Below are 49,052 nucleotides of genomic sequence, written 5' to 3' on the forward strand. Positions count from 1 at the left end.
CTCCACGCCTCTGGAAGAGCGTGCACGCTACATCTACGCGCTGTCCCAGGAACTGGAGTCGACCCTATCGAACATAGACGGTGTGATCGTCGCCCGGGTTCACGTGGTGCTCCCTGAACGAGTCGCGCCAGGCGAGCCGGTACAGCCGGCCTCCGCCTCGGTATTCATCAAGCATGACCCGCGATTGGACCCGGACAAAATAAACCCGCGTGTGCGCAGGATGGTGGCCAGCAGCATCCCCGGGATGGCCTCGGCCCTAGACAACACCGTAAAACTGACCGTGATTTTCGTACCGGCCATCGCCTACAAGGAAGAGCAACAGCTGGTGTATTTCGGCCCGTTCCTGGTGCCGGAGCATGACCTGGGGTTTTGGCGCGCCAGCGTTTTATTACCTCTGGTCGCCCTCATCCTGGCTGGCGTTGGCTGGCGGTTATGGCGCCGCGGCAAACAGCCCAACCCTGTAGAGCCTGCATTGGCACAGGCTCATGAGTGAAGACCTGAGTTGGGCAACATGGTGGGCCTTGCCGTGGAAACATGCCCACATCGATTGGCTCACCCAAACGGGCTTTGTCGACGCCGCAGCGCTTTCACGCAGCCATCACCGCCGTGTGAGCAGCCTGTTCGGCATCGAGCCCGAGCTGCCCCCGGCCGCGTCTTCGGCATTGTTACACCTGGTGCTGAGCAGCGCGCAGCAACGGGACCTCGTGCTCATCCTCGTCAATGAGGTGTACAACGCGCCCCATGACAAGCGCTTGAATCAGGAACAACTGCTTTGGTGCCAGCGCTTGGCCAAGGCACTGCCGCCTGGCCCGGCCTCGTCGAGCATCGATGATCCCTTGCAATATCTGCGCGCGTGGGTCGCCCCTGCTATCTGGCAGCGGCTGCGCTTGTGCTTTGCGCGCCCAAGGGTGCTCGAGCTGGAACGACATCCCAAACCGGCGGACACCCATGGCCGGTTGGATACCCTGTGGCAAGCCACTGTCTGGCGCGCAACCTCTCCCACCGTCGATAACACCCTGCGTGCCTCCCAAGAGAATTCCCAGCATGTTTTGCGCCCACAAGATTGAGCTGAAGACCCAGCCTCACGATCTGCCAACGGCGCTGATCCCCAGGCAAATGCTTGCCGAACACTCCCAGGCGCAGCAATTGCTTGATCACGCCCAAACCCAAGCGCAGGCGCTCATACGCCAAGCCGAGGACCAATGCGAGCAGATGCTCGAACGCGCCAGCGATGAGTTCTGGCAGCGTGCCAATGCCCAACTGCATCGTTGGGAGTCTGAGCGCCAGATGATGGTCGACCATCTGGAACACGCCGCGACCTCGGTCATTAATACCGCCATTCGAAGCCTCCTGGAGGAGGCCGTACCCGCTCAACGCCTCAGCGCATTGCTCAATAAGCTGCTGGCGGCGCAACTGCCTGCGGTCGAGGCAAACCTGATGTGCAACCCACTGGACCGCGAGCACGTCGAGCTATGGCTCAACCTGCACTGCAACGTGCCCTGGACACTTCAAGTGGAAGATGGACTCGCCGCCCAGTCGCTGCTGCTTGAGACACAAGAGGGTGGGTTTCACATCAACTGGGCCCATGCCCTCGATAACCTGGTGGTAATCCCCCCCAAGGCCCAGACCAAGTAACAACTTTTATCGCTGGAGCCTTTCTTCTTTTATGAAGTATGTCGGTCAATGGAACTGGCCATCACTCAGGCACCACACAGGAGCAGACCCCCACCGGAGCTCAAGCGATGAATACCGACTCACGCGTATCCAACAGTCTCTACAGAGAGCAAGTCCGTTCCGAAAAGCGCCTCGACCAGATCGGTAGCGAGGTTATTACCAGCGAAGACACTGAAGAATTCGCACGGCTCTTCGAACAGCTCAATGAGCAAAAGTCCGCCCTTGTGAACAACCTGGCGGTGAACTCGACCTATCTCAGCTACAAGCACGAAACGCTTAAATCCGCCATCAATGTCGTCTAGTGACTGGCAGCCAATCCCGGCTGACGTTGGGAGTGGCCCACGAGTACACACTCCGCCGCGGCCCTGGTCTCACCTCGATCAGCCCAGCCTGACGAGTTCCCCGCCAAAGCACTTTCCAACCACCGTGATACCTGGCGCAGCGTCACTGCGCGCCGGAACAAGGCCGGGCGGGAATCTGCGCCCACCTCATTTCGTAAGCTACGGCACTGAAACAGAGAACCTGTCATGTATAGCAAACTCAACAAGCCCACCGGCCTGCGTTTAAACCCGCGCCCTGCGCCAATAAAAAGCCCTCACTGGCGCTGCCTGCTCGCCCTGCCCTTTTTGCTGGCGCCGCTGCACAGCGCGCTTGCCGCTATTCCCACCGAATGGAAAAACACCGCCTATGCGTATGAAGCCGAGCATAAGCCCCTACAAGAAGTGCTGGAGGACTTCGCTCAGACCTTTGGTATACAGGTGCAAATAGACGGCCTGCTGGAGGGGAGCGTGAATGGCAAGATACGCGCCAATACCCCGCAGTCGATGCTCGACAGGCTGGCGGTAGAGCACCGTTTCCAGTGGTTCCTGTACAACAAAACGCTCTATATCAGCACCCTGGACCTGCAGGAGTCCGCGCGTCTGGAGGTGTCTGCCGAGACCGTTGCCGACCTCAAGAGGGCGCTGACCGACATCGGTCTGCTCGATAGCCGTTTCGGCTGGGGTGAATTGCCGGATGAAGGGGTCGTGCTGGTCTCTGGCCCCAAGCGTTACATCGAGCAGATCAAGCAATTCAGCAGCCAGCGTAAATCTCCCGACGAAAAACAGAGCGTACTCAGCTACCCGCTGAAATTTGCCAACGCGGGAGACCGACAGATAGACTATCGCGGCGAAAAACTAACCCTCCCTGGCGTCGCCAGCATGTTGCGTGGGTTATTGGAGCCTCGGGCAACGTCCTCGCTCTCCAGCCTTAACCCCGGCCCCTTCGCATCACAGCCCTCGCCCATCACGCCGAACTTCCCCCGGCTGAGCAACCCGATGCTGGGGCAAATGCTCGGCCAGACGACGAACGCTGGGGAGTTGGGCACGGGAGCGACGCTCACCCCCAGGGCCCCGGTTCCCACAAGCAAAATCCGCGTCGAGGCCGATATACGCAACAACGCCGTGCTGATCTATGACCTCCCGGAGCGACAGGCGATGTACCGCGAGCTGATTGCCCAGCTCGACGTGGCGCGCAAAATGGTGGAAATCGACGCGATCATCCTCGACATAGAACGCGAACAATTGCGCGAATTCGGGATCAATTGGGGCAACCGTCATTTCAGCAGCGACATGAGGCTGGCACCGGGTAGCTCATCGCAGCTGTCGATCGAAAACCGTGACCGTTTCTTTGCCAAAATACGTGCACTGGAGCAACGCGGACTGGCGACCATGGTCTCCAACCCCTCCGTGCTCACCCTGGAAAACCAGCCGTCGGTGATTGACTTCAACCGCACCCAATACCTCACGGCGGGTACAGAAGTCGCCACCGTGCTGCCGATTACAGTGGGTACCAGCCTGCAAGTCGTGCCCAGGGTGATTACCACACGCGGCACTCATCAGGTTCACCTGCTGGTGGATATCGAAGACGGCAACTTCGACGAATCCAACCCCAACCGCCTGGGCCCCGATGTACGCCGGGGCAATGTCAGCACCCAGGCGGTCATGGCGGAAAAGCGCTCACTGGTAGTGGGTGGGTTTCATGTCACCGAAAGCGTCGACAAGCGCAACAAGGTTCCCCTTCTGGGGGATATACCCTTGCTGGGCAAGGCGTTGTTCTCTTCCAGCGAGCGCCAGAACAATCGTCGCGAACGCCTGTTTATCCTGACTCCACGCGTGGTCGGTGATCAAGCCGACCCTTCACGTTACTTGCCGCAGGACGATCAGGTCGAGCTTCAGGTCGCGCTCAAGCCATTAGCCAGGCGTTATGCCGAACACGAGCCGGTCATCAAACGCAGTGACATCACCAGCACCCTGGCCCATCTGGTTGCGGGGGAAGTGCCCCAGGCATTCAAGGCGGCCCCCATGCCACTGGGGCTGGACACCTTGTGCAGCACTCGCGAGCTGCTGGCCATGAATACCGAACGCAGTCAGTGGTACGCCGGCCCGCAGTTCAACGTAGCCGTGGTCGTGCTGCGCAATCAGTTCAAACGCAATGTGCGCATCGACGAAAAAGAATGCAGCAATTCGCAGACCCTGGCGGTCACCGTATGGCCGCGTGCCTGGCTCAAACCCGGTGAAGAAGCCGAGGTATTCATCGCCATGCGCCCGGTAGTCAAAGATGAGTACCTCAGCGTGCCCCGCCCCTCCTTGATCACTCCCGTTCAGAAGGCCACCCCATGAAACACCGCTCGTTGTGCCTCATCTTGATCAGCACAGTGCTGCTTATCAGCGGCTGCAGCCCCACTTGCAGAGGCGACTCCTGCTCCCGCCCACAAGCGACCAAAGACACCATCGTGATCTGGTGGCCACCGCAGATGCGCAGCGAGCCCGGCCCGTCCGGCGAGCGCGCGGACTACCAGACGATCTCGCTGGAACGATGAGTTTTCAGTCGCGCTGCAACCGTTAACGCCCGAGGTTATCAGGTGAGCGGCGCTGCCGCTCACCTGCCCTCGGCCTGGGGCATCCGGCCTGGCACAACGCGGATGCGGCGCTGATCAGCGCAACTCCAGCTCCGGCAACTCCAGGGTTTCGCGCTTGGCCTCATCATCGAGCTCGCGCAACGTACGATAGATCAACGCTACAGCCTGCAAGGTTTCGCGGGGGATGCTCGCACCCAGCTTGTGCGTGTAGAGGGTGCGGGCCAACCACACACACTGAATCACCGGCACCTCGGCCGCCTTGGCCTGCCGGATCAATTCGCGTGCCTCGTCGTCCGTGCCTTTGTTCACCAGCACGGGCAAAGGCGTGTTGCCGGGCCGGTAGTACAGGGCCACGGCAAAGTGCGTCGGGTTGACGACCAACATGTCGGCCTCCTCCAATTTGGGCAGCTTGACCTTGGGTTCTTCCTGAGCCAATTGATAGGCCAACGAGCGGCGCTGGCCCTTCACATGCGGGTCGCCTTCCATGTCCTTGTACTCTTTGACGACCTCGACCTGGGTCATGCGCATGCTCTTGGCGAAAAAATGTTTTTGCATCGCCAGGTCAATCAGCGCCAGCACCAGCAGCAACCCCAGGCAGACATGCAGCAAATGGCGGAACAGCGTGATCAGCGCCACGATATAAGTGTGCAGGTCACTGTTGGCCAGGTTGATCAGCGTGCCCAATGACGGCCAGATCACCCCATACAACACCACCCCCAGGAGCACTGCCTTGGCAAGGCTCATCAGCAGGTCCATGACCGCTTTGGCCGAGAACATCTGCTTGAGTTGCTTGAGCGGGTTGATCCGGTTGAAATCGAGCTTCAACGTCTCTGGAGCAAACAGAAATCCGAACTGCATCCAGCCGCTGATCAGCTTCATGAGTATCGCCGTGCCGGCCATTAACAGCGCGAACGAGAAAAACACCTTCAGCCCTTCAAACAGCACTTCTTCCAATGCCCGTGCAAAGGGCTGGGCCATGCTCGACATGGGCAGTGCCATCAGTTGCTGAAAGCGTTGCATGCTGGTTTGGGCGGTGAACAACGCAAGCTCGCTGATGGCCGTGAGCACCAGCAACTTGCCGACGTCCTTGCTTTGGGAAACCTGACCTTTCTTGCGTTGATCGCGCAGCTTTTTGGCGGACGCCGGGTGCTTTTTTCCCCCGAATCACTCATGGCGTCGAGGCCTGAAACATCAGCCCGAGTGAGTGCTTGAGGTCGCCTAGCAGGCTCAGGCGCCCGACGATCAAGTCCTGCAGCAACGCAAAGTACAGCAACAGAACGGCGATGCCCGCGAGGCTCTTGACCGGCGGCGCCAGGGTGCTCACCTGCAATTGCTGACTGTAAACCCCCAACAGTGCGATGCCGAACTCCAGGAGCAGCAGCACCGCAACAAAGGGCGCCACGTAGAGCATCATGTGGTTAAAGGTATCGCTGAGCAGGCCCAGGAAAATGCCGAACCCATTGACGGCCGGCAGCGGCACCCAGGCCGTGGTCGGCCACAGTTGGTAACTGTCCCAGATCACTTGTGTGAGGACGCTCAGCCCCAGCACGGCGATCAGCAGGTAAATCACCAACTGCTTGAACAGATGCCCCACGGGCGTCGCGTCCGGCCCCAGTGAAGGGTTGAGTTGGCCACCCGCCAAGGCGCCACGCTGGTTGTCCAACAGTGCGCCGACTGACTCGAACATCCAGAAGGGCATCGCCAACAGCACCCCCAGCAACATACCCAGGGCCGCCTCCTTGAGTATCAGCCCGAGGATCATCAGCGCAGAGTAGTCCTGGCCCGCCAATACCGCGTGAATACCTGGCGCCGGAATGAACGCCAGGACCATCACGATGGCGTGCCGAGACAAACCGCGAACATGCTGGAAACAGAACGCCGGCACCAGAATGGCACACGGATAGATACGCGCCATGGCGATCAGCAGGCTGGGCAAAAGTTCGAGATAAAGCAGCACGGGCATGCCCTCAGTTGAGTGCCGAGCGGGCGATCATGTCGAACATCAGGTTGATCAGTTGAATCAACTCCACGCCGATCCAGCGCCCCGTCAATATCAGTGTGACGCCCACGGCAACCAGCTTGATGCCAAAGGGCAGGGTCTGGTCCTGTATCTGCATCAGGGCTTGGACCAGCGACGTCAGCACACCGACAATCACCGCCACGATCAGTGGCGGTGCCGACAGCACCACCACCAACAGCATGCCTTGCTTGAACAGCACGATCGGTTCCATGGGGCACTCAAAGGTAAGAAAGGAAAAGGCTGTCGAGCAACCGCGACCATCCGGAAACCATGACGAACAACAACAACTTGAGCGGCAGGGAAATGGTCATGGGCGACACCATCTGCATACCCAGCGCCAATAGCAGGTTGGACACAATCAGATCGATGACGATGAACGGAATGTAGATCAGGAAACCGATCTCGAACCCGGCCTGCAGCTGCGACACCACAAAGGCCGGGATCAGCAAAATCAAGTCTTCGCGCTGGGTGCTCTGCGCCATTTCAGGCGGCCACATGCGCACGCTGTTTTCGTGCAGATGGGTCAATACATCCGGATCGGTGTTGCGTTTCATGAACATGCGTAACGGTTGCACGGCCACAAGGCCGGTCTCTTGCATCGTCTGCACGCTACTCATGTCCAGGGGCGTGCTCTGGAGGTTTTCGGCGATCTGATAGCCCACGGGGGCCATGACGAAAAGCGTGGCGGCCAGAGCGATGCCATTGATCGCCATGCTTGGAGGCACCTGCTGAACACCGATGGCGTTACGCGTAATCATCAGCACAATGACAATTTTCAAGAACGCCGTGCACACCACTAACAGCATCGGCAGCAACGACAGCGCACCAAAAAACAACGCCAGGACAACGGGGTCGACGCCCTGGAATATCATCGCGAGAACACCACGCGCGACAACTGCAAACCGAGGCGCCCGTCTACTTCCACCAACTGCCCCTGCCCAATCGGCCGGTCGGCGTAATACAGGCCGGCGGTACCGGGGGCATAGCCGGTGATGCCCAACACAGCACCGGGCGCCAGATTGCGCAGTTCGCCCAGGGTCAGGTTCAAGACGCCACAGCGCACGGTCAGCGCCATACTCAAGTCATCAAAGGGTTCCCGGCCAAAGACATCCTCCATCGGCTGATCCGGCTCCTCTTGCGCATACTCCGGTATTACAAACTCTTCGTTCACACGCGCTTCCTCTATCGCAGTAAGGTTCAGGCACCACCGCCCGGATTCATCATCAATACGCCCGTGCAGCCGATGACGGCCGACATGCAGGTGGCCCTGGCCCTGCACATCGAAAAACGCCTGCTCGAGTATCAACACATCACCCGCGCGCAAGCCGCGCACTTGCGCGACGGGCAGGTTCAAGCGGCCAAGGGACGCCGTTATGACCAACGGAAAAGAGGCAGGCAGCGGATCGCACGTCGGCTCCCACGGGCCCGCCGCATACGCAGCCAGCAAGCTCTGCGGAGCCATCCACAGGTAACCTGCAACCCTGGAAGGCCCCAGCGTCACCGTAAAACGACAACCAAAGTTCAGCTTCCTGGGCGTCGGCAGCAAACGCAGGTAACCAAATAACGCCAACACTTGCGGGCTAAGGTGGTGCTGGAACAGCTCCCAGAACCAGGAGGTCGGGTCGTTGCCGACCTCGGCCAGGGTCACCGGGCATTCACCCATCAGGCTGAACATCGCCTCGGGGTCGGAGAACGCGAGCACACCCAGGGCGCTCTCGAAAAAAAACGGGCTGGCAGCGTCAGGGGCACAGCCTGGCTCGAGCGAAAACGCGCCGTGCTGATCGCCAACCGCAAACGGCATGCGTAAGCCGCGCCCAAGCCGATGCAGCGCCGCCACCCTGGTGGCTTCAACCAATGGCAGTGTTAACGCGGACAGGATCATGCCGAGGTCACGCGCACATCGACAGCCTGCCCCAAGGCTTCGCTCAGCCGGTTTTGAAGGCTGTTGCTCACTGCGCCGAGCCATCGCGTGGCGTGCTGTTCTTCAGCGTGCAGCCCGATGTTCCAGACGCCCGATTGGCGCTGCACACAAGCCTTGATTCGCCCCTGCCCTCGCAGGTAAAGCACCGCCAGCAGCGGCCATTGCATACCTGCCTGTATTCGAGGCGCCAATTGCTCAGCCAGCGCCTCGATCATCAACCTGTTCGCCCACAACTGCGGTGCGCGAGCGCAGGAAACATAACCGCCTACGCCATCGGCATTGACCAGCAGCCGGGCGAACACACGCATGGCGTCCACCGGCACCGCACCGCCAACGGCGGGTTCCTCGTCGGCGCCATATTCGCGCGCACCAGGCCGCTCGGGCTTGCCTTCAGATATCTTGCTCATGTTTCTTCCTGCAGCAGTAACCTTGATAACTCCAAAAGCTTTTCGACTTCGCGCAAGCATTGGGTGGCCTGCTTTTGCGCAGTGTCGACCTGGGCCACCTGCTGCTCTTGCTGCCCGTGCAACCCACGCACCTGCGCTTCTTCGCGCAGCGTGCTGGCGGACAACGAGCGTTCCTGCGTATTCCACGATTTGAGTTCCTGAAACGAGATCACTTGCCCTTGATGCTTGCTCAATAGCTGCGCACCTTGCTGGGCTTCCTGCAGGCGGGTTTGCTCAAGGACGCGCTGCGCCTGCTCGACTTGCAATTGCAGCGCTCGCTGATGCCTTTTAGCCTCGCCCAGGACGCGCTCGGCGCGGTCTGCCCGATGCTTGCGCAGACGCCGCAGGGTTTCCAACTCAGAAAGGGACATAGGCCGTCAGCTCCGTCAGTTGTTGCAGGGTCGTCTCTATCGCTGAAGGCCCGCGCAAGTCCTGACGCAGAAAACCATCCACCGCCGCGCGACTGTCCACTGCCAGGTCGGTCAGCGCGTCACTGCCGGCCTGATACTCACCCAGCTTGAGCATCAACTCGATCTGCTGGTACGCCGATAACAGGCGTCGCAGCGCGGTGCCGGCATTAATATGCTCAGGCGTCGCGACATTGCTCAGAATCCGCGAAAGGCTGGCCAGTACGTCAACCGCTGGGTAGTGACCACGCTCAGCCAGTTTGCGCGACAGCACAATATGACCATCGAGCAGCGAGCGGACCTCATCCGCCACCGGGTCGCTCATGGAGTCCTGCTCGATAAGCACGGTGTAGATCGCGGTGATCACGCCGTCGCGCGTCAACCCGGCGCGCTCCACCAACCGCGGCAGCAAGCTGTATACCGAAGGCGGCAAGCCGCCACGGCCCAAAGGCTCACCGGCCGCCAAGCCGATTTCCCGCTGCGCGCGCGCGAACCGGGTCAAGGAGTCGATCAACAGCAACACCCGCTTACCCTCACGGCGATAACCCTCGGCCAGCGCGGTGGCCGTGAACGCTGCACGGGCTCGTTCCATGCTGGAGCGGTCGGACGTCGCGCACACCAGCACGGCCTTGGCCCGCAATTGCTCATCCAGCTCATGGTCGAGAAATTCACGCAGCTCCCGGCCGCGCTCGCCGATCAAGCCGAACACAATCACGTCGCACTCGACGTTCCGGGCAATTTCGGCCAGCAAGGTGGTCTTGCCACAGCCCGCGCCGGCAAACAGACCCACACGCTGGCCCTCGCCAAGCGTCAACAAACCATCGATCGAGCGCACCCCGGTAGCCAGGGCCCGATGGATCCTCGGCCGGTCGGTCGGCAAAGGGGCCTCACACAACACCATGCTGGCATCGGGGCTCTCGGTCTCGACAAACGCGCTGGGGCCAACACCGGTAATCGGTCGTCCGAAGCCATCCAGCACTTGCCCCAGCAGCTCATCACTGACCCGCACCTGATGCGACACGCCCAGACGCTGCACGCCCGCGCCCACGCGTACCCCTTCAAGATTGCCCAAGGCGCTGAGGACGGCGTCCTGCTGATCGAACCCGATGATCTCGGCCAGCATGTGTTCATCGACAGACTTTTCAACCTGGCACAGGTCACCGATACGCGCGCCGGGCAACCGGCATTGCAGCAACATGCCGTTGACGCGTTGGACCCGACCGCGCATCGTCACCGGCAAAAGGTTGCTCAGTGACTGGGTCTGGCGCCGCTCCCAGGCGTCGAGGCGTGCTCGCAGCTCCTCACTCACCAGTGCACCTCATAACGCTGCGCGCCATCGAAGACCACCTTGGCATTGTCGATCAGCACCAACCGCACATTCTCCACTTCGTCACCCACAAACAGCCGACTGCCATCCTCCAGAACGACATGGCCGTTCGGCCCGCCGACGATCTGCACAATCTTGAACGGCAGCGTCCCATCGCGCGTACGCACGCGGCTGATCACCGGCACGGCGTTGTCGAACAACTCACCAAAGCGGTTGAGCATCCGCGACACCAGCTCCACATCGTCCGGGGAAACCGCGCCGTTGAGCACGATCTGGCCATTGACCACCTCCAGGCTGACCCTTTGGCTCAATTCGCGCTCGGCGAGCATCTTCAACAATTGCTCCCGCACTTCAAACGCAGAGGCCAATAGCGGTTTGGCCGTCGCGGGCGCTATCAAGGAGGCCTGGGCATCACGCTCCCCCGGGGAAACCATGCCCACTACCGCGATGATCACCGCAACCAACAGCACCACACTGATCAGGCGTTTTTGCTGCACATGGGACATGGACGACAACGGCAACGCACGCGGCGCCTCATGGGCCCGTTGCGTCGGGGTGGGTGCGGGCAGCTCAGGCCACGGCTGCTCGGCGAGGGCAACAGACAGACGAATGGCCCCAACTGAAAACGGTACGTTCAGTGTCAGGCTCGTGATCTGCGCCAGCACCTGCCCCTCGGCGTCATGCAGCAGCCCCGCTTCGGCCTGCACGGACCAATTGGCGCCGATCAACCGCAACCGCGCGTGCTGCTCGGCGATGCCTGGATCATTCAGCACCAGGTCCGCGTCAGGGTGAGCGCCAATGCTCCACGTCTCGCCAAAAAGCGGCAACGCGGCCCCCTGACGCAGACCATTGAGCACGCGCAGCTCAACCATCAGCGAGCCCTTCCGCGCGTTGCAACGGGTTGGGCAATCATGCCGCCGCACCGCGCATCAGTTGATCCTGACCAAGGTCAAAACGCCCCAGCACCTTTACCTTGGATGTGCTTCCCAACTCGGCAAAGGACAACACCGGCACATGGTTGAACTCCTCCAGCAACAAGGTGCGCAATGGACTACGCAGGTCCTGCGCAACCAACATCACACTTTTAGTTTTGGCACGTAAGGTAAAAGCTTGGTTGAGAAGGTTGATCAACGCGGCACTGGTTTCGCTATCAAGCGCAAAGAACACCCCGGTCTGGGTCTGGCGCAAGGCATCGCGCAAGATGTTTTCGCTATGGGGGGACAGCAACCAGGCATGCAGACCATCCTCTTCGCTGTACTGGTGGAAGATCTGCGCCTTGAGGGCAATGCGCGCATAGTCGGCAAGCGCGTCCGGTTCGCGCTCATGCTGGCCGTACTCGATCAGCGCTTCGACAATCAGCCGCACCGCTCGCAGTGGTACGCCCTCACTGGCCAAACGTTGCAACACCGCTGAAAACCGCGACAACGGCATGATGCGCTGCAGCTCCTGCACCAGTTCCGACTGGTTGTGCTCAAGCCAACTGAGTATCGCCTTGCTCTCCTGGATCCCCAGGAACTGCGGCCCGCTGAGCATCATGGCCTGCCTCATGCGTTCGATGATCAGGCTCGTAGCGCTAAAGCGCTCCAACTGTGGGTCATCAAGCAGCGGATCATCGGCCGGCAACCACAGCCAGCCCTCTTCGTCACGCTCGGCCAGCCCCGGTATTGCGTGCTCGGGCTCTGCCGTGAAGGCCCCGCGATCAACGGCCAAGCGGGTGACGACCGAGGCTTTGATCATCGGTACTTCATGCACGCAAAAGCGCATTTCGTCGTCGGCCAGGGCGTCATCGAGCTCGACCTCGAACGGCGGCAATGTCAGGCCGATATTGGCGACCAGCGAATTTCGGGCCTGGCGGATCCCGTGAATAAGATCCGTCACCTCAGGTGTGCCGCGCAACGCCGGGGGGAACTGCAAAAGATAAGGCCGTGAGGGATCGAACCCGCGCAAATCCTCCTCTCCGTTCTCTTCGGGGCGGACGGCGTCGGCGGCTTCATCCTCGGGCTGGTCCTTGCGTTGACGCTGACGCATCAAGTAATACCCCAAGGCACCGGTTGCCGCGCCGAGCAGGATAAACACCAGGGTGGGCATGCCGGGCACCGCTGCAAACGCGAGCATCCCTATCGACGCAATCATCCAGCTCTTGGGTTCACTGGTCATTTGCCGGGCAATTTCAGCGCCCATGTGAGTGATGCCCTTGCCCCCAGCCGGCGCCACGCGAGTGATGATCATGCCGGCCGTAAGGGAGATCAGCAGCGCCGGAATCTGCGCGATCAGGCCGTCGCCGATGGTCAGCACCGAATACAATTGGATCGATTCGGCCGCACTCAGATCGTGTTGGAACATACCCGTGGTAAAACCGCCCAGCAGGTTGACCACCACGATAATCAAACCGGCGATGGCGTCGCCCTTGACGAACTTCATGGCCCCGTCCATCGCGCCGAACAGCTGGCTCTCGCGAGATAACTGCTCGCGTTTTTCCCGCGCTTGCATGCCGTCGATAAGACCGGCGCGCAAGTCACTGTCGATGGACATCTGCTTACCCGGCATCGCATCCAGGCTGAACCTCGCGGCGACCTCGGCGACCCGCTCCGAGCCCTTGGTGATGACCAGGAAATTGACCAGGGTCAGAATCAGGAAGATCACCATCCCCACTGCCAGGTTGCCCCCCACCACGAAATTGCCGAACGCCTCGACAATGTCGCCGGCGTCCTGTTCCAGCAGGATCAGGCGCGTGGTCGCGATCGACAGCGCCAGACGAAACATGGTGGTCAGCAGCAAGATCGACGGAAACGAAGAGAACGCCAGGGGCCCCGGCAAATACAGCGCCAGCACGATCAATAAGCATGAGATGCAGATGTTGACCGCGATAAGAATATCCACCAGCCAGGTGGGCAGCGGCACGATAAAGATAAACACGATGCCCAGGACCACCACGGCGCCCAGCACTTCGGCACGCTGTGCCGCTTTGAGCAACACCTTGTTGACGGTAGACAGCACGGTCACACCGGAGCCCCCAGACCACCGACAAAGCGTGCGGGGCCGCGCTCAACCCGGTCCAGCTCGCCCATTACCGCCAAAAAGCTATCCAGGGCGCTCTGACGCACTCGACTGTCCGGCCACAAGGCCAGGGGCAGTTGCCGAATCAGCGGGAAAAGCGCGTTAAGCAGGACCACTTGCTGGGTATTCGGGGCACTTCCCAGATCATGCCCAAGGCGCAGGACTTCACCCGCATCAATCCCGCTGCCGGCGTACCCCAGCAGGCGCTGCAGCAGGCTCACGGCGTCGCAGTCCAGGGCCAGGCGCTGGTTCAACGCCTGGCAACCGGCCAACACGCTGCTCAACTGAGCGCAACTTTGCAGGGCCAACAACAAGGTGCGCAGCCGAGGGGTGGGCATTGCAGAAACCAGCACTGCGATGTCGTCAGCCAAGGCCTTACGCATGCTGCCGAGCCGGGTGGAAAACGTATCGCCACCGTATACACCCAGCAGGGCCTGCATCATCGTCGCCAGGGATTGGCGCGTGGCCACGCTGGCGTAATAGAGAGCACGCAGCGCCTGGCGTTCCTGAGCATCGCCGCCGGCCTCCAGCAACGCCGTGGCGAATTTGAGGCCTGCCTGGATTTCCCCTTTGTAACCGATGCTCAGCATGGCAATGGCATCCCGCGCCTTGGCCGCTTCAGACGAGCGCACCTCAGCGTCCGCCTGGACTTCCAGGTACCGGAGCACCACGAACGCACGCGCCGGGTCGCCCTCGGCAAGCTCCAGCAACTTGTCGGCACTGGGGTTGTGCTGCAACTGCTGCCTGAACCGCCGAGAAATAGCCGCGAAGGTCTCCTGGGCCGGATGACCAAGCTGATCATAAAGTTGCGCAAGCTGCTCGACAGGCGGAACGCGTATCGACGTCGCGCGCAGCACTCGGTTATTGGCCACTACTTCTTGGTCGAAGAGCTGGGCAAGCTCCTCGAGCTTGACTGGCTCAGGCGTGGAGACGCGTGCAACGACCGATTGATCCAGGCGTTGGGACGATGGCACATCGTTAAGAGCTTCGACTTTCATGAGCATGCCAAGACGGGAAGAGTGTGTCCCTATGTGGCAACGCGCGCCGATACGGTTCCATCAAAGTTTATCCGTCGACTGCCTTGAAAAGACCGACACAAACCATCGAGGCCTTTTGCAAAAAATTGCGCAGCAGCACTCTATTTAAATATATTTATCTATATAAATCAGTAGGTTGAACGTTTCTCTCGGTTGGCACAGCCAGTGCTAAAGGGGTTCTCGTCGAAAACTTTTCGACAGTGTCTACCTTGAGGAAAACACCGTGAATATCCCTATTGATGCTTTAGCGCACCTTGTTGGCGGCTCGCCTCAATTCATGCTCGAACTGACGGACGACCAACAAAAAAAACTCCGCCGTTTTATTCACAAACGCGTGCTCAACCACGAAGATGCGGACGACATCCTGCAACTGACGTACCTGGAAGCATGGCGTAACAGGGAACGTTTCAGTGGCCAGGCGGCCCTCAGCACCTGGATGTGCGGCATCGCGCAGAACCTGATCCGCAACCACTTCAGGCGCCTGTATGCCAAGCCGGTGCATTGCGAATTCGACGAGTCGCTGTGGCATGGCCAGGAAGACAACAAAAACCTGGACTGGGAGTTCGAGATCAACCGGCGCCTGGAAAATACCTTGAGCGCCATTGACCACCTACCTGCGGAAATGCGTAAAACGCTGTACGCCTCACTGGAAACCGACGGCAGCTACCAGGACACTGCCGACGTGTTGGACATCCCCATAGGCACCGTTCGCTCACGCCTGTCACGGGCGCGCGAACACCTCAAGCGTGTCACCCACAGCTCGATTTACCCATAAGCAAAACCAAGTGTTGGGCGGCAGGGATATTGCCCAACTCGATCACAAATTTTTGGGTACGCCGCTGCAAGAGCGCCAGCAACCCGAAGCCCCGCCAGCGATCATCCGCATATCGCCCGGCCCCCCCACTCCCGCGTAGCCCTCGACTGCCTGCACACGTCTCCCATGAGGGCGAGTTCAACCCTCTGTGGCGAGAGCGCTGGTCCGCGTTGGGCTGTAGCCGCCCCAAAACTGGCATTTTTGGTTAAACAGTTGAAAGCGCAGATAAAAATTAAAAATAAACGCTTGACGCATTTCCGTTCTACGCGAATAATGCGCGCCACTTGGCTACGTAGCTCAGTTGGTTAGAGCATAGCATTCATAATGCTGGGGTCCGGGGTTCAAGTCCCTGCGTAGCCACCAAGTACCGATCCATAGATGTCTACAGCAGTCTGTGAATCACCCCAAGAAGCCCGCCTCGTGCGGGCTTTCTTGTTTCTGGCGTTCAGCGCCGTATCCCCCTACTCCTAAAACATGGCCAATGCCTGAAATCTCATGGCACCTTGAAAAAATCGCAACACCCGTGATAATGATAAGAATTATCATTAAGTACACTCCGATTACCCACGTTGCGCTCGCTTCTTCCAGTGTTCGGCAGACGGTTCTGCACAGTCTTTTTGGCGACCACCACGGGTGGCTGCTCAGCCGCCTGCGGGCGCGGCTTGGTTGTACTTATGATGCCGCTGACATGGCTGCCGAAGTGTTTGCGCAGGTTGTCGCCTTATCCGAGCCGCAGGCGATACGCGAACCCAGGGCGCTGCTGACCACCATTGCCAAGCGCTTGATGTATGACACTTGGCGCCGACGCGATCTGGAGCGCGCCTACCTGGAAGTGTTGGCGTTGCAACCCGAAGCCTTCGCCCCCTCCCCTGAAGCCCACGCCCTGGCAATTGAAGCATTGCTTGAAATCGATACCTTGCTGGCAGGCCTTTCGTCGCGGGCCCGTACCGCATTTCTATGCAGCCAGGTAGACGGTATGAAGTATGCCGACATTGCCGAGCTGATCGGCGTCTCGACTATCCGGGTGCGCCAATACGTGGCCAAGGGTTTGAAGCTGTGCTGCCAGCAGCTGAGGCACGAATGAAACGCACGTGCTCAGCGGTCGATGAAGCCATCGAGTGGATGGCCTGCATGCGTTCGGGCGAAGTCCTGGCCGACGAACAAAAGGCCTTCGACGCCTGGTTTGCCAACCCGAGCAACGCCCAGGCCTGGGAGAAAGTGCAGGGGCATTTGGGTGCGACGTTTTCCCCCCTTGTACGCGGCGCGGACTCACAAGTACGCCGAGTGCTGCAAGCCCCCGACCTGCAGCGACGGCGCCTGCTGCGTGGCGCGCTGGTATTCGGCGGCGTGGGCATCGGTGTGGCGCTGGTGGGTCGGCAGAGCACACTGTTGAGCACCGTCGGCGCCGACTTTCGGACCGCCACCGCGCAACGGGCGAACTTCAACCTGGCGGATGGCAGCACGTTGCTGCTGGATGCGCGCAGTGCGGTGGATATCAATTTCACCAAGAGTGAACGCAACCTGATGCTGCATGCCGGCAAGCTGGTGATTGAGGCGAGTGACGACCCTCGACCGTTGGTTGTGCAAACGCCCTACGGATTTGCACGCGGCACCGCCACGCGCTTTATGGTTTCGCTGCAAGACGGCTCCGCGCACGTGTGGGGCATGCGGTCCAACCTCTGCGTTGCTCGCCCCAACGGCTTTTGTTCAGTGCTCCAGAGCGGCGCGGGGGCACGCCTGGACTCCAAAGGCATCACGCCACTGGCGGCGAATCGTAAAGGCGAAAGCAGTTGGGAAAGCGGCAAGCTCAGTGTGGACGACTGGTCGCTGGGCGACGTGATCGAGGCATTGCAGCCTTATCGGCGCGGGGTGTTACGCATCAGCCCGGCGGCGGCCAGGCTACGTGTCTCCGGTCTGTTCCCCCTGGACAGCAGTGACCGCGCACTTGCCGCGCTGGAGCAGATCCTGCCTGTACGCAGGAAGGAGTACCTGGGCTTCTGGACCCAGATCGAACTGCGCGGCTGAGTTTTTTTCATCTGCCCTGTATCGCTTTTTCAATCTCGTTGGACATAGACATAAACCGCTAATAAAAGCGGAGCCGCCAACATGGAGTGACCTATGTCCAATCGTTTTAACAGTGCGTTCAGGCTGACGTCTGTGTGCTTCGCCCTTTTACTGGCCCAGGGATACGCGTCGACCAGCCTTGCCGAATCGGCGTCGACGGGCAGCCAGTCTCTACACCATTTTGACTTGCCGGCCGACGCCCTGGCGGCGACCCTCGACCGCATCGCTCGCCAGAGCGACAGCGAAATTGTGTATGTGCCGAATCTCGCCGCCGGGCTGCGCGCGCCAGCCATCAAGGGCACCATGAACGCCGAGCAGGCTGCACAAATGGCCATTGAAGGCAGCGGCCTGTCAGTACGTACCACCTCTGGGGGCACCCTGACACTGGATGCCTTCGGCAGCATGACGCTACCGGCGCAAGCGATTGTCGGCATGCAGACCGAAGCCCCGACCGTCTCCGTGGGCACGAAAGTCCCGCTGCGTCTGCGCGAGGTGCCGCAGACGATCAACGTGATTGGCCAGGAGCGCATTCAAAAACAAAACCTGTATACCCTTGAAGATGCGTTGGGCAAGGTCGGCGGCGTAACCGTGCAGCGAATCGATGCCAGCCGCCTGAGTTTTTTCTCGCGGGGTTTCGAAATGACCTCGCTGCAATTGGACGGTACGCCGACCACCATGGACAACCGGGTGTTCCTGTCTCCCGACTTGACCATGTATGACCGCGTTGAGGTACTTAAAGGGCCGTCCGGCAGCTTGACCGGTGCCGGCGGCCCCGGCGGCAGCATCAACCTGGTACGCAAGCGACCGCTGGCCGAGGCGGCAGTCTCGGCGCAAATCAGCGCCGGCTCATGGGATGACTACCGTGGCATGGTGGACGCCACCGGCCCGTTGACCGAGAGCGGTAATGTGCGTGGGCGCCTGGTACTCAGCGAGCACGACAAGGGTTACTACTACGACGGTGGCGGCAAGCGTGAGTCGAATCAGATCTATGGCATTGTCGATATCGACCTGACGCCGGACACCGTCTGGACCATCGGAGCGAGCAATCAGAATACCGACATCCGCAGCGCCCAGCGCTCGCTGCCGGCCTATCGTTACACCAATGCGGCCGGTGAGGCGGCCATGTCGCTGCCGGATGCGTCGCGCAAACATTTTTACGGTGAAGACTGGAACCGTGACTACTTCTGGAGCACCGCCGTATTCACCGAACTCGAGCATCAGTTAGGGGATGGCTGGAAAACCAAGTTGTCCCTGCGACACGCCGACAATAACTACGACTTGACCCAGGCTTACGCGCGCAACGGTGGAGGCATAGACCCGGTGGACAAGCAGGTGTCGATGAACTCGATCATGTTTGATTACCGGGAAAAACAGGACGAGGCCGACGTGTATGTCGACGGTCCATTCAGCTTGCTGGGGCGTGAACACAAAGTGCTGCTGGGCGCCAACTATTCGCGCTCCGAATTCGCCTCCAACGGGGGGTATTTCTCGGATTACCTGGGTGACGTAGATCTCAAGAATCCGCAGCCCGACTTTGCTTACCCGGCCTTCCCGGACTCGGACAAATTGCCCACCAGCGTGGCCAACACCCGCGCCAAAGCGCTCTACAGCAATCTGCGCCTGAGCCTTGCCGACCCGTTGACGCTGGTGCTCGGCGGGCGCTTGACCTGGCTTGAGATGCACCGCAGCCAGCACCAGCCCGAGGCGGGTTCACCGTCGCAAAAGAACGGTGACAGCGTGTCGCAGAAATTCACCCCGTTTTACGGGCTGATCTACGACCTCAACGATACCTACTCCTTGTATGCCAACTATTCCGGAGTGTTCCAACCGCAGGCCGTCAGCAACCTGGACATCAACAACAACATCCTCAAGCCGCTGGAAGGCAAGCAGCACGAAGTGGGAATCAAGGGCGAGTTCCTCGATGGCGCGTTGAACGCCTCGCTGGCCGCGTTCCAGATCGAAGAAGAAAACCGCGCGATTCCAGATATGAACGACCCTGCCTCGCGCGCCGTGGTGGCCGGCGGTAAGGCACGCACGCGCGGCTTCGAGGCGGAACTGAGTGGGCAGATGACGCCCGATTGGTTTCTCAGCGCAAACTTCACCCACACCTACAAACGCTATGACAGCGCCAACGAGCAGTTGCAGACCTACCTGCCGAAAAACATGTTGCGGGTCTGGAGCCTGTACAAACTGCCCGGTGAGCTGGAGAAGTGGAGTCTCCAGGGCGGCGTCAGCGTCGTCAGCGAGACCTACAACAAACTGGATGTCCCCGGCATCGGCATGAACGGCACCAAACTGCGCCAGGGCGGATACGCCTTGTACGATGCGGGCATTGGCTACCAGATCACGCAAAACCTCTCCGCCGACTTACTCGGCACCAACCTGGCCGACAAGAAGTACTTCCAGCGGATTAACACCTTCCAGGACGGGAATATCTTCGGTGATCCCCGTGCCGTGTCCATGACACTGCGCGCCAAGTTCTGACTACGATTGCCCGCCTCTCATTCGGCATACTTCGGTATGCCGTTTTTTTTGGCTATGTGCCAGCCAGGCAATCGCAGTGGCGCAATCACAGATGCACGCAAAAATACTGCCCATCTGTATTTTGACGCTCGCCCGACCCCACTGTTAGTGTCCAGCCTCCCCCCACACACGGAGTACGCCACAGTGATACTGGACATCTATCAAGTCGACGCCTTCACCCATCGGCCCTTTGGCGGTAACCCGGCGGCGGTGTGCCCGCTTGGCGAGTGGCTGGCGGATGAGCAACTGCAAAACATCGCCGCCGAAAACAACCTCTCCGAAACCGCTTACTTCGTGCCCCGTGATGGGTTCTATGAGTTGCGCTGGTTTACCCCGCAAGTCGAAGTGGACCTGTGCGGCCATGCCACGCTGGCAGCCGCGTGGGTGTTGATCAACCAACTGCGCGATGCGCCTGACGTGCTGCGTTTTTCCACCCGCAGCGGTGAGCTTCGGGTCACGCGCCAAGGCGACGAACTGGCGATGGATTTTCCGGCCAGGCAACCTGAGCGCTGTGAGCCGCCAGCCGGCATGCTGAAAGCACTAGGGGTTGAAACCGCCGAGGTATTTGGCACCGATGACTACATCGTACGGGTGGACAACGAAGCCCAGGTCGCGGCGCTTGCACCGGATTTCGCGAGCCTCAAGGGCCTGCCTAAGCGCGGCATCGCGGTGACCGCCAAGGGCACACAGTTTGATTTCATCTCACGTTGGTTCGGGCCGAATGTGGGCGTCAATGAAGACCCGGTTACAGGTTCGGCGCACACCTCGCTGGCGCCGTTCTGGGCCGAGCGCCTGGGTAAGACAACACTGACAGCAGAACAAGGCGGCCAGCGCCGTGGCCAGTTGCGCTGCGAGCTCAAGGGGGACCGCGTGATCATTTCCGGCAAGGCCGTGCTGTATCTGCAAGGCCAGATTCACCTGTAAAAAGCAGCTCCCCAGGACAACAGATCATTCTCAAAATGAACGGAGTTCAGCGCGTGTTTTCGATTTCCCGCCGTCAATTGTCGGTCATCGCCGCAGCCCTGGCCCTCGCGGCCTGCCACACCCCGGTCAACGAACAGCCACCGGCACCGGAGTTGGGGTCAGGCTATCGCACCGATCTGGCCACCCAACATGCCACACGCCATATGGCCGCCGCCGCCAACCCGCTGGCCGCCGAAGCCGGGCGTGAGATGTTGCGCCAAGGCGGTTCGGCGATAGATGCAGCCATTGCCATGCAGGCCGTGCTGACCCTGGTGGAACCGCAATCTTCCGGCATCGGCGGTGGCGCGTTCATCATGCTGTGGGACGGCAACAACGTGCACGCCTATGACGGCCGCGAAACGGCCCCGGCCGGAGCGACTGAGCGGTTGTTCCTGAACGCTGACGGTACGCCGCTGGCCTTCACCGATGCGCAGATCGGCGGGCGCTCGGTGGGTACGCCCGGCGTGTTGCGCGCGTTGCAAATGGCGCACCAGAAAACTGGCCGGCTGCAATGGGCCACGCTGTTCGAGCCGGCGATTCGTTTGTCTGAACAGGGCTTTGCCATTTCCCCACGCTTGCACAGTTTGATCGCCGCAGATCGCTTTATCCCGCAATCGCCAGAGATGGCAGCCTACTTCCTGAATGCCGATGGCACCCCCAAGGCCACCGGCACGCTGTTGAAAAACCCGGCGCTGGCCGCGGTGTTCAGGCGCATCGCCAAGGAAGGGCCGGATGCGCTTTACCACGGCGCGATTGCCGACGAGATTGCGCGCAAAGTGCAGGGCAACCGCAACGCGGGCACCCTGTCCCAGGCGGATCTCAAGGGCTACGCCGCCAAGGAACGCGCGCCACTGTGCACCGATTACAAACGCTGGAAAATCTGCGGCATGCCGCCACCGTCGTCGGGTGGGATCGCCGTCGCCCAGATCCTGGGGACATTACAGGCGTTGGAGGCCCGCGACCCGCGCCTGGCCATCGCGCCGATGACACCGGTGAAAACCGCATCACCTGCCGGGCTGGAGCCAGCACCCGAAGCCGTCCACCTGATTGCCGAAGCCGGCCGCCTGGCCTTCGCCGACCGCGCGCTATATGTGGCCGATGCGGACTTCACGCCCGTGCCGGTCGCGGGCCTTGTGGCCCCGGATTACCTGGCCCGACGCGCCACATTGATCGGTAAGCGCAGCATGGGCATCGCCAAGCCAGGCCAGCCTGCCGGTATTCAAGTAGCGTATGCGCCAGACCGTTCGCCGCTGCGCATCTCCACCTCACAAGTGGTGGCGGTGGATGACCAGGGTGGCGCCGTGTCGATGACCACCACGGTGGAAGCCGCGTTTGGCTCACATGTGATGGTGCAGGGCTTTTTACTGAACAACCAAATGACCGATTTCTCGTTCATCCCTGAAGAAAACGGCCAACCCGTCGCCAACCGTGTACAACCGGGCAAACGCCCGCGCTCGGCCATGGCACCCACCCTGGTGTTCGACCGCCAGAGCGGTGAATTGCTGGCCACGGTCGGCTCGCCCGGCGGTTCGCAGATCATTGAGTACGTGAGCAAATCCCTGGTGGCGATGCTCGACTGGCACCTCGACCCGCAAACCGCCATCAACTTGCCCAACTTCGGTAGCCGCAATGGGCCTACGGAGCTGGAGGCCGGCTTGTTCAGCCCAGGGTTGAAACAGGCGCTCAAGGACAAAGGCCACGCCTTGAGCGACATTGAGATGACCAGCGGTATCCAGGCGATTGTTCGTACGCGGGATGCTCAGGGAAAAGTGTCATTGAGTGGCGGTGCCGACCCACGACGCGAAGGCGAAGCGGTCGGCGACTGAGGTACTGAGCGGAGGCAACCCTTTGCACCAGGCAAAAAATCTCGGCGCCATTGCGGGCGTCGATCATGGTTTCTGTTCGATCAACGATCCGCTGCGTCCGGATAACCTGTTTATCTGCAAGCAGGTGCACAGTGCCGCGGTGATTGAGTGGCAGGCAGGGCTGGTGGCCAATACGGTCGAGGCCGATGGGGTGCTTGCGCACACGCATCAACCTGTCGCAGTGATCACCGCAGATTGCCTGCCCATTCTGCTCGCATCGCAGGACGGTCAGCATGTGGCGGCGATTCATGGTGGCTGGAAGGGACTGCAACGCGGGATCGTGGCGAATACGGTGCGGCGTTTTGCCGATCTGGGGCTTGCGGCCGACCAACTGCACGTTGCAATCGGGCCGTCGATCAAGCCCTGCTGTTATGAAGTGAGCGAAGGGTTTATTACCGAGTTTCAGGCGGATCAAGGGCACACGTGGCGTGACGGCGAAGCACCATGGAGCGTTGCGCAACCCAAGCCGTTGTTGCCACCGCAGATCACCCCACCGCAGGCGCGGCAAGCACAAAGTGCCTGGTTTGACTTGAGCGGATACGGGCTGATGCTGCTGCAAGCGGCCGGGGTTCGGCGAGAACAGATCGAGGTGAGTGAGGTGTGTACGTATTGCACTTCAACGATGTTTGCCAGCTACCGCCGAAGGACGCATCACCCGGAGGAGGCGAAGACGTTGTTGTATTCGTGGATTGGTCGTACTGATCGGTGACATGGCTCCTACACCCTTCGCGGATCGCTGGTAGCACTGCTGATTTATGGCAAAGGCGCCACCGAGAATATTCCAGCGCATGTCCTGTATAAAATCGCGAAGGAAATGAACCATGCCACTCACTGAGAAAGAGCTAAGAGAACGCGACGCCAAGCGCAATATTGGCGAGGAATTGCTCGCCGCCATCGTGGACGTGAAGGCGCGGGCCGTCATGGCGGCGTCCATCACGTAGAAACCACTCAAGCGGCCGAAGCAAGCAGTAAAACAGGCTTGTCACAACCCAAATTCGCCGAGTTGCTGGGGGTTTCTGTAAGAACGCTTCAAGAATGGGAGCAAGGCCGGCGCTCACCCTCCGGCGCAGCACGCTCACTGCTGCACATTGCCACCATCCGACCAGACGTTTTTCGTGAGGTCCTCAGTAACGCCTGATGGCGTTACTGACCTCTTTCTAAGATCAGCGACTGATCTTCAACCCCTTGCGCCCCGCATGCCGCTCCAGCGCCAGCTCGATCAACCGGCTCACCAACTCGCTGTAGCTCATCCCAGCCGCCTGCCATAGCTTGGGGTACATGCTGATACGGGTAAAACCGGGCAGCGAGTTGATTTCATTGATCAATACTTCGCCGTCATCGGTGAGGAACACATCGACCCGCGCCAGGCCTGCACACCCCAGCACCCCGAACGCCTCAAGGGCCAGGCTGCGAATCCGCTCGCTGGCCGCGTGGCTGATAGCCGCCGGCACCACCACTCGCGCCGCCTGATCGTCGATGTATTTGCTGTCGTAGGAGTAAAAGCCATTGCTCACGACGATCTCGCCGCAACCGCTGGCGATGGGGTTGTCGTTACCCAGCACCGCGCATTCGATTTCGCGGCCCCGGACGGCTGATTCCACCAGCACTTTTTCGTCGAAACCCAACGCCAGTTCAACCGCGGCATGGTACTCGGCCTCACTGGCGATTTTGCTCACACCGACCGACGAGCCTTGATTGGCCGGTTTGACGAACATCGGCAGGCCGAGCTTATTCACGGCGGCCTCAAAAGAGGTGCGCGCGGCGTTGCGGCGGGTCAGGGTGATAAACGGGGTCACGGCAATGCCGGCGTCGCGCAGCAGGCGTTTGCTGACGTCCTTGTCCATGCACACGGCCGAGCCGAGTACGTCGGAGCCGACAAAAGGCAAGTCCGCCATGCGCAGCAGGCCTTGCAGGCAGCCGTCTTCGCCGAGGGTGCCGTGGACGATGGGGAAGATCACATCAATGTGTTCCAGCACGCCCTGGCCCGCGGTTTCCACCACTTGCTGGCTGGCCTTGCCGGGCACCACCGCCAGTTCGCGGTTGGATTGGTTGAGGGCAATGAGCGCCGGGTTTTCGCTGTTGAGCAGGAAGTTCGAGGTGTCGTTGAGGTGCCAGTGGCCGGCCTTGTCGATACCGATCAGCACCGGCTCGAAGCGCGAACGGTCCAGCGCATCGACGATATTGCGCGCCGATTGCAACGAGACTTCGTGTTCGGCCGAACGGCCCCCAAAAATAATCCCTACCCGCACCTTGCTCATGACCCAGCCTCACTGTTGAACGTAAGGCTTCTTACCACGGGCCGTCAGCGATTCGCCACCAGATGCGCGCCGAACAGCATGTAACAGCCGCCGGCAAAGCGGTCGAGCCACTTGCGCGAACGGCTGTAAAGGTTCGCCATGCGCTGGCTGGAAAACACCAGGGCCACGCTGGAATACCAACTGAACGACAAGGTGGCCATGGTGATCACCGCCAGCGTGAGCAACATCGGCGAGGGCGACGGCGGCATGGTGGACGCGAAGATAGTAGCGACGAACAGAGCTGCCTTGGGGTTCGACAGGTTGCCCAGCAAACCCAGACGCCAGGCAGAGCACAGCGAACGCTTGGGCTCATCCGGCAACAGGCGCTGGCCCATGGCTGGCGCGGAACGCTTGAACAGCTTCAGCCCCAGGTAGATCAGGTAACAACCGCCTATGACCTTGAACGCCAGGTACAACATGGGCGCCGCGGTAAACAGCGACTTGATCCCCAGCCCACCCGCCAGCCCCCACATGATCGTGCCAGTGGCTACACCCGCCGACGCCACCACGCCATGACGGCGCGAACAGCTCGCGGCCAGTTGCGCGGTATTGAAGAAGTTGGGGCCGGGCGTGACCACCGCCACGGTCCATAGCAGGGCCAGCGAGACCAGCGGGGCCACGTAAGCAGGGTTGAGAAAATCCATGGCGTTCAGCTCCATCAGCGCGATGCACGAGCCAGGATCATAGGCCTCGCCCCACGCCCGCACAATCGTACAAGACCCCGGCAGACAAGGACCCGCAGACTGGGTTAACGTGTTTCCACCTCTTTTTTATGACAAGTCACCATGGGCAACCTGACCCACACTCTCGACTGGCTGCACCGTGCCCCGCACGCCAGCGGCCTGGACCGTATCGAGGCGTACTTTGCCGGCTTCGCCTTCGACCCGCATCGCCACGACACCTACGCCATCGGGCGTACGTTGTTCGGCGTGCAGAGTTTTCACTATCGTGGCGGCATGACCCACAGCCTGCCGGGCACGACCATGGTGATTCATCCCGATGAGATTCACGACGGCCGCGCAGGCAGCGACGAGGGTTTCATGTACCGGATGATTTACGTAGAACCGGCGTTGATCCAGCAGATCCTCGGCGGCAAGCCACTGCCGTTTATCCCTGGCGGCTTGACCACCGACCCGAGGCTGTTCCGTGCCAGCGAAGTGCTGCTGCAAAGCCTGGATTGCCCGATCGACCCGTTGCAGGAACAGGACGCCCTGTTCGACCTGGCCCAGGCCCTCGACAATGCCTCGGGAGCCATTGTCAGCCGCAAAACCTTCGATTACCTGGCAGCTGAACGCGCTCGGGAATTTATCCACAGCGCCCTGGGCCGCAGCATCACCCTGGATGAAATGGCTGGCCACGCCGGCCGTGACCGTTGGGCCTTGTCGCGGGATTTTCGTGTGCTGTTCGGCACCAGCCCCTACCGCTACCTGACCATGCGCCGGCTGGACCTGGTGCGCAGTCTGTTGACCCAGGGTCAGTCATTGGTGGATGCGGCAATGACCGCCGGTTTCACCGACCAGAGCCACATGACCCGGCAATTTCGCAGCACCTACGGCATGCCGCCGTCGCGCTGGGTGAAAATGCTCGGGCGCTGACATCCTGTCGCCGTACTCACCGCCGCACTCCAGCGTACCTTGCCCACATTCGTTCGCCGGTAGGCCCAGGCCTCTGGGGCGCACCGCTGCCCGCACCAAAACGGCACATCCGCACTGCGCACTGGAAGCAGCTGCTATCAGGTATGCTTTTCAGGCATGAAACATAAAGAAACAATTTCCCAAGCCTCGTTCGATAAGGAGTCCCGTCTTGGAGTTATCGACTGCCGCGTGGATGGTTCACGACACCCGCCTGATGCTCTGCGTACTGCTGGCCATCGCCAGCATCATCGTGCTGATCAGCGCGACCAAGCTGCCCCCTTTTCTGTCGATTCTGATCGGCACCTTTGTCGCCGGTGTCGGCGCCGGCCTGCCGCCGGAAGAAGTCGCCAAGGCTTTCAGCAAAGGCGCCGGGGCGATCCTGGGTGAAGCCGGAATCATCATCGCCCTGGGCGCGATGCTCGGCGCGCTGATGGCCGAGTCCGGCGCGGCGGATCGCATCGCCACTACCCTGCTGGGGTTGGGCAAAGGCAAGTCATTGCCGTGGGTGATGGCGTTGGTGGCAATGGTGATCGGCTTGCCGTTGTTCTTCGAAGTGGGCCTGGTGATGATGGTGCCGATCATCTTTGTGATGGCCAAGCGTTCGAACCAGCCGCTGCTGAAAATCGCCATTCCGGCACTGGCGGGTATGACCACGCTGCACGCCTTGATGCCGCCGCACCCTGGGCCGCTGATTGCGGTGGGCGCATTGCACGCAGACCTGGGCCTGACCATGTTGCTGGGCTTTTGCCTGGCGGTGCCGGCGGTGATTCTCGCGGGCCCGATCTACGGCAACTGGTTGTCCAGGCGCCTGCACGTGGATGAGCCGACGGACATCGGCGCGCTGTTCAGTGCCCCGCCTAAAGCTGCGCGCCAACCGAGCTTCGGCGTGTCGTTGCTGATCATTCTGTTGCCGGTGATCTTGATGCTCGGCAGTACCTTGGCCAAAGTCGCGCTGCCGGCGCAAAGCAGCGTCGGCCTGACGTTGAAGTTCCTCGGTGAACCGCTGATCGCCCTCGGCCTGGCGGTGATCGCCGCCGTTGTCTGCCTGGGCTGGGCCGCTGGCATGCCGCGCGCGGACGTCGGCAACACGCTGCGCAAAGCCCTTGCGCCCATCGCCGTGCTGTTGCTGACTATCGGCGCCGGCGGCGGCCTCAAGCAAACCCTGCTTGACGCCGGTGTGAGCCAGACCATCAGCAAGGTCGCCGAAGGTGCGCACATGCCCTATTTGTTACTCGCCTGGTTGATCGCCGTGGCGTTGCGCCAGGCCACCGGTTCGGCCACCGTCGCGACCACCACCACGGCCGGTATCCTCGCGCCGATGATGGCCGGTCTGGCGGCGACGCAAAGCTCACTGGTGGCCCTGGCGATTGGCGCCGGCTCGGTGTTCTTCTGCCACGTCAACGACGCCGGGTTCTGGATGGTGCGTGAATACTTTGGCTTGCAGTTAAAGCAGACGATCTGGGTGTGGTCGGTGTTGCAAACCATCGTGTCGGTGGTCGGGCTGGTGGGGACGTTGGTGCTTTGGCACTTCCTGACCTGAGTACGCTTAGGCCGCCAAGGCGTGGCGCTTGCCAAACAACGCCACACTGCCCACCCCAACCGCGCCCATCACCACGCAGTACCCTACGCAAATCCATGGGCTGGTGGGCATCAGCGCGATCAGCATCAGCGGTGTGGTGCTGGCCCACAGCGCGTAGGCGATGTTGTAGGTGAAGGAAATGCCCGACACCCGCACCTGCGCGGGGAATAAACCGACCATCACCGAGGGCACCGCGCCCACCACGCCGCAACTCAAGCCTGCTACGGCGTACGCCGCGCCCAGCCACACTCCGCCGCTGATCAGGCTGGCATACAGGAGAAAAATCCCCAGCGGCAGCAGCAGGCTGTACACCAACACCGCGCGCCAGGCGCCGATGCGGTCCACCAGCAGGCCGGCGAGCACGCAGCCGATATTCAGGAACACGATGCCCAGGGCGCTCAGGGCGAAGGTGTGGCCAGGGCTCATGCCGAAGGTTTTTTGCATCATGGTCGGGGTGATGACGACGAGGACGACCACTGCGGAGGTAAGCACGCAGGTGAGGATCATCGCCGGTAGCAGCACAGCGCGGTGGTCGCGCAATACGGTGCGCAGCGGGAGTTCAGCCGCCGCCTGGCGGCGCGCCTGCATTTCGAGGAACACCGGGGTTTCGCTGAGCCAGCGGCGCAGCCATACGCCGATCACGCCGAACACACCGCCGAGCAGGAAAGGGAAACGCCAGGCGTAGTCGAGGATTTCGGCAGGGGTGAAGACTTGCGCCAGCAGCGTCGCGGTCAAGGCGCCAAGCAGATAGCCGAAAGTCAGGCCGGCCTGCAGGAAACCCAGGGCATAGCCTCGGTGATGACGCGGGGCGTGCTCGGCCACGAATGTCCAGGCGCTGGGCACTTCGCCGCCCACCGCGGCGCCTTGCAGCACGCGCAGCACCAGCAGGATCAACGGTGCGAAATAACCGATTTGCGCGTAGGTCGGCATGATCCCGATCAGTAGGCACGGCAGCGCCATCATCAGGATGCTCAGGCTGAATACGCGTTTGCGTCCCAGGTGATCGGCAAAGTGCGCCATCAGGATGCCGCCCAGCGGGCGCGCCAGGTAGCCGGTGACGAAAATGCCGAAGCTCTGCAGCAGGCGCAGCCACTCGGGCATTTCTGGCGGGAAGAACAGTTGGCTGAGGGTCAGCGCGAAAAACACAAAAATAATGAAATCGTAGATTTCCAGGGCGCCGCCCAAAGCGGCCAGGCCCAGGGTTTTGTAGTCGGAGCGGGAAAAACGCTGCGCCTGTGGGACAAAGGTGGCAGTCATGTGCAAGCTCGGTAGACAGACAAAATGGCGTGCAGGTTATGAGCTGAGCCGGGGGATGGCAATCGCTGCAGATATATTTGTTTTCCTCATGGATCGATGAAGATAACTGCATTCCAATATCAATGGGCGTGGAGGAACATGCGCGAAAACTGCCGCCCCATAATAAATACAAGAGGTACGACTCGTGGCCGATGCTATCGAAGAAAGCCGCTATGCCCGATTTGCCCTGCGTTGCTCCAACTTCGCCGAACGCTGGTTCCCTGACTCCTGGGTGTTCGCCGCTCTCGCGGTGATCATTGTCGCGGTGGCGACCCTGAGCATGGGCGCCGCGCCCACCGAGGCCGCCAAGGCGTTCGGCGATGGTTTCTGGAGCCTGATCCCGTTCACCATGCAGATGGCCTTTGTGGTGATCGGCGGTTACGTGGTCGCCAGCTCGCCGCCGGCGGTGAAGCTGATTGACCGCCTGGCGCGCATCCCGAAAAACGGCCGCTCCGCCGTGGCGTGGGTGGCGTTGATCTCCATGCTCGCCTCCCTGCTCAACTGGGGCCTGTCTCTGGTGTTCGGTGGCCTGCTGGTGCGGGCGCTGGCCCGTCGCACGGATTTACGCATGGACTACCGCGCGGCCGGTGCCGCAGCTTATCTGGGCCTCGGCGCGGTATGGGCGCTGGGGTTGTCGTCGTCGGCCGCGCAATTGCAGGCCAACCCGGGCAGCTTGCCGCCATCGATTTTGTCGATCACCGGGGTGATCCCGTTTACCGAGACCATTTTTCTGTGGCAATCGGGCGTGCTGTTGCTGGCGTTGATCGTGGTATCGCTGATCATCGCCTACGCCACCGCGCCCGGCCCGAACAGTGCGCGTGACGCCAAGGCCTGCGGTGTCGACCCGGCCTTCAACTTGCCCAAGCCGCAAGCACCGAGCCGCCCCGGCGAATGGTTGGAACACAGCCCGCTGCTGACTATTTTGCTGGCGCTGCTGGCGGCCGGTTGGCTGTTCCATGAGTTCTCGACCAAGCCGGCGATCAGCGCCATTTCGGGGCTCAACACCTATAACTTCCTGTTCATCATGGTCGGCGCGCTGCTGCACTGGCGCCCGCGCAGCTTCCTCGATGCGGTGGCCCGCGCGGTGCCCACCACCACTGGCGTGCTGATCCAGTTCCCGCTGTACGGCTCGATCGCCGCGCTGATGACCGTGGTCAAGGGCGGCGACGGCCAGACCCTGGCGCACCATATCTCGACCTTTTTCACGTCCATCGCGTCCCACGACACTTACGCGCTGCTGATGGGCGTGTACTCGGCGGTGCTGGGGTTCTTTATCCCCTCGGGCGGCGGCAAGTGGATCATCGAAGCGCCTTACGTGATGCAGGTGGCCAACGAACTGCAATACCACCTGGGTTGGGCGGTGCAGATCTACAACGCCGCCGAAGCGCTGCCGAACCTGATCAACCCGTTCTATATGCTGCCGCTGCTGGGCGTGCTGGGGCTGAAAGCGCGGGACTTGATCGGATTTTCGTTTGTGCAGTTGCTGGTGCACACGCCGTTGGTGCTGTTTTTGTTGTGGGCGCTGGGGACGACGTTGAAGTATTTGCCGCCGGTGATGCCTTGATCAAAGGACAACGCACCTGTTGAAGGTTTCACAGTTCACCTCGGTGCTATCCATCATCGAGCCAGTCTAGCAGCGCTGGCTGCCTGTAGACACAGGCAGCCCATCGCATCCTTGCTACCGCCTTGGTATAGGTGAGACTTTGCATTGATCTTCGAAAAATACACCGATGCTTTTATACAATCGACGCCTGCAAAACTACTTTTCGAGTTGAACGCACAGGTTTGTCCCACTCAACACGATGGCAACCCCTGACTTTTTTCCTCAACGCCTGTGATTAACCTGACGCGGATGATTCCTCACACAACACCAAGGAAATCCGATGACCCCGTTATCCAAGACGCTTGAAGAATTGCTCAGCGCTATTTACCAGGACGATAACGTGTCGTTCGTTGAATACAGAACCCTGCGAGACGATGCAGACCGCCGCATGTCTGCCGTTATCAAAGAGTTTGGCCTGCACAACAATGTCACGGCCTTTCAAAAAGCCATCGACGTTGCGATGCAGCTACTACAGACCAGCGTCATCGACGCAAAGAAAAACCAGCTGACCGACACTGGCGAAGCCATCGTCAAGGATGCCCTCACCGCGCAGGTCGAGTACTTGCGGGCCGGCAGCCAACTGGCACTGCGGTTGCTGTAATCGTCTGTCTCCGTTCCGTCACATTGCATTGCTACCGTCCTGCGAAATATCTTGCAACAACTCGCCAAGGACTCTCCGCAATGAGTGATGAGCACGAAGACCGCCCTTCCTCCGATTCCGCCATCCAACCGGCGGTAGACACCAGCCGTCGACGCTTCCTCGGAGGCGCGGCGGTGCTGGGGGTTGGCGCGACCTTGAGTGCCTGCGGCAATACCAGCGAAACACCGGGCAAACCGGTGGCGCGGCCGCTGACCTCACAAGAACTGGATAAAGCCCTGCACGACCAGGTGAAAACCGTGGTGGTGATCTATGCCGAGAACCGCAGTTTCAATAATTTATTTGCTGACTTCCCAGGCGTTGAGAAACCACTGTCGGCCCTTAAGGCCAACGATTACCAGCAACGCGACCGCAATGGCAGCGTCTTGTCCACCCTGCCCCCGTCCTGGGGCGGCGTACTGCAGGTGGGCCCGCAAACGGTGGACGGGGTCACGTACCCCAGCGAAGTACAATTCCAGGACAACCTGCCCAACGCGCCTTACGCCCTCAAAGGTCCGAATGGTGAAGACCTGCCCTTGAGTCTGGTCACCCGCGACCTGTGGCACGTGTTTTACCAGAACCAAATGCAGATCAACGGCGGCAAGAACGACGGCTTTGTCGCCTGGGCCGATTCCGGCGGCCTGGTGATGGGCCATTACGCCCAGAGCCGTTATGCCCTTCGCCTGTGGGACGTGGCCAAGGAGTTTGTGCTCTGCGATAACTTCTTCCAGGGGGCGTTCGGCGGCTCGTTCCTGAACCATCAATACCTGATCAGCGCCACCGCGCCGGTGTACCCGAATGCCGCGCAATCGGTGGCCAAGGCCCAGATCGCTACGCTGCAAAGCGATGACCCGACCGATACGCGGCTCAAGCCCCTGGACAAATCCCCGGCCAGCGCCATGACCGGCCCACCGCAGTTCGGCCCCAGTGCGCTGACCCCGGACGGTTACGCCGTGAACACCCTGGCCCCGCCCTACTGGCCGACCTGGATTCGCGACCCGGACAATCCGGATTTTGCCAAGCCCGACCTGCCCAACGTACTGGTACCGCAAACCCACGAGCACATCGGCGACAAACTGTCGAAAAAGAATGTGGACTGGGCGTGGTACGCCGGCGCCTGGCAGGCGACGCTGGATCAGTTCAAGGACTCGGGCGGCATCCCGAAAATCCCGAATTTCCAGTATCACCACCAGCCGTTCAATTACTTCAAGCAACAGGGCCCGCACAATCGCGCCGAGCGTGACAAGCGCTTGCGCGACGGCGGCCTGGGCGATGAGTCCAGCACCAACAGGTTCTTCGCCGATGCCCAGGCGGGCAAGCTGCCGGCCGTGACCTTCTACAAGCCCCAGGGCAACTTGAACATGCACGCCGGTTACGCCGACATAGCCTCGGGCGACCGCCATATCGCGCGCGCCCTGAAAGTACTGCAGGAAAGCCCGCAGTGGAAAAACATGGTGGTGGTGGTGACGGTCGACGAAAACGGCGGCTGGTGGGACCACGTGGCGCCGCCCAAGGGCGACCGCTGGGGGCCTGGCACACGGGTTCCGGCGCTGGTGGTGTCGCCGTTCGCGCGCAAAGGCCTGGTGGACCATACGGTGTACGACACGGCGTCTATCCTGCGTTTGATCACCCGAGTATTCGGGCTGGAGACCCTGGATGGCCTCAAGCAGCGCGATGACGCCATGGTTGCACGCGGGCAGAACCCCATGGGCGATTTGAGCAACGCTTTGCAGTTCAGCGTGTAGGACGCTTATCCAATAGCGACATGCCCGACGATTTAGCACGCGGTTTTCCTGGTCAACCGCTACTGTGTGGAAGTGGGCTTTCAACCCGCGCAGACGGGCTTTCGCTGACAAGGAATCAACTATGTTCAAACCGACCAGGCTCTGCCTAGCCGTGGCCGCACTGATAGGCAGTGCGGTCGTACAGGCGGACATCGACGTACCACTGGGCAGCACGCAACGCGTCACTCAGTTGTTCGCTTACCCCAATAACTGCAACGTGATCTGCTATCGGCCCTGGACGCTGGAGCAGACCGCCGAGCACTATCTGAACCAGAGTGTGCAGCGCGACGGCTACAGCCGAGCCAAAGTCAGCGTCAAGGTCCATGACGGGCAGGTAAAGGCCACCTTCAGCGGCGTGCCCGACAGTTATGGCCAGCCCCTGACGAAGCTGCTCGATACGGCCGACCTCGCCTACCAGGGCGCCAGCAAGCTCAACAGCGACGGCAAGTGGGCCTATAACTGGTACCTGTTCCTGCCGCTGGGCATGGCCCTGGAAAATCGCAAAAGCATCGAATTGCTGCACTTTCCGCCGGACTACTCGCTGACCCAGGCCCAGGACTACCTGGAGTCCAAAACCACCGACCGCTGGGCTGACTTGCTCACCACCAACGGCGTGCCTGCCACCGAAACCCCGGCCTACCAGACGATCATCGATATCGCCCCTATCGCTGCGCCCTCCAATGCGGGCAAAGACCTGGAGGGCCTCTACAGCTATTTCACCGACTACCAGACGCGCATGGTCAAGGAACTGAGCCTGGGGCCCACCGGCTCGTTGCCGATGGTCGCGTTCGGCGCGCCGGTGCGCAGCTGGGTCAAGCAACAATACGGGCAAACCGTGGGCGTGCTGGGCCTGGCGCAGATCAGCCCCGAGGACGGCAAAAGCGTTTCGGTATTGGGCGCCAACCATCCCAGCTATATCTGGTATGCGGCCGACCCCGCAACCTATGACGGCAACGAGCAAAAGGCCGACGAGGCTGGTTTGAAGGTGATGGGCCAGGATTTAAGCGCGGCTTGCTGGCAGGCAGGAATGGGTCAGAAGCCGGCGAGCGACCCGAATGTACTGCTCAAGGCCTGCATGAACACCTGGCAAGTCACGCGCAAAGAGCAGACCTGCGAGTTGTTCTACACCTCGGTACGCGACCTGAGCCCGGAGCAGGCGAATGCCAAATGCGCTACGCCAACCATCAAAAACCAGTTGAAACAGCTCAAGAACGCCGCTCCAACCCCCGCAATCACAGCGCCAGCGCTCTAAGCTGCCAAAAAAATGATCGGTTTCTACTGTCATATTTGACAGTAGAAATCGAACCCAACTTCAGCCAGCCTTAACACGCGCCTATCCGCTGCAAGACTGGAACTCAGCTATCACCCGCAGGTCGATGCAGCCTCACCAAGGAGAGTTATGAAAACTCAAGCCATGGATAAGGTTAAAACGGCTGTGGGTGACTGTCTTTACCCCTTCAAGACGCTGCTTATTGAACAAGGCTACCCCTCGAGCGCGCAATTCAGTGTCGTGCCAAGCGTCGCTGACCAAGGCGGCGGAGTCCGGGCTCGCCGAGCCCTGGACGGGCGCATACGCATCGCCAACGTCTCCGGCTATGTCGTGGGCGAACGCCGCCTGCACACGTTGCAGCTATCGCCGCGCATCCACTTGTACGATTGTTGGTTCTGCGGCCTGTTACAGCATTCGTGCAACCCGAATGTGTTTTTCGACACCACGTACCTGGAGCTCTGGACCCTGCAGCCTATCGCCGCCCGCGCCCCGCTGACCCTGGACTACGCCAGCACCGAGGACGTGCTGTTCCGGCAGTTCGCTTGCGATTGCGGCGAGCTGAACTGCCGGGGCTGGATCACCGGCAGCCAGGAACCATTGAACGCCGAAGGGCAGGCATTCATGGCCCAGTGGCGGATGCGCAAACGCCCTTAGGCTTCGCCCAAGGGGCGCAGGCGGTATTGTGGCGGCAGCTGCTCGAAGCCACTGATCGTGGTGTTCAAGCTTTTCCAGCGACCGTCCTTGATCCCGTAGATGCATCCATGGATCGACAGGCTCTGCCCACGGTGCCAGGCGTTTTGCACAATGCTGGTATGACCGACGTTGGCCACTTGCTGAATCACGTTCAGCTCGCACATGCGGTCTACGCGCTCTTCTTCGGTTGGCAGTTGGGCCAGCACGTCGCGGTTTTCGTAGTAGAGGTCGCGGATGGTACGCAGCCAGCCGTCGATCAGGCCGAACTGGCGGTCCTGCATCGAGGCACGCACGCCGCCGCAGCCGTAGTGGCCGGTGACGAGGATGTGTTTGACCTTGAGTACATCGACCGCGTACTGGATCACCGACAGGCAGTTGAGGTCGGTATGCAGTACCACGTTGGCCACGTTGCGGTGCACAAACAGATCACCGGGCAGCATGCCGACGATCTCGTTGGCCGGCACACGGGCATCGGAACAACCGATCCACAGGTATTCCGGGGTTTGCTGGCGGGCGAGCTTGGCGAAGAATTCGGGATCTTCCTGTTTGATCGCATCCGCCCAGCGTTCGTTGTTATCAAGCAGGTCTTGTAATTCGTTCATCAGGGAAAGCCTCAGGAATGATGCGCAGGTGTGTGACTGACGAGCCTTCGTCCGGGTCACGCCGAGCGCCAATTAGCTTGAATCTTTGGGTAGCTGTGCCTGTCCACACACTATAAGCACCACAGTATGAGGATTGGCCATGACTGAATCACGACGTCCCTACGGCGCTACGCAACCCGAACCGATTGATGACAACGAAGACCGCATGGGTGAAGTGCGCGAGCTGGATTTTGACGAACAAGACCAGACAGCAGAGATCGGCGACGAACTGCCAGGCCGCGAACGCGACCTGTTAATGCCCGACGAACGGGTGCGCGAAGCCGGGCTGACCGGGGCCTCGGTGGATGATCATGAGTCGACTGATGACGACATGAGCCCGGAAACGCTGATCCAGGAAGACGGTGCGCGGGATGCGCGCGAGGAAGGTGAAGCCGGCGCCGCCGACTACGACTTGAGCGTTGTCGGTGAAGATGACATCGGCGGTGGAAACGGATTGGACGAGGCCGAGCTGGCCGATCTGGACCCGCTCAACGCCAAGCGCTGATTGAAATGTGTGAAAGGGGGCTTGCTCCCGATAGCGGGAGCAAGCCCCCTTTCACAGGGTTCGTGTGCTTAATCGACCAGGGTGCAAGCCATCACGACGGCGTCTTCACGCCCACCCACGGCGGGGTAGTAATCGCGCCGACGGCCGACCTCGTTGAAACCGTAACGCTCGTAGAGGCGAAACGCGCCGGTATTGCTGTCACGCACTTCCAGGAAGCACTCCCGGGCGTTCGCCGCGTAGGCGCGGGACATCAAGTGTTCCAGCAACGCCAGGCCCAGGTCACGGCCCTGGTTTTCCGGCTTGACGGTGATATTCAGCAAATGCGCTTCATCGAGGATGATCTGCACCACGCCATGACCCACCTGCTGCTCACCTTCGAACATCAGCCAGATCTGGTATTTGCCCAAGCCGTCCAGAAAGATGCCGCGTGTCCACGGATGGCTGAACGCGGCGTATTCGATTTTCAGCACGGCGTCGAGGTCGGCCTCGGTCATCGGGCGGAAGGATAAAGCCTCACTCATCGGTTGTTTTCCAGCGCGCCATCAGCCGGCGCATGGCTTGCCAGACATCAGCCTTACGCTGTGGCTCTTCCATTAATAATTCCAGGCCCGGCAGGGCCCACACCGAACCCAGGCCTTCTACCTGCAGTTCGCGGTACCAGGCTTCGGCATTGGCTTCGCCGGCAAAGCGCACGGCGGGCAGGCCGATCAGCCACAGGCACACACAGGGTTCGTCTTCCAGGCGCGCCGAAACAAAGCCTTGTACAAAATCCCGCGCCGCTTCGGGGCCCTGGTCCATGGTGCCGCGCGCCAGCAGCGGCCAGCGCACCGGGTCACCGACGATTTGCGGGCTGTCGGGCAGGCCGGCGGCGCGCAGCATGTCTTTGAGCAGCATGTAGGCGGGGTCGCGGGTCTGGAAGCGCTCGCCGGTGGGCAGCTCCACCAACAGCAGGCAACGCCCGGCCCGCAGCAATTGCAGGGCAAAACGCGGCGGCGGTACCACCGGCGCCTTGGCCACCGGGGCCGCCACTTCGGCGATCGCCGGCTTGGCCATCGGCGCCGGACGCGGCACCTCGACCCTGGCCCGTTCAACCGACGGACGCACCTGCGGCTCCGGCTTGACCAGCGCCACCGGCGCCGCCGCCTCCTCGCCCGAGACCGCGAACGCCTCATAGGGCTCAAGCGCCTGCAACAGCTCGGGCCGCGACGGCGCGGCAAACGGCAGTTCGGTGCGGGGTAGCCAGTTGACCACCTGCATGGCGGTCAAGTAGGCGCGACGTCGGGACTCGATAAGCACAGCTCGGCCACTTGTGGATAAGTAAAGAGCGGGGATTCTACCGCTGTTCGGTAACAATCGCCCACTGCGCACTGACCGGCTGTGGATAAATCCCGCGCCTGATGCAGTACAATCGCGACTTTTAATCGCCAACCAGCCGGCCATTCCCATGATCGAACCCAAGCGCGTCCTGCGCGCCCTCGCCGAACACTGGGCCTTACTTGAGCCACTGTGCGAACACTTCGACCAAGGCACCCTGAGCCTCGGCGAGCTGCGCGCGCAACTGGCCGCCCAACAACTGGACAGCACGCCCCAGGACATCACCAGCCTGCTGGACGTGTGGATCCGCCTGGATATCCTGGTACCCGTCGCCAAAAGCCCGAACCGTTTCGAGCTCAACGCGCAGATCCACGATTTTCTGGCGTACCTGCGCAAGGAGCACCGGCTTGGCCTGTGCCTGGAGATCGAAGCCTACCTGCGCCACCTCGAACGCCTGGCCGGTTATATCCAGGACGCCTTTGATATCCGCGACGGCCACGACCTGGCGCGCCAACTGCGCCTGTTGGATATGCGCGTGCGCGACGTACTGAAAAAACTCGCCAACGACGAGCAGGCTCTCGCCGCCGTGGCCGACCGCGCCAAGACCAGCGACCGCCAGATCCCGTTGCGCCAGCGCTACGCCGAAGTCCTGGCGACCTGGGACGAATACGTCGAACCGATGATTCAACTGGTGAACGCCGACGGCGCCTTCGAGCAAGGCGTGCGCAAGGTGGAAAACGTGCTGCTGCGCCTGCTCACCGAGCAACAGCGCCTCGGCCACCTGGTGGACGACGACATGCTGCTGCGCACCCATGCGCGCATCCTCGAAATGCAGACCAGCGCCCAGTTGACCTTGCGCCATGCGCGCGAGCTGTTGTTGCCGCTGCGTGAAGAAGCGCGCCGGCACAACGCCGTGACCCGGGGCGCGGCGCTGGCCCTGTCGGCCATCCGCCGTAAAGGCCTGGACGCGGTGCCGCAAGCGGCGATGCCGATGTTTACCCGGCCGCAAAGCACCTTCCTCGGCAGCGCCAGCCAGGTCGAAGCCTATGTGTATGCGCTGGCCAATTTCGAGCCGAAGCCGGCGCGCTTTCCCAAGGCGCACAAATCCCACAAGGGCGAAGCCCAGCGCGCGCCGCGTACGGTCAAGGAAATGCTTGAGCGTTGCGAAGACGCGTTGCCGATGCCAGACCTGATGACCTGGCTGCTGGAGCAGGAACCGGACGGCGCCACCGACGAATTGCTGTACTGGTTCTCGCGTCTCTCGCGGGAAAAACGCTTCAAGCGCGAACGCCTGGAACGCCGCGACTACCACACACACGAGCACCAGGTCAGCCTGCGCTCATTCGCCCTGCTCCCGGCCACGCCTGACGCCGCCGAGCACTCTGCGAGTACACCTCATGCATCTTGATTTATCCGAACTGTCCCAGTTGGCGCCGATTTTTCGCGAGCTGTTCAAGGGTTACCACGTCAGCCGCCGCGACCCGGAGCTGTACGCGCAACTGTCGAACTTCCAGGACCAATACCGCACGTTGTTCAAGGCCCTGGGCTTCGAGCTGGTCTGCGATACCCGTGGTTTCTATTACTTCGTGCCGGACACCGCCGTGGCCGCTGCGCAAGTGAACAAGACCGCCCAGCGCCTGGCACTCTTCACCTTCATCATCGTCGAGCACCTGGCCGACCAGGGCCGTGACCCGATCGCCGTGCTCGACGGTGGCAGCCTGGGCCGTGATGAACTGCCGTCCCTGCTGGAAAAGTACCGCGACCTGTTTATCCAGGCCGAAGTGCAGACCCAGGAAGAACTCGAAGAGAAAATCATGCGCCGCATGACCCAACTGGGTTTTGCCAGCGAAGACAACGGCATCTATCGCTTTCTGCCGCCGATGCACCGCTTCCTCGACGTGTGCCTGTCGGTGCAGCAGGACCGCGACCTGGCTGCCAGCGTGCACAGCGTGTTGCCGTTGCCGGCGCCTGTGATCATCGACGAAGACAGCGATGAAAAACTGCTGAAGACCGATGACCCGCTCGACTTGAGCGACTTTGCAGAAGAAAGCGAAGAAGACGCCCTGGCCCGCGCCATTGCCGAAGAACAGGAGACCGATGCATGAGCAAGGAACGCTACGGCATCCGCCGCTTCGCCCTATTGAACACGGCCGGTTACAGCCTGGGCTTGTTCCCGCTGGAAGAACCGTTGTCAGTGTATGGCGCCAACAACCTGGGTAAATCGGCGTCGATCAACGCCTTGCAGTTCCCGATCCTGGCGCGCATGTCGGACATGAGTTTCGGCAAGTACACCCTGGAACAATCACGGCGCTTCTACTTTGCCACCGACACCAGCTACATCCTGGTGGAAGTTTCCCTGCCCCACGGCCCGCATGTGATCGGCGTGGTCGGGCGCGGCCCGGGCGGCGGTTTCGGTCATCAGTTTTTCGCCTACGCGGGCAAGCTCGACCTGGCCCACTACCAGAAGAACGACACTTGCCTGCGTCAGAAAGAGCTGTTCACCAACCTTGAGCGCGAGGGCCTGAAAGCCTACGAACTCAAGCCCGATGAGCTACGCCGCTTGCTGGTGGGCGGCCACACGTCGATCCCGCTGGACCTGACGCTGATCCCGCTGCGCTCCACCAGTGAGCAGAGCCTGAAGACCTTCCGCGCGCTGTTCATCAACTTGCTGCACATGCGCGAAATCACGGCGGCCAAGCTCAAGCAATTGTTCCTGGATGCGTTCGAACACAGCCTGCGCTCCGGCAGCGTGGACTACATCGCCGCGTGTGAAGAAGCCTTCCGCGATGTGCGACGCATGGAACAGGACTACAACTCTCTGGTCGCCGCCGGACCGTTGGTAGAAGCGCTGGCCAATGGCGTGAAGCAGCGCGACATCCTGCGCGGCAAACTGCATCGCCTGTCGCCGCTGCTGGATTCGCTGCTGGGGACCTGGTCGGACTACGCCAGTGCGCGCAAGGAAGAGCTGACCATCCAGGCCGAGCACTACCGTAACGAGCAGGACGCGCTGCAGAACGACCAGCGCGGCGGTACCCAGGAGCTGATGCGCCTGGAGCGCGAGATCAGCGGTATCCAGCGTTGGCTGGGCGAATTGTCGGTGCTCAAACATCGCTTTGCGCTGGTCGATGACGTGAAGGTGCTGGAGCAACAATTGCTGGCGGCCAAGGATGCCCACGATGAGCTGGCGGGCGCTTTGGCGCAGTCGCGGCAGTTCAGCGCCGAGGATCTGGATGAGCGCCTGCGCGATCTGGAAAAACGCTTGAAGTCGGTCAGGCAGCAGCTCGATCACGCGGACAACAACAGCTACGCCAAGCTGCGCGAAGAATTCTCGCAGCAGGATGTCGAGCGCCTGATGCGTCTATTCAACAGCTCGTTGTTCAGCCTGCCGTTGGGCGAGCATGGCATCACGCTGGATGAGGACGGCCAGTGGGTCAAATCCCTGGAGCAGATCCTGGATGGCTTCAAGGGCGAGCGTTTTGAAGTCCCGGGGTTGTCTATCGACATTTCGCACATCGAGCCGCCTGCGTTGCAGGCCCTGGCGGACCGTGCGGCCTTGCGTGATCAGAAAGAGCGCCTGGAAAAAGAACTCAAACAGCTGAAAACCCAGCAAGCGGTCGCCTCTGACCGTGCTGCCAGCAAGACCCAGACTGAAGCGCTGTATCAGCAAGTGCTGGACGCGCAAAAAGCCTTGGAAGATTTCCGCCGCGCGCAAACCTTGAGCGCCGAAGAAGGCGAGAAGCTGGAAAACCTGGCGCAGATGGAAGCGGCCCAGGATGAGTTGAAGCGCTCCAGCGATGCCTTTACCGAACGCGTCCAGCAATTGTCGGCCAAGCTGCAACTGGTCGGCCGCCAGATCGGTGATATGGAAGCCAAGCAACGGACGCTGGATGACGCCTTGCGCCGTCGCCAGCTACTGCCGGCGGACCTGCCGTTCGGCACGCCATTCATGGACCCGGTCGACGATTCCATGGACAACCTGCTGCCGCTGCTCAACGACTACCAGGACAGCTGGCAAGGCTTGCTGCGCGCCGATGGCCAGATCGAGGCGCTGTACGCTCAGGTACGCCTCAAGGGCGTGGCCAAGTTCGACAGCGAGGATGACGTTGAGCGTCGCCTGCAACTGCTGATCAACGCCTATGCGCATCGTACCGACGAGGCGCTGACGCTGGGCAAGGCTCGCCGTGCGGCGGTCACCGATATCGCGCGTACCTTGCGCAATATCCGTAGTGACTACGACAGCCTGGAACACCAGTTGGCGTTGTTCAACCGCGAGATCAACAAACGCCAGGTGTCCAACCTGCAGAGCTTTCGCATCGTACTGGCGCCAAACAAGGAAGCCCTCAAGCATATCGACCAGATCATCCACAGTGCCGGTCAGTATGAAGAAGGCGAAACTTTGTCGGTATTCGACCTCAGCCAGAGCGCAGAACAGGACAACAAGAACGAAGAGGCCAAGGAGTACCTGGCTCGTCTGGTAGCGGCCAACCATAACCAGTTGGGCCTCAAGGACCTGTTCGAGTTGGCATTCGAGATCACCAAGGTGCATGGCCAGCCGGTGATTCACACCGACATCGATGGCGCGGCGTCCAACGGTACGACCATGACCATCAAGGCGCTGACCAACATGTACTTGTTGCTGCACTTGATGGACCGCGACCAAGCCGGTCGCGTGCGTTTGCCGTACTACCTCGACGAAGCGGCAGACATCGACGAGAAGAACCAGGCGGCACTGCTGGAAACCAGCCTGCAACTGGGCTTCGTGCCGATTCTGGCGAGTGTGAAGCCGCAGGTATCGGCGCAGGTGGCGATCGACCTGGAAGGCGGCAGCGGACCGAACGGGATCTACATCGATGAGGCGGACTGGAAGTACATCCGTCGTCACGATGTGGTGAAGGCAACGATGAATGTGCAGGCGGATGAGCCGGAGCTGGATGAGGTCTGACGTGTTGCGCTGAAATGCAAAAAGGCCGCGATCTTATGGATCGCGGCCTTTTTTTGGGCTGGGGTTTTGCGGTGTCTTTGAAGGCCCTATCGGGAGCAAGCGCCCTCCCACATTTTGCATGCACTCATACATCGAATGTGGGAGGGGGCCCGATAGCCGCGCCTCGGTCTATTTGCCTAGTGGAATCTTGGGCGCCCAGGTCAGCCATTCATCCTCAAACTTGTCGAACAGCGGGAACGTTTGCTGCGGCCGTGCAGCATTGCCCATGCGCTCACCGTCTGGGGTGGCGAACGCGATGCCGCCGGCAACCAGGGTTTCCAGGGACTCCGTGCGTACAGTCGCGCCCTTGAACAGACCAAAGTCGAGGCCAAAACCACTCGTGTTCCAGAAGCGACTGCCGCTGCGCACCAAGGGTGCGTACTTGGGCTCGATCAGGATGTGGACCAGGACGCGATCGGCGGTCTGGCCCAACTCGTACCCGGTGACCTTGCCGACGGTAACTTCGCGGTAGGTGACCGGTACGCCTTCCTTCAACGAGCCGCGGCGCGCGGCGCTGAGGGTGAGGCTCAGGCCCGCCTCCTGGTGAACGGCTTCAGGCGGCTGGTCCAACGCGACGAAACTCTTTTGCGGGCCGGCGTTTTTCGCGGCTGGCTGTACTTCGATGTACTGGCCGGTGACCAGGGTTTCCAGGTTGGAGGTTTTCATCAGGCCCAGTTCAGGCTTGACCACCCAGAACTGAGTACCGACGCGCGCAATCCGGTCAGCCACTTGGGTGATACGGGCGCTGAGCAATACCGACTGCATGTCGGCACTGAGGTCGACGCTTTCGATCTTACCCACATCCAGGCCTTTGAAGCGTACGGGCGTGCCGGGACGCATGCCGTCGGCGCGGTCGACCTTGATGGTTACGAGGGTGCCGTGTTGATTGGCGGCCTCGCGATCAGCGAACAGGCGGAAGCGTGGGATGCGTTTTTTCAGGGGTACGTTCGGTTCCGGAGTTTCGAAGGCAATACCGCCAGCCATCAAGCTGGCCAGGGATTCACTCTTGACCTGGATGCCGCCGGTAAGTCCACCGGTCAGGGTGACGCCGCTGGCATTCCAGAAACGCGTCGAACCGTTGACCAGGTTTTCGTACTCCTTTTCGATGTGAACACCGATCACCAGTTGCTTGTTCTTGCGCGAGAACTGGTAGCTCTGCACCGAACCGACTTTGACTTGCTTGTAGAGAATCGGGCTGCCGACATCCAGGGAGCCCAGGTTGTCGGTGAACAGCACCAGATGCAGGCCGGGGGAACGCAGGTCCAATGGTGGCGCTTTGGCGCGGGCAACGTATTCACGCTGCGGGGCACTGCCCTTGTCGCCAGGACGGACGGCGATGTAGTTACCTTTCACCAAAGCTTCCAGCCCGGTGATGCCGGCCAGGGAGATGGACGGCTTGACCACCCAGAATTGGGTGTCCTGCACCAGGTAATCTTCGGCCAGCGGGTCGAGGGTCAGCTCGGCGTTGGCGCTGGACAGGTCGGGGTCGATCTTCAAGGTTTTCAGGCTACCGACCTGAATGCCTTTGTACATCACCGGCGTGCGCCCGGCTTGCAGACCTTCGAAGTCGGTGAGCTTGACCTTGACCCTGATACCAGCGGCTGCGGCGTCGAAGTCTTCGTATAGGCGGAAGGGCAGGCTTGGGTCGGTCGGCGGGCTGTCCTTGCGGTTTTCCGGCGTAGCGAAGGCGATACCGCCGGCGACAATGCTGGAAAGCGACTCGCTGCGCACCTTCACACCAGAGAGATTGGCGTCGATGCTGATACCACTGGCGTTCCAGAAACGCGTGTGTTTGCGCACCAGGCTGGCATAGGTCGGCTCGATGTAGACCTTGATCTCAACGGTGCTCTGGTCCTCGGACAGCAGGTAGCTTTTGACCTGGCCGACCTGGATCTGCTTGTAGAACACCGGGCTGCCACGATTCAACGAACCAAGACGGTCAGCCTTGATGGTCAGGTGCAGACCGGGCTTGGCGTCAGACAGCGGAGGCTCCTCGGAGAGCGCCTTGAACTTGCGTGTGGGCTCTCCATCGCCAGGGCTGGCGGCGATGTAGTTACCCGATACCAGTGTTTCCAGGCCGGTGATACCCGCGAGGCTGACACTGGGCTTGACCAGCCAGAAGCGCGTGTTGGTCTTAAGATATTGATCGACGTCCTTGTTCATCTCGATGGTGGCGATCACGCCGCGATTGTTCCCTTCATCGTCCAGGGCCAGCGCCTTGACCTTGCCCACGGGCATGCCTTTGTAGACCACTTCGGTCTTATTGACCTGGATTCCTTCGCCGCTTTCGAAGCGCACCTGGATCTCAATACCTTGTTGGGAATAGGCGCGCCATCCCAGCCAGCCGCCAATGATCAGGGCAATCAGGGGCAATACCCAAATGGCCGACCAGTTGGAGGCTGGGCGGGTTTTAGCTTTAGGTAGATCACTCATGGTCGTCGTCCGACTCCGTGTTGTCCCAAATCAGTCGGGGATCAAAAGTTACAGCGGCAAGCATCGTCAAGATCACCACACTGGCGAACGCCGCAGCGCCGAGGTTGGCCTCGATACTGGCAAGTCGTCCAAAGTTAACGACCGCCACCAGGATGGCGATCACGAAGATATCCAACATGGACCAGCGCCCAATGAATTCGATAAAACGGTACATCACAATACGTTGTTGCGCGGAGAGCGGTTGGTGACGCTGCACCGAGAACAGTAGCAGACCAATGCCCACCAGCTTGAATGTGGGCACCAGGATACTGGCGATAAATACCACGGCGGCGATGGGATACATCCCATGCTGCACCAATTCGATTACGCCAGCCATGATCGTACTGGGAGAGCCTTGGCCCAGCGTGTTGATCGTCATGATCGGTAATAAGTTAGCGGGTATATACAAAATCGCCGCAGTGATCAGCAAGGCCCAGGTACGTGCAAGGCTGTTGGGACGACGAGCATGGATCAGTGCACCGCAACGCGTGCAGGTTTGCTCATCGCAATCCTCTTCTTGCCTGTTCAACTCGTGGCACTCGGTACAAATCAGAATGCCTGCATCAATCGCCCGCATGATCATCGCCCCCTGACAGCGCTTGCCAGATCTGGTGCGGCGACATCACCACCTCAAGCAGAACCTGAACCATTAATAAGCTGACGAAGCAGACCAGACCAAGACCGATCGTGATGGAGGCCATGTCGGCTAGCTTGACGATCGCCACCAGGACGCCCATCAGATAGACCTCCAACATTCCCCAATCCTTCATATGGTGATAGATGCGGTACAACAACAGCCCATAGCTGCGGCCGATCTTCCAACGAATACTGAGCAGCACGGCCAATTGGCAGAGCAACTTGAGTAAGGGAATGCCCATGCTGCACATGAACACCACGGCGGCTACACCTTGCATACCGGTGTCGAACAGGTCGACTACACCGCTCCATACCGTGTCCTCTGAGGATTGCCCGAGTAGATTGAGCTGCATGATGGGTAGAAAGTTCGCAGGGATGTACAACAGCAACGCAGCGAGCACCAAGGCGAGGCTTCGCTCAATGACGTTGTGGCGGTGAGCGTACAGCTCGTAACCGCAACGCGGGCATTGGGCTTTTTCACCGAGGGCAAGTACGGGTTTGCGCATCAGCAAGTCGCACTCATGGCATGCCACCAGATCGTCCAGTGGTAAATCCGACACCCCGAGGGCATCAACCGGATCGGGCATAGATAGGGCTCTGACTCTAAAAAGGTTAGGTGCCTATTCTAGTGGTCTGGTTCAGAAATAACTGTGCAAATTTGTCGGTCACTCGCTGGAGAATTTCGTCTGGCTTTTCGAGCGCCCAAAACAAAACCCCATCTGCTTTCGCAAATGGGGTTTCGGAATTTAATCTTGACGATGACCTACTCTCACATGGGGAAACCCCACACTACCATCGGCGATGCATCGTTTCACTACTGAGTTCGGGATGGGATCAGGTGGTTCCAATGCTCTATGGTCGTCAAGAAATTCGGGTACTGACTCGTGACCAAATGGCCTCGCTTCAGCAAATTGGGTATGTGACAGCAGTCGGTGTTTTGTGAGTTACAAACTTTCGGTTCGTTTCGTCTTCACACACCGCAATCTGATGCTCTTTCGAGTAGTCAAATTGCTTGGGTGTTATATGGTCAAGCCTCACGGGCAATTAGTATTGGTTAGCTCAACGCCTCACAGCGCTTACACACCCAACCTATCAACGTCGTAGTCTTCGACGGCCCTTCAGGGAACTCAAGGTTCCAGTGAGATCTCATCTTGAGGCTAGTTTCCCGCTTAGATGCTTTCAGCGGTTATCTATTCCGAACATAGCTACCCGGCAATGCCACTGGCGTGACAACCGGAACACCAGAGGTTCGTCCACTCCGGTCCTCTCGTACTAGGAGCAGCCCCTCTCAAATCTCAAACGTCCACGGCAGATAGGGACCGAACTGTCTCACGACGTTCTAAACCCAGCTCGCGTACCACTTTAAATGGCGAACAGCCATACCCTTGGGACCGGCTTCAGCCCCAGGATGTGATGAGCCGACATCGAGGTGCCAAACACCGCCGTCGATATGAACTCTTGGGCGGTATCAGCCTGTTATCCCCGGAGTACCTTTTATCCGTTGAGCGATGGCCCTTCCATACAGAACCACCGGATCACTAAGACCTACTTTCGTACCTGCTCGACGTGTCTGTCTCGCAGTCAAGCGCGCTTTTGCCTTTATACTCTACGACCGATTTCCGACCGGTCTGAGCGCACCTTCGTACTCCTCCGTTACTCTTTAGGAGGAGACCGCCCCAGTCAAACTACCCACCATACACTGTCCTCGATCCGGATAACGGACCTGAGTTAGAACCTCAAAGTTGCCAGGGTGGTATTTCAAGGTTGGCTCCACGCAGACTGGCGTCCACGCTTCAAAGCCTCCCACCTATCCTACACAAGCAAATTCAAAGTCCAGTGCAAAGCTATAGTAAAGGTTCACGGGGTCTTTCCGTCTAGCCGCGGATACACTGCATCTTCACAGCGATTTCAATTTCACTGAGTCTCGGGTGGAGACAGCGCCGCCATCGTTACGCCATTCGTGCAGGTCGGAACTTACCCGACAAGGAATTTCGCTACCTTAGGACCGTTATAGTTACGGCCGCCGTTTACCGGGGCTTCGATCAAGAGCTTCGCGTTAGCTAACCCCATCAATTAACCTTCCGGCACCGGGCAGGCGTCACACCCTATACGTCCACTTTCGTGTTTGCAGAGTGCTGTGTTTTTAATAAACAGTCGCAGCGGCCTGGTATCTTCGACCGGCATGGGCTTACGGAGCAAGTCCTTCACCCTCACCGGCGCACCTTCTCCCGAAGTTACGGTGCCATTTTGCCTAGTTCCTTCACCCGAGTTCTCTCAAGCGCCTTGGTATTCTCTACCCAACCACCTGTGTCGGTTTGGGGTACGGTTCCTGGTTACCTGAAGCTTAGAAGCTTTTCTTGGAAGCATGGCATCAACCACTTCGCTAACTGAAAGTTAGCTCGTCATCAGCTCTCGGCCTTAGAATCCCGGATTTACCTAAGATTCCAGCCTACCACCTTAAACTTGGACAACCAACGCCAAGCTGGCCTAGCCTTCTCCGTCCCTCCATCGCAATAACCAGAAGTACAGGAATATTAACCTGTTTTCCATCGACTACGCTTTTCAGCCTCGCCTTAGGGACCGACTAACCCTGCGTCGATTAACGTTGCGCAGGAAACCTTGGTCTTTCGGCGTGGGTGTTTTTCACACCCATTGTCGTTACTCATGTCAGCATTCGCACTTCTGATACCTCC

General features: G+C 60.4%; 43 protein-coding genes, 1 tRNA gene, 2 rRNA genes and 2 pseudogenes (2 of these 48 only partly in view). 26 read left to right on the forward strand and 22 right to left on the reverse strand.

Features of this window, described 5'->3' with window-relative positions; all coding sequences use genetic code 11:
- From sctJ to hrpT, 6 genes are all read left to right on the forward strand, one after another.
- Nucleotides 1-493, forward strand: the 3' portion of a protein-coding gene (gene sctJ, locus AB4O23_RS00570; protein ID WP_017529920.1) for a type III secretion system inner membrane ring lipoprotein SctJ. The gene continues 290 nt to the left of window position 1, outside the view; the window shows 493 of its 783 coding nt (coding positions 291-783); the start codon falls outside the window, past its left edge; the stop codon is at nt 491-493.
- Nucleotides 486-1,067: a hypothetical protein gene (locus tag AB4O23_RS00575; protein ID WP_017529921.1), complete on the forward strand. Its 582-nt coding sequence runs from the start codon at nt 486-488 to the stop codon at nt 1,065-1,067. Before sctJ ends, AB4O23_RS00575 begins: the two co-directional genes overlap by 8 nt.
- The gene (sctL, locus tag AB4O23_RS00580) at nt 1,045-1,635 is read left to right on the forward strand and encodes a type III secretion system stator protein SctL (RefSeq protein ID WP_068933662.1); all 591 of its coding nucleotides are present in this window, start codon (nt 1,045-1,047) and stop codon (nt 1,633-1,635) included. Before AB4O23_RS00575 ends, sctL begins: the two co-directional genes overlap by 23 nt.
- A 107-nt stretch (nt 1,636-1,742) precedes the next feature.
- The gene (locus AB4O23_RS00585) at nt 1,743-1,976 is read left to right on the forward strand and encodes a hypothetical protein (RefSeq protein WP_017529923.1); all 234 of its coding nucleotides are present in this window, start codon (nt 1,743-1,745) and stop codon (nt 1,974-1,976) included.
- A gap of 225 nt (nt 1,977-2,201) precedes the next feature.
- Nucleotides 2,202-4,334: a type III secretion system outer membrane ring subunit SctC gene (sctC, locus tag AB4O23_RS00590; protein ID WP_460138545.1), complete on the forward strand. Its 2,133-nt coding sequence runs from the start codon at nt 2,202-2,204 to the stop codon at nt 4,332-4,334.
- On the forward strand, nt 4,331-4,534 hold the full coding sequence (hrpT, locus tag AB4O23_RS00595) for an HrpT family type III secretion system protein (RefSeq protein WP_017529925.1): 204 nt from the start codon (nt 4,331-4,333) through the stop codon (nt 4,532-4,534). The genes sctC and hrpT overlap by 4 nt, the downstream gene beginning before the upstream one ends.
- Before the next feature lie 114 nt (nt 4,535-4,648).
- On the opposite strand, the pseudogene sctU reads toward hrpT, so the two are convergent.
- From sctU to AB4O23_RS00650, 11 genes and pseudogenes are all read right to left on the reverse strand, one after another.
- Nucleotides 4,649-5,745: pseudogene (gene sctU, locus AB4O23_RS00600) on the reverse strand (type III secretion system export apparatus subunit SctU).
- Nucleotides 5,742-6,530 carry a type III secretion system export apparatus subunit SctT gene (sctT, locus tag AB4O23_RS00605; RefSeq protein WP_460147435.1) on the reverse strand — a complete coding sequence of 263 codons (789 nt, stop codon included), beginning with the start codon at nt 6,528-6,530 and terminating at the stop codon, nt 5,742-5,744. Before sctT ends, sctU begins: the two are co-directional and overlap by 4 nt.
- 10 nt (nt 6,531-6,540) lie before the next feature.
- Nucleotides 6,541-6,804 carry a type III secretion system export apparatus subunit SctS gene (gene sctS, locus AB4O23_RS00610; RefSeq protein WP_017529928.1) on the reverse strand — a complete coding sequence of 88 codons (264 nt, stop codon included), beginning with the start codon at nt 6,802-6,804 and terminating at the stop codon, nt 6,541-6,543.
- A 7-nt stretch (nt 6,805-6,811) separates the two neighbouring features.
- Entirely contained in the window at nt 6,812-7,465 is a 654-nt protein-coding gene (sctR, locus tag AB4O23_RS00615) for a type III secretion system export apparatus subunit SctR (RefSeq protein ID WP_017529929.1), read from the reverse strand.
- On the reverse strand, nt 7,462-8,475 hold the full coding sequence (locus tag AB4O23_RS00620) for a FliM/FliN family flagellar motor switch protein (RefSeq protein ID WP_460089506.1): 1,014 nt from the start codon (nt 8,473-8,475) through the stop codon (nt 7,462-7,464). The genes sctR and AB4O23_RS00620 overlap by 4 nt, the downstream gene beginning before the upstream one ends.
- Nucleotides 8,472-8,921, reverse strand: coding sequence for a type III secretion system HrpP C-terminal domain-containing protein (locus AB4O23_RS00625; protein ID WP_116079859.1), 450 nt, complete (start codon nt 8,919-8,921; stop codon nt 8,472-8,474). Before AB4O23_RS00625 ends, AB4O23_RS00620 begins: the two co-directional genes overlap by 4 nt.
- Nucleotides 8,918-9,331 (reverse strand): type III secretion system stalk subunit SctO, encoded by a 414-nt coding sequence (sctO, locus tag AB4O23_RS00630; RefSeq protein WP_017529932.1) that lies wholly within the window; start codon nt 9,329-9,331, stop codon nt 8,918-8,920. The genes AB4O23_RS00625 and sctO overlap by 4 nt, the downstream gene beginning before the upstream one ends.
- A complete protein-coding gene (locus AB4O23_RS00635; RefSeq protein WP_017529933.1) occupies nt 9,318-10,676 on the reverse strand; it encodes a FliI/YscN family ATPase in 1,359 nt (452 codons plus the stop codon). Before AB4O23_RS00635 ends, sctO begins: the two co-directional genes overlap by 14 nt.
- Nucleotides 10,673-11,566, reverse strand: coding sequence for an FHA domain-containing protein (locus AB4O23_RS00640; RefSeq protein WP_017529934.1), 894 nt, complete (start codon nt 11,564-11,566; stop codon nt 10,673-10,675). The genes AB4O23_RS00635 and AB4O23_RS00640 overlap by 4 nt, the downstream gene beginning before the upstream one ends.
- A gap of 37 nt (nt 11,567-11,603) precedes the next feature.
- A complete protein-coding gene (sctV, locus tag AB4O23_RS00645; protein ID WP_017529935.1) occupies nt 11,604-13,697 on the reverse strand; it encodes a type III secretion system export apparatus subunit SctV in 2,094 nt (697 codons plus the stop codon).
- The gene (locus tag AB4O23_RS00650) at nt 13,694-14,749 is read right to left on the reverse strand and encodes a TyeA family type III secretion system gatekeeper subunit (RefSeq protein ID WP_026067423.1); all 1,056 of its coding nucleotides are present in this window, start codon (nt 14,747-14,749) and stop codon (nt 13,694-13,696) included. Before AB4O23_RS00650 ends, sctV begins: the two co-directional genes overlap by 4 nt.
- Before the next feature lie 262 nt (nt 14,750-15,011).
- Here AB4O23_RS00650 and AB4O23_RS00655 point away from each other — a divergent pair, with 262 nt between their 5' ends.
- The 9 genes and pseudogenes from AB4O23_RS00655 to AB4O23_RS00695 all read left to right on the forward strand — a co-directional run bounded on the left by AB4O23_RS00655 (nt 15,012) and on the right by AB4O23_RS00695 (nt 24,155).
- Nucleotides 15,012-15,563 carry an RNA polymerase sigma factor gene (locus AB4O23_RS00655; RefSeq protein WP_017529938.1) on the forward strand — a complete coding sequence of 184 codons (552 nt, stop codon included), beginning with the start codon at nt 15,012-15,014 and terminating at the stop codon, nt 15,561-15,563.
- A gap of 325 nt (nt 15,564-15,888) precedes the next feature.
- Nucleotides 15,889-15,965, forward strand: a tRNA-Met gene (locus AB4O23_RS00660).
- Between the two features lie 196 nt (nt 15,966-16,161).
- Nucleotides 16,162-16,686 (forward strand): sigma-70 family RNA polymerase sigma factor, encoded by a 525-nt coding sequence (locus tag AB4O23_RS00665; RefSeq protein WP_017529939.1) that lies wholly within the window; start codon nt 16,162-16,164, stop codon nt 16,684-16,686.
- Nucleotides 16,683-17,627 carry a FecR domain-containing protein gene (locus AB4O23_RS00670; protein WP_137219990.1) on the forward strand — a complete coding sequence of 315 codons (945 nt, stop codon included), beginning with the start codon at nt 16,683-16,685 and terminating at the stop codon, nt 17,625-17,627. The genes AB4O23_RS00665 and AB4O23_RS00670 overlap by 4 nt, the downstream gene beginning before the upstream one ends.
- Nucleotides 17,628-17,720: 93 nt before the next feature.
- Nucleotides 17,721-20,150, forward strand: a complete 2,430-nt coding sequence (locus AB4O23_RS00675) for a TonB-dependent siderophore receptor (protein ID WP_068933653.1) — start codon at nt 17,721-17,723, stop codon at nt 20,148-20,150.
- 183 nt (nt 20,151-20,333) lie between these two features.
- Nucleotides 20,334-21,113 carry a PhzF family phenazine biosynthesis protein gene (locus AB4O23_RS00680; protein ID WP_017529942.1) on the forward strand — a complete coding sequence of 260 codons (780 nt, stop codon included), beginning with the start codon at nt 20,334-20,336 and terminating at the stop codon, nt 21,111-21,113.
- A gap of 35 nt (nt 21,114-21,148) precedes the next feature.
- The gene (gene ggt / locus AB4O23_RS00685) at nt 21,149-22,978 is read left to right on the forward strand and encodes a gamma-glutamyltransferase (protein ID WP_050554007.1); all 1,830 of its coding nucleotides are present in this window, start codon (nt 21,149-21,151) and stop codon (nt 22,976-22,978) included.
- Between the two features lie 22 nt (nt 22,979-23,000).
- On the forward strand, nt 23,001-23,726 hold the full coding sequence (locus tag AB4O23_RS00690) for a purine nucleoside phosphorylase YfiH/LACC1 family protein (RefSeq protein WP_026067424.1): 726 nt from the start codon (nt 23,001-23,003) through the stop codon (nt 23,724-23,726).
- Between the two features lie 112 nt (nt 23,727-23,838).
- Nucleotides 23,839-24,155: pseudogene (locus tag AB4O23_RS00695) on the forward strand (helix-turn-helix domain-containing protein).
- A gap of 25 nt (nt 24,156-24,180) precedes the next feature.
- Here AB4O23_RS00695 and ddlA read toward each other — a convergent pair.
- Entirely contained in the window at nt 24,181-25,275 is a 1,095-nt protein-coding gene (ddlA, locus tag AB4O23_RS00700) for a D-alanine--D-alanine ligase (protein ID WP_017529946.1), read from the reverse strand.
- Between the two features lie 44 nt (nt 25,276-25,319).
- Complete coding sequence (locus tag AB4O23_RS00705; RefSeq protein WP_065877348.1) at nt 25,320-25,958, reverse strand: LysE family transporter; 639 nt, start codon at nt 25,956-25,958, stop codon at nt 25,320-25,322.
- 141 nt (nt 25,959-26,099) lie between these two features.
- On the opposite strand from AB4O23_RS00705, the gene AB4O23_RS00710 reads away from it, so the two are divergent.
- Both AB4O23_RS00710 and AB4O23_RS00715 read left to right on the forward strand, forming a co-directional pair.
- Nucleotides 26,100-26,909 (forward strand): AraC family transcriptional regulator, encoded by an 810-nt coding sequence (locus AB4O23_RS00710; RefSeq protein WP_135196356.1) that lies wholly within the window; start codon nt 26,100-26,102, stop codon nt 26,907-26,909.
- Nucleotides 26,910-27,117: 208 nt separating this feature from the next.
- Nucleotides 27,118-28,488 carry a GntT/GntP/DsdX family permease gene (locus AB4O23_RS00715; RefSeq protein ID WP_017529949.1) on the forward strand — a complete coding sequence of 457 codons (1,371 nt, stop codon included), beginning with the start codon at nt 27,118-27,120 and terminating at the stop codon, nt 28,486-28,488.
- Nucleotides 28,489-28,494: 6 nt separating this feature from the next.
- Here the strand turns inward: AB4O23_RS00715 and AB4O23_RS00720 are convergent, their stop codons facing one another.
- Nucleotides 28,495-29,784 (reverse strand): MFS transporter, encoded by a 1,290-nt coding sequence (locus tag AB4O23_RS00720; RefSeq protein WP_017529950.1) that lies wholly within the window; start codon nt 29,782-29,784, stop codon nt 28,495-28,497.
- Nucleotides 29,785-29,968: 184 nt separating this feature from the next.
- Here AB4O23_RS00720 and AB4O23_RS00725 point away from each other — a divergent pair, with 184 nt between their 5' ends.
- The 5 genes from AB4O23_RS00725 to AB4O23_RS00745 all read left to right on the forward strand — a co-directional run bounded on the left by AB4O23_RS00725 (nt 29,969) and on the right by AB4O23_RS00745 (nt 35,771).
- Nucleotides 29,969-31,387, forward strand: a complete 1,419-nt coding sequence (locus AB4O23_RS00725; protein WP_065877350.1) for a short-chain fatty acid transporter — start codon at nt 29,969-29,971, stop codon at nt 31,385-31,387.
- Nucleotides 31,388-31,706: 319 nt separating this feature from the next.
- Nucleotides 31,707-32,027, forward strand: coding sequence for a hypothetical protein (locus AB4O23_RS00730; RefSeq protein ID WP_017529952.1), 321 nt, complete (start codon nt 31,707-31,709; stop codon nt 32,025-32,027).
- 80 nt (nt 32,028-32,107) lie between these two features.
- Nucleotides 32,108-33,808, forward strand: a complete 1,701-nt coding sequence (gene acpA / locus AB4O23_RS00735) for an acid phosphatase (protein WP_460070251.1) — start codon at nt 32,108-32,110, stop codon at nt 33,806-33,808.
- A gap of 121 nt (nt 33,809-33,929) precedes the next feature.
- Complete coding sequence (locus AB4O23_RS00740) at nt 33,930-35,099, forward strand: hypothetical protein (RefSeq protein WP_017529954.1); 1,170 nt, start codon at nt 33,930-33,932, stop codon at nt 35,097-35,099.
- 147 nt (nt 35,100-35,246) lie between these two features.
- On the forward strand, nt 35,247-35,771 hold the full coding sequence (locus AB4O23_RS00745; protein ID WP_017529955.1) for a hypothetical protein: 525 nt from the start codon (nt 35,247-35,249) through the stop codon (nt 35,769-35,771).
- Here AB4O23_RS00745 and can read toward each other — a convergent pair.
- On the reverse strand, nt 35,768-36,412 hold the full coding sequence (gene can / locus AB4O23_RS00750) for a carbonate dehydratase (RefSeq protein ID WP_003188288.1): 645 nt from the start codon (nt 36,410-36,412) through the stop codon (nt 35,768-35,770). The two genes, AB4O23_RS00745 and can, sit on opposite strands and share 4 nt — an antisense overlap.
- Before the next feature lie 139 nt (nt 36,413-36,551).
- Here can and AB4O23_RS00755 point away from each other — a divergent pair, with 139 nt between their 5' ends.
- Nucleotides 36,552-36,956, forward strand: coding sequence for a hypothetical protein (locus AB4O23_RS00755; protein WP_017529956.1), 405 nt, complete (start codon nt 36,552-36,554; stop codon nt 36,954-36,956).
- Between the two features lie 68 nt (nt 36,957-37,024).
- Here the strand turns inward: AB4O23_RS00755 and rimI are convergent, their stop codons facing one another.
- Nucleotides 37,025-37,477, reverse strand: coding sequence for a ribosomal protein S18-alanine N-acetyltransferase (rimI, locus tag AB4O23_RS00760; protein WP_460070249.1), 453 nt, complete (start codon nt 37,475-37,477; stop codon nt 37,025-37,027).
- The gene (locus tag AB4O23_RS00765; protein ID WP_065877353.1) at nt 37,470-38,213 is read right to left on the reverse strand and encodes an energy transducer TonB; all 744 of its coding nucleotides are present in this window, start codon (nt 38,211-38,213) and stop codon (nt 37,470-37,472) included. The genes rimI and AB4O23_RS00765 overlap by 8 nt, the downstream gene beginning before the upstream one ends.
- A 187-nt stretch (nt 38,214-38,400) precedes the next feature.
- Here AB4O23_RS00765 and mksB point away from each other — a divergent pair, with 187 nt between their 5' ends.
- From mksB to mksF, 3 genes are read left to right on the forward strand one after another with little or no spacing between them, the layout of a single operon-like run.
- The gene (mksB, locus tag AB4O23_RS00770; RefSeq protein ID WP_017529959.1) at nt 38,401-39,678 is read left to right on the forward strand and encodes an Mks condensin complex protein MksB; all 1,278 of its coding nucleotides are present in this window, start codon (nt 38,401-38,403) and stop codon (nt 39,676-39,678) included.
- On the forward strand, nt 39,668-40,375 hold the full coding sequence (gene mksE / locus AB4O23_RS00775) for an Mks condensin complex protein MksE (protein WP_017529960.1): 708 nt from the start codon (nt 39,668-39,670) through the stop codon (nt 40,373-40,375). Before mksB ends, mksE begins: the two co-directional genes overlap by 11 nt.
- Complete coding sequence (mksF, locus tag AB4O23_RS00780; protein ID WP_017529961.1) at nt 40,372-43,212, forward strand: Mks condensin complex protein MksF; 2,841 nt, start codon at nt 40,372-40,374, stop codon at nt 43,210-43,212. Before mksE ends, mksF begins: the two co-directional genes overlap by 4 nt.
- A 168-nt stretch (nt 43,213-43,380) precedes the next feature.
- Here mksF and AB4O23_RS00785 read toward each other — a convergent pair whose 3' ends face one another.
- The 5 genes from AB4O23_RS00785 to AB4O23_RS00805 all read right to left on the reverse strand — a co-directional run.
- Nucleotides 43,381-45,684 (reverse strand): PqiB family protein, encoded by a 2,304-nt coding sequence (locus AB4O23_RS00785; protein WP_065877355.1) that lies wholly within the window; start codon nt 45,682-45,684, stop codon nt 43,381-43,383.
- Complete coding sequence (locus tag AB4O23_RS00790) at nt 45,677-46,300, reverse strand: paraquat-inducible protein A (RefSeq protein WP_017529963.1); 624 nt, start codon at nt 46,298-46,300, stop codon at nt 45,677-45,679. Before AB4O23_RS00790 ends, AB4O23_RS00785 begins: the two co-directional genes overlap by 8 nt.
- On the reverse strand, nt 46,287-46,946 hold the full coding sequence (locus AB4O23_RS00795; RefSeq protein WP_460070247.1) for a paraquat-inducible protein A: 660 nt from the start codon (nt 46,944-46,946) through the stop codon (nt 46,287-46,289). The genes AB4O23_RS00790 and AB4O23_RS00795 overlap by 14 nt, the downstream gene beginning before the upstream one ends.
- Nucleotides 46,947-47,109: 163 nt before the next feature.
- Nucleotides 47,110-47,225, reverse strand: a 5S ribosomal RNA gene (gene rrf, locus AB4O23_RS00800).
- A gap of 157 nt (nt 47,226-47,382) precedes the next feature.
- A 23S ribosomal RNA gene (locus tag AB4O23_RS00805) occupies nt 47,383-49,052 on the reverse strand (it continues 1,222 nt past the right edge of the window).

This window comes from Pseudomonas sp. H2_A10 (genome assembly GCF_054680085.1).

What these genes read in the sequence shown, in the direction of transcription:
- AB4O23_RS00740 (WP_017529954.1), top strand. Translation starts at nt 33,930, where the DNA reads ATGTTCAAACCGACCAGGCTCTGCCTAGCCGTGGCCGCACTGATAGGC.
- mksE (WP_017529960.1), top strand. Translation starts at nt 39,668, where the DNA reads ATGCATCTTGATTTATCCGAACTGTCCCAGTTGGCGCCGATTTTTCGC.
- rimI (WP_460070249.1), bottom strand. Translation starts at nt 37,477, where the DNA reads ATGAGTGAGGCTTTATCCTTCCGCCCGATGACCGAGGCCGACCTCGAC.
- AB4O23_RS00745 (WP_017529955.1), top strand. Translation starts at nt 35,247, where the DNA reads ATGAAAACTCAAGCCATGGATAAGGTTAAAACGGCTGTGGGTGACTGT.
- AB4O23_RS00585 (WP_017529923.1), top strand. Translation starts at nt 1,743, where the DNA reads ATGAATACCGACTCACGCGTATCCAACAGTCTCTACAGAGAGCAAGTC.
- acpA (WP_460070251.1), top strand. Translation starts at nt 32,108, where the DNA reads ATGAGTGATGAGCACGAAGACCGCCCTTCCTCCGATTCCGCCATCCAA.
- AB4O23_RS00720 (WP_017529950.1), bottom strand. Translation starts at nt 29,784, where the DNA reads ATGACTGCCACCTTTGTCCCACAGGCGCAGCGTTTTTCCCGCTCCGAC.
- sctC (WP_460138545.1), top strand. Translation starts at nt 2,202, where the DNA reads ATGTATAGCAAACTCAACAAGCCCACCGGCCTGCGTTTAAACCCGCGC.
- AB4O23_RS00705 (WP_065877348.1), bottom strand. Translation starts at nt 25,958, where the DNA reads ATGGATTTTCTCAACCCTGCTTACGTGGCCCCGCTGGTCTCGCTGGCC.
- AB4O23_RS00675 (WP_068933653.1), top strand. Translation starts at nt 17,721, where the DNA reads ATGTCCAATCGTTTTAACAGTGCGTTCAGGCTGACGTCTGTGTGCTTC.
- hrpT (WP_017529925.1), top strand. Translation starts at nt 4,331, where the DNA reads ATGAAACACCGCTCGTTGTGCCTCATCTTGATCAGCACAGTGCTGCTT.
- AB4O23_RS00795 (WP_460070247.1), bottom strand. Translation starts at nt 46,946, where the DNA reads ATGCCCGATCCGGTTGATGCCCTCGGGGTGTCGGATTTACCACTGGAC.
- AB4O23_RS00625 (WP_116079859.1), bottom strand. Translation starts at nt 8,921, where the DNA reads ATGAGCAAGATATCTGAAGGCAAGCCCGAGCGGCCTGGTGCGCGCGAA.
- AB4O23_RS00765 (WP_065877353.1), bottom strand. Translation starts at nt 38,213, where the DNA reads ATGCAGGTGGTCAACTGGCTACCCCGCACCGAACTGCCGTTTGCCGCG.
- sctO (WP_017529932.1), bottom strand. Translation starts at nt 9,331, where the DNA reads ATGTCCCTTTCTGAGTTGGAAACCCTGCGGCGTCTGCGCAAGCATCGG.
- AB4O23_RS00575 (WP_017529921.1), top strand. Translation starts at nt 486, where the DNA reads ATGAGTGAAGACCTGAGTTGGGCAACATGGTGGGCCTTGCCGTGGAAA.
- AB4O23_RS00650 (WP_026067423.1), bottom strand. Translation starts at nt 14,749, where the DNA reads ATGAAAGTCGAAGCTCTTAACGATGTGCCATCGTCCCAACGCCTGGAT.
- AB4O23_RS00620 (WP_460089506.1), bottom strand. Translation starts at nt 8,475, where the DNA reads ATGATCCTGTCCGCGTTAACACTGCCATTGGTTGAAGCCACCAGGGTG.
- AB4O23_RS00790 (WP_017529963.1), bottom strand. Translation starts at nt 46,300, where the DNA reads ATGCGGGCGATTGATGCAGGCATTCTGATTTGTACCGAGTGCCACGAG.
- AB4O23_RS00640 (WP_017529934.1), bottom strand. Translation starts at nt 11,566, where the DNA reads ATGGTTGAGCTGCGCGTGCTCAATGGTCTGCGTCAGGGGGCCGCGTTG.
- sctS (WP_017529928.1), bottom strand. Translation starts at nt 6,804, where the DNA reads ATGGAACCGATCGTGCTGTTCAAGCAAGGCATGCTGTTGGTGGTGGTG.
- ddlA (WP_017529946.1), bottom strand. Translation starts at nt 25,275, where the DNA reads ATGAGCAAGGTGCGGGTAGGGATTATTTTTGGGGGCCGTTCGGCCGAA.
- sctL (WP_068933662.1), top strand. Translation starts at nt 1,045, where the DNA reads ATGTTTTGCGCCCACAAGATTGAGCTGAAGACCCAGCCTCACGATCTG.
- AB4O23_RS00785 (WP_065877355.1), bottom strand. Translation starts at nt 45,684, where the DNA reads ATGAGTGATCTACCTAAAGCTAAAACCCGCCCAGCCTCCAACTGGTCG.
- AB4O23_RS00755 (WP_017529956.1), top strand. Translation starts at nt 36,552, where the DNA reads ATGACTGAATCACGACGTCCCTACGGCGCTACGCAACCCGAACCGATT.
- mksF (WP_017529961.1), top strand. Translation starts at nt 40,372, where the DNA reads ATGAGCAAGGAACGCTACGGCATCCGCCGCTTCGCCCTATTGAACACG.
- sctR (WP_017529929.1), bottom strand. Translation starts at nt 7,465, where the DNA reads ATGATATTCCAGGGCGTCGACCCCGTTGTCCTGGCGTTGTTTTTTGGT.
- can (WP_003188288.1), bottom strand. Translation starts at nt 36,412, where the DNA reads ATGAACGAATTACAAGACCTGCTTGATAACAACGAACGCTGGGCGGAT.
- ggt (WP_050554007.1), top strand. Translation starts at nt 21,149, where the DNA reads ATGAACGGAGTTCAGCGCGTGTTTTCGATTTCCCGCCGTCAATTGTCG.
- AB4O23_RS00670 (WP_137219990.1), top strand. Translation starts at nt 16,683, where the DNA reads ATGAAACGCACGTGCTCAGCGGTCGATGAAGCCATCGAGTGGATGGCC.
- AB4O23_RS00730 (WP_017529952.1), top strand. Translation starts at nt 31,707, where the DNA reads ATGACCCCGTTATCCAAGACGCTTGAAGAATTGCTCAGCGCTATTTAC.
- mksB (WP_017529959.1), top strand. Translation starts at nt 38,401, where the DNA reads ATGATCGAACCCAAGCGCGTCCTGCGCGCCCTCGCCGAACACTGGGCC.
- AB4O23_RS00710 (WP_135196356.1), top strand. Translation starts at nt 26,100, where the DNA reads ATGGGCAACCTGACCCACACTCTCGACTGGCTGCACCGTGCCCCGCAC.